This is a genomic window from Azospirillum sp. TSH64 (assembly GCF_003116035.1).
Taxonomy (GTDB): domain Bacteria; phylum Pseudomonadota; class Alphaproteobacteria; order Azospirillales; family Azospirillaceae; genus Azospirillum.
Window position 1 is genome coordinate 4,905,762 of record NZ_LGQW01000015.1, and the last position, 56,259, is coordinate 4,962,020.

The 56,259-nt window shown below is 68.8% G+C and carries 53 protein-coding genes (1 of these 53 cut by a window edge); 30 read left to right on the forward strand and 23 right to left on the reverse strand.

The features are described from left to right. From TSH64_RS23550 to pcaG, 6 genes are all read left to right on the forward strand, one after another. A partial coding sequence (locus TSH64_RS23550; protein WP_109452968.1) for an acetyl-CoA C-acyltransferase occupies positions 1–895 on the forward strand: 895 nt, incomplete at its 5' end. 45 nt (positions 896–940) lie between these two features. Further along, positions 941–1,738: a 3-oxoadipate enol-lactonase gene (gene pcaD, locus TSH64_RS23555; RefSeq protein ID WP_109448709.1), complete on the forward strand. Its 798-nt coding sequence runs from the start codon at positions 941–943 to the stop codon at positions 1,736–1,738. A 14-nt stretch (positions 1,739–1,752) separates the two neighbouring features. After that, on the forward strand, positions 1,753–2,151 hold the full coding sequence (gene pcaC, locus TSH64_RS23560) for a 4-carboxymuconolactone decarboxylase (RefSeq protein WP_109452970.1): 399 nt from the start codon (positions 1,753–1,755) through the stop codon (positions 2,149–2,151). A gap of 5 nt (positions 2,152–2,156) precedes the next feature. Then, on the forward strand, positions 2,157–3,527 hold the full coding sequence (locus tag TSH64_RS23565; RefSeq protein ID WP_109452972.1) for a 3-carboxy-cis,cis-muconate cycloisomerase: 1,371 nt from the start codon (positions 2,157–2,159) through the stop codon (positions 3,525–3,527). Positions 3,528–3,551: 24 nt separating this feature from the next. Then, a complete protein-coding gene (pcaH, locus tag TSH64_RS23570; RefSeq protein WP_109448711.1) occupies positions 3,552–4,274 on the forward strand; it encodes a protocatechuate 3,4-dioxygenase subunit beta in 723 nt (240 codons plus the stop codon). 5 nt (positions 4,275–4,279) lie between these two features. After that, positions 4,280–4,837, forward strand: coding sequence for a protocatechuate 3,4-dioxygenase subunit alpha (pcaG, locus tag TSH64_RS23575; protein WP_109448713.1), 558 nt, complete (start codon positions 4,280–4,282; stop codon positions 4,835–4,837). Between the two features lie 53 nt (positions 4,838–4,890). On the opposite strand, the gene TSH64_RS23580 is transcribed toward pcaG, so the two are convergent. From TSH64_RS23580 to TSH64_RS23600, 5 genes are all read right to left on the reverse strand, one after another. Beyond that, positions 4,891–6,954, reverse strand: a complete 2,064-nt coding sequence (locus tag TSH64_RS23580; RefSeq protein ID WP_247873106.1) for a methyl-accepting chemotaxis protein — start codon at positions 6,952–6,954, stop codon at positions 4,891–4,893. Positions 6,955–7,269: 315 nt separating this feature from the next. After that, the gene (locus TSH64_RS23585) at positions 7,270–8,277 is read right to left on the reverse strand and encodes a TRAP transporter substrate-binding protein (protein WP_109448718.1); all 1,008 of its coding nucleotides are present in this window, start codon (positions 8,275–8,277) and stop codon (positions 7,270–7,272) included. Between the two features lie 79 nt (positions 8,278–8,356). After that, a complete protein-coding gene (locus tag TSH64_RS23590; protein ID WP_098735862.1) occupies positions 8,357–9,634 on the reverse strand; it encodes a TRAP transporter large permease subunit in 1,278 nt (425 codons plus the stop codon). A 40-nt stretch (positions 9,635–9,674) separates the two neighbouring features. Beyond that, positions 9,675–10,268, reverse strand: coding sequence for a TRAP transporter small permease (locus tag TSH64_RS23595; protein ID WP_109448720.1), 594 nt, complete (start codon positions 10,266–10,268; stop codon positions 9,675–9,677). Then, entirely contained in the window at positions 10,265–10,927 is a 663-nt protein-coding gene (locus TSH64_RS23600) for a gluconokinase (RefSeq protein WP_109448722.1), read from the reverse strand. The genes TSH64_RS23595 and TSH64_RS23600 overlap by 4 nt, the downstream gene beginning before the upstream one ends. Before the next feature lie 371 nt (positions 10,928–11,298). Between TSH64_RS23600 and TSH64_RS23605 the strand changes: the two genes are divergently transcribed. The 6 genes from TSH64_RS23605 (at position 11,299) to TSH64_RS23630 (ending at position 20,732) form a co-directional block, all read left to right on the forward strand. Then, positions 11,299–12,363 carry a LacI family DNA-binding transcriptional regulator gene (locus TSH64_RS23605; protein WP_109448724.1) on the forward strand — a complete coding sequence of 355 codons (1,065 nt, stop codon included), beginning with the start codon at positions 11,299–11,301 and terminating at the stop codon, positions 12,361–12,363. A 119-nt stretch (positions 12,364–12,482) separates the two neighbouring features. Continuing rightward, entirely contained in the window at positions 12,483–13,970 is a 1,488-nt protein-coding gene (locus TSH64_RS23610) for a thymidine phosphorylase family protein (protein ID WP_109448726.1), read from the forward strand. A 20-nt stretch (positions 13,971–13,990) separates the two neighbouring features. Continuing rightward, positions 13,991–15,586: an MBL fold metallo-hydrolase gene (locus TSH64_RS23615; protein WP_109448728.1), complete on the forward strand. Its 1,596-nt coding sequence runs from the start codon at positions 13,991–13,993 to the stop codon at positions 15,584–15,586. After that, positions 15,583–16,812 (forward strand): HlyD family efflux transporter periplasmic adaptor subunit, encoded by a 1,230-nt coding sequence (locus tag TSH64_RS23620; protein WP_247873107.1) that lies wholly within the window; start codon positions 15,583–15,585, stop codon positions 16,810–16,812. Before TSH64_RS23615 ends, TSH64_RS23620 begins: the two co-directional genes overlap by 4 nt. Further along, positions 16,809–19,601, forward strand: a complete 2,793-nt coding sequence (rbbA, locus tag TSH64_RS23625) for a ribosome-associated ATPase/putative transporter RbbA (RefSeq protein WP_109448730.1) — start codon at positions 16,809–16,811, stop codon at positions 19,599–19,601. The genes TSH64_RS23620 and rbbA overlap by 4 nt, the downstream gene beginning before the upstream one ends. 3 nt (positions 19,602–19,604) lie before the next feature. Further along, on the forward strand, positions 19,605–20,732 hold the full coding sequence (locus tag TSH64_RS23630) for an ABC transporter permease (protein ID WP_109448732.1): 1,128 nt from the start codon (positions 19,605–19,607) through the stop codon (positions 20,730–20,732). A 50-nt stretch (positions 20,733–20,782) separates the two neighbouring features. Here TSH64_RS23630 and TSH64_RS23635 read toward each other — a convergent pair whose 3' ends face one another. From TSH64_RS23635 to galU, 3 genes are all read right to left on the reverse strand, one after another. After that, positions 20,783–22,183, reverse strand: a complete 1,401-nt coding sequence (locus TSH64_RS23635; RefSeq protein ID WP_109448734.1) for a phosphomannomutase/phosphoglucomutase — start codon at positions 22,181–22,183, stop codon at positions 20,783–20,785. A 39-nt stretch (positions 22,184–22,222) separates the two neighbouring features. Continuing rightward, positions 22,223–23,554 (reverse strand): UDP-glucose/GDP-mannose dehydrogenase family protein, encoded by a 1,332-nt coding sequence (locus tag TSH64_RS23640; protein ID WP_109448737.1) that lies wholly within the window; start codon positions 23,552–23,554, stop codon positions 22,223–22,225. Positions 23,555–23,756: 202 nt separating this feature from the next. Further along, complete coding sequence (gene galU, locus TSH64_RS23645) at positions 23,757–24,626, reverse strand: UTP--glucose-1-phosphate uridylyltransferase GalU (protein ID WP_109448739.1); 870 nt, start codon at positions 24,624–24,626, stop codon at positions 23,757–23,759. A gap of 402 nt (positions 24,627–25,028) precedes the next feature. On the opposite strand from galU, the gene TSH64_RS23650 reads away from it, so the two are divergent. The 4 genes from TSH64_RS23650 (at position 25,029) to TSH64_RS23665 (ending at position 28,265) form a co-directional block, all read left to right on the forward strand. Further along, positions 25,029–25,793: an RluA family pseudouridine synthase gene (locus tag TSH64_RS23650; protein ID WP_109452974.1), complete on the forward strand. Its 765-nt coding sequence runs from the start codon at positions 25,029–25,031 to the stop codon at positions 25,791–25,793. Positions 25,794–25,886: 93 nt separating this feature from the next. Beyond that, complete coding sequence (locus TSH64_RS23655; protein ID WP_109448741.1) at positions 25,887–26,159, forward strand: GNAT family N-acetyltransferase; 273 nt, start codon at positions 25,887–25,889, stop codon at positions 26,157–26,159. Positions 26,160–26,319: 160 nt separating this feature from the next. After that, positions 26,320–27,327, forward strand: a complete 1,008-nt coding sequence (locus TSH64_RS23660) for a sodium-dependent bicarbonate transport family permease (RefSeq protein WP_109448743.1) — start codon at positions 26,320–26,322, stop codon at positions 27,325–27,327. Between the two features lie 23 nt (positions 27,328–27,350). Continuing rightward, positions 27,351–28,265 (forward strand): LysR substrate-binding domain-containing protein, encoded by a 915-nt coding sequence (locus TSH64_RS23665; protein WP_247873108.1) that lies wholly within the window; start codon positions 27,351–27,353, stop codon positions 28,263–28,265. 24 nt (positions 28,266–28,289) lie between these two features. On the opposite strand, the gene TSH64_RS23670 is transcribed toward TSH64_RS23665, so the two are convergent. Beyond that, entirely contained in the window at positions 28,290–29,180 is an 891-nt protein-coding gene (locus tag TSH64_RS23670; RefSeq protein ID WP_109448747.1) for a GNAT family N-acetyltransferase, read from the reverse strand. 578 nt (positions 29,181–29,758) lie between these two features. Here TSH64_RS23670 and TSH64_RS23675 point away from each other — a divergent pair. Together TSH64_RS23675 and TSH64_RS23680 are read left to right on the forward strand one after the other, a co-directional pair. Then, entirely contained in the window at positions 29,759–31,048 is a 1,290-nt protein-coding gene (locus TSH64_RS23675) for an O-antigen ligase family protein (protein WP_109448749.1), read from the forward strand. Continuing rightward, on the forward strand, positions 31,045–31,983 hold the full coding sequence (locus tag TSH64_RS23680; protein ID WP_109448751.1) for a glycosyltransferase family 9 protein: 939 nt from the start codon (positions 31,045–31,047) through the stop codon (positions 31,981–31,983). Before TSH64_RS23675 ends, TSH64_RS23680 begins: the two co-directional genes overlap by 4 nt. Before the next feature lie 13 nt (positions 31,984–31,996). Here the strand turns inward: TSH64_RS23680 and TSH64_RS23685 are convergent, their stop codons facing one another. Continuing rightward, on the reverse strand, positions 31,997–33,616 hold the full coding sequence (locus TSH64_RS23685) for a glycosyltransferase family 39 protein (RefSeq protein ID WP_109448753.1): 1,620 nt from the start codon (positions 33,614–33,616) through the stop codon (positions 31,997–31,999). 255 nt (positions 33,617–33,871) lie between these two features. On the opposite strand from TSH64_RS23685, the gene TSH64_RS23690 reads away from it, so the two are divergent. Both TSH64_RS23690 and TSH64_RS23695 read left to right on the forward strand, forming a co-directional pair. Next, positions 33,872–34,363 carry a DUF2934 domain-containing protein gene (locus tag TSH64_RS23690; protein ID WP_109452976.1) on the forward strand — a complete coding sequence of 164 codons (492 nt, stop codon included), beginning with the start codon at positions 33,872–33,874 and terminating at the stop codon, positions 34,361–34,363. Between the two features lie 80 nt (positions 34,364–34,443). Further along, positions 34,444–34,788, forward strand: coding sequence for a four-helix bundle copper-binding protein (locus TSH64_RS23695; protein ID WP_109448755.1), 345 nt, complete (start codon positions 34,444–34,446; stop codon positions 34,786–34,788). A gap of 14 nt (positions 34,789–34,802) precedes the next feature. Here TSH64_RS23695 and TSH64_RS23700 read toward each other — a convergent pair whose 3' ends face one another. From TSH64_RS23700 to TSH64_RS23710, 3 genes are read right to left on the reverse strand one after another with little or no spacing between them, the layout of a single operon-like run. Beyond that, positions 34,803–36,347: a DHA2 family efflux MFS transporter permease subunit gene (locus tag TSH64_RS23700; protein WP_109448758.1), complete on the reverse strand. Its 1,545-nt coding sequence runs from the start codon at positions 36,345–36,347 to the stop codon at positions 34,803–34,805. A gap of 33 nt (positions 36,348–36,380) precedes the next feature. Then, a complete protein-coding gene (locus TSH64_RS23705; RefSeq protein WP_109448760.1) occupies positions 36,381–37,505 on the reverse strand; it encodes an HlyD family secretion protein in 1,125 nt (374 codons plus the stop codon). 33 nt (positions 37,506–37,538) lie between these two features. After that, positions 37,539–37,964: a MarR family transcriptional regulator gene (locus TSH64_RS23710; protein ID WP_247873109.1), complete on the reverse strand. Its 426-nt coding sequence runs from the start codon at positions 37,962–37,964 to the stop codon at positions 37,539–37,541. Positions 37,965–38,269: 305 nt separating this feature from the next. Here TSH64_RS23710 and ilvD point away from each other — a divergent pair, with 305 nt between their 5' ends. Next, positions 38,270–40,135 carry a dihydroxy-acid dehydratase gene (gene ilvD / locus TSH64_RS23715; RefSeq protein WP_109448765.1) on the forward strand — a complete coding sequence of 622 codons (1,866 nt, stop codon included), beginning with the start codon at positions 38,270–38,272 and terminating at the stop codon, positions 40,133–40,135. 237 nt (positions 40,136–40,372) lie between these two features. Then, positions 40,373–43,444, forward strand: a complete 3,072-nt coding sequence (locus TSH64_RS23720; protein WP_199237647.1) for an adenylate/guanylate cyclase domain-containing protein — start codon at positions 40,373–40,375, stop codon at positions 43,442–43,444. A 7-nt stretch (positions 43,445–43,451) separates the two neighbouring features. Here TSH64_RS23720 and TSH64_RS23725 read toward each other — a convergent pair whose 3' ends face one another. Then, positions 43,452–43,754, reverse strand: coding sequence for a ribbon-helix-helix domain-containing protein (locus tag TSH64_RS23725; protein WP_158285408.1), 303 nt, complete (start codon positions 43,752–43,754; stop codon positions 43,452–43,454). Positions 43,755–43,945: 191 nt separating this feature from the next. Between TSH64_RS23725 and TSH64_RS23730 the strand changes: the two genes are divergently transcribed. The 5 genes from TSH64_RS23730 (at position 43,946) to TSH64_RS23750 (ending at position 47,557) form a co-directional block, all read left to right on the forward strand. After that, positions 43,946–44,143: a hypothetical protein gene (locus tag TSH64_RS23730; RefSeq protein WP_098735841.1), complete on the forward strand. Its 198-nt coding sequence runs from the start codon at positions 43,946–43,948 to the stop codon at positions 44,141–44,143. A 117-nt stretch (positions 44,144–44,260) separates the two neighbouring features. Continuing rightward, positions 44,261–45,532 (forward strand): YcaO-like family protein, encoded by a 1,272-nt coding sequence (locus TSH64_RS23735; protein WP_109448769.1) that lies wholly within the window; start codon positions 44,261–44,263, stop codon positions 45,530–45,532. Continuing rightward, entirely contained in the window at positions 45,529–46,281 is a 753-nt protein-coding gene (locus TSH64_RS23740; protein ID WP_109448771.1) for a TfuA-like protein, read from the forward strand. The genes TSH64_RS23735 and TSH64_RS23740 overlap by 4 nt, the downstream gene beginning before the upstream one ends. 77 nt (positions 46,282–46,358) lie before the next feature. After that, entirely contained in the window at positions 46,359–47,069 is a 711-nt protein-coding gene (locus TSH64_RS23745; RefSeq protein WP_109448773.1) for a Crp/Fnr family transcriptional regulator, read from the forward strand. 107 nt (positions 47,070–47,176) lie between these two features. Continuing rightward, positions 47,177–47,557 carry a ribbon-helix-helix domain-containing protein gene (locus tag TSH64_RS23750; protein ID WP_109448775.1) on the forward strand — a complete coding sequence of 127 codons (381 nt, stop codon included), beginning with the start codon at positions 47,177–47,179 and terminating at the stop codon, positions 47,555–47,557. 108 nt (positions 47,558–47,665) lie between these two features. On the opposite strand, the gene TSH64_RS23755 is transcribed toward TSH64_RS23750, so the two are convergent. From TSH64_RS23755 to TSH64_RS23775, 5 genes are all read right to left on the reverse strand, one after another. After that, the gene (locus TSH64_RS23755) at positions 47,666–48,454 is read right to left on the reverse strand and encodes a 3-hydroxybutyrate dehydrogenase (protein WP_109448777.1); all 789 of its coding nucleotides are present in this window, start codon (positions 48,452–48,454) and stop codon (positions 47,666–47,668) included. Between the two features lie 6 nt (positions 48,455–48,460). Further along, positions 48,461–49,114 carry a 3-oxoacid CoA-transferase subunit B gene (locus tag TSH64_RS23760; protein WP_098735836.1) on the reverse strand — a complete coding sequence of 218 codons (654 nt, stop codon included), beginning with the start codon at positions 49,112–49,114 and terminating at the stop codon, positions 48,461–48,463. A gap of 17 nt (positions 49,115–49,131) precedes the next feature. Continuing rightward, positions 49,132–49,791: a 3-oxoacid CoA-transferase subunit A gene (locus TSH64_RS23765; RefSeq protein ID WP_109448780.1), complete on the reverse strand. Its 660-nt coding sequence runs from the start codon at positions 49,789–49,791 to the stop codon at positions 49,132–49,134. 2 nt (positions 49,792–49,793) lie between these two features. Continuing rightward, on the reverse strand, positions 49,794–51,185 hold the full coding sequence (locus TSH64_RS23770) for a GntP family permease (protein ID WP_109448782.1): 1,392 nt from the start codon (positions 51,183–51,185) through the stop codon (positions 49,794–49,796). Between the two features lie 64 nt (positions 51,186–51,249). Then, on the reverse strand, positions 51,250–51,729 hold the full coding sequence (locus TSH64_RS23775) for an SRPBCC family protein (RefSeq protein ID WP_348770329.1): 480 nt from the start codon (positions 51,727–51,729) through the stop codon (positions 51,250–51,252). A 310-nt stretch (positions 51,730–52,039) separates the two neighbouring features. Between TSH64_RS23775 and TSH64_RS23780 the strand changes: the two genes are divergently transcribed. After that, a complete protein-coding gene (locus tag TSH64_RS23780; protein WP_109448786.1) occupies positions 52,040–52,240 on the forward strand; it encodes a cation transporter in 201 nt (66 codons plus the stop codon). Between the two features lie 95 nt (positions 52,241–52,335). Here TSH64_RS23780 and TSH64_RS23785 read toward each other — a convergent pair whose 3' ends face one another. The 4 genes from TSH64_RS23785 to ftsE all read right to left on the reverse strand — a co-directional run bounded on the left by TSH64_RS23785 (position 52,336) and on the right by ftsE (position 54,990). Then, positions 52,336–52,500 carry a hemin uptake protein HemP gene (locus tag TSH64_RS23785; RefSeq protein ID WP_098735831.1) on the reverse strand — a complete coding sequence of 55 codons (165 nt, stop codon included), beginning with the start codon at positions 52,498–52,500 and terminating at the stop codon, positions 52,336–52,338. A gap of 136 nt (positions 52,501–52,636) precedes the next feature. Beyond that, positions 52,637–53,278: a YdcF family protein gene (locus TSH64_RS23790; RefSeq protein ID WP_109452978.1), complete on the reverse strand. Its 642-nt coding sequence runs from the start codon at positions 53,276–53,278 to the stop codon at positions 52,637–52,639. 64 nt (positions 53,279–53,342) lie between these two features. Continuing rightward, positions 53,343–54,236 carry a hypothetical protein gene (locus TSH64_RS23795; protein WP_109448788.1) on the reverse strand — a complete coding sequence of 298 codons (894 nt, stop codon included), beginning with the start codon at positions 54,234–54,236 and terminating at the stop codon, positions 53,343–53,345. Between the two features lie 4 nt (positions 54,237–54,240). After that, complete coding sequence (gene ftsE / locus TSH64_RS23800) at positions 54,241–54,990, reverse strand: cell division ATP-binding protein FtsE (protein WP_109448790.1); 750 nt, start codon at positions 54,988–54,990, stop codon at positions 54,241–54,243. Positions 54,991–55,179: 189 nt separating this feature from the next. On the opposite strand from ftsE, the gene TSH64_RS23805 reads away from it, so the two are divergent. Both TSH64_RS23805 and TSH64_RS23810 read left to right on the forward strand, forming a co-directional pair. Then, complete coding sequence (locus TSH64_RS23805; protein WP_109448792.1) at positions 55,180–55,962, forward strand: lysophospholipid acyltransferase family protein; 783 nt, start codon at positions 55,180–55,182, stop codon at positions 55,960–55,962. Positions 55,963–56,088: 126 nt separating this feature from the next. Next, positions 56,089–56,259: the beginning of a DUF2491 family protein gene (locus TSH64_RS23810; RefSeq protein ID WP_109448794.1), read on the forward strand. Its footprint extends 1,707 nt past the window's final position; only the first 171 of its 1,878 coding nucleotides appear in the window; the start codon lies at positions 56,089–56,091; its stop codon lies beyond the right edge, outside the window.

Consider the following 56,259-nt stretch of genomic DNA (forward strand, 5'->3'; position numbering starts at 1 on the left):
CGCCATCATGGCGGGAGAGGCCGATCTGATGATCGCGGGCGGGGTGGAGAGCATGAGCCGCGCCCCCTTCGTGATGGGCAAGGCCGACGCCCCCTTCTCCCGTCAGGCCGAGATCTTCGACACCACCATCGGCTGGCGCTTCGTTAACCCGGCGATGAAGGCGGCCTACGGTGTCGATTCGATGCCGGAGACGGCGGAGAATGTCGCCGACAACTGGAAGATCGCCCGCGCCGACCAGGACGCCTTCGCGCTGCGCAGCCAGGAGCGCGCCGCCCGCGCCATCGCCGACGGCAGCCTGGCCCGCGAGATCGTCCCCGTCACCATCCGCACCCGCAAGGGCGAGACGGTGGTGACGACGGACGAGCATCCCCGCGCCACCACCATCGAGGCGCTGTCGGCGCTGAAGCCCATCGTCCGCCCCGGCGGCACGATCACCGCCGGCAACGCGTCGGGCGTCAATGACGGCGCCGCCGCCCTGCTGGTGGCCTCCGAAGCGGCGGTGAAGCGCCATGGCCTGACCCCGCGCGCCCGCATCCTCGGCGGCGCCACCGCCGGCGTGCCGCCGCGCGTGATGGGCATCGGCCCGGTCCCGGCCACCCGCAAGCTGCTGGAGCGGCTTGGCCGGACCATCGGCGGCATCGACCTGATCGAGCTGAACGAGGCCTTCGCCGCCCAGGCGCTGGCCGTCCTGCGCGAGCTTGGCCTGCCGGACGACGCCGCCCATGTGAACCCGAACGGCGGCGGCATCGCGCTCGGCCACCCGCTCGGCATGAGCGGCGCCCGTCTGGCGACCACCGCGGTCTACCAGCTCGAACGGTCCGGCGGCCGGACGGCGCTCTGCACCATGTGCATCGGCGTCGGCCAGGGCATCGCGGTGATGATCGAGCGGGTGTAGCGTCAAACCCAGTCGCGACCGCCACAACAAGCGAAGGCAGACCCAATGCCCTTCATCGAAGCCGCCGGCATCACCCAGCATTACGACCTGACCGGCCCGGCCGACGCGCCGGTGCTGCTGTTCGCCAACTCCATCGGCACCAGCTTCCACATCTGGGACGCGGTGGTGCCACACCTGTCGCAGCGCTACCGCATCCTGCGCTACGACATGCGCGGCCATGGCCTGACCCAGGTGACGCCGGTCACGGAGGACGCCGGCTACAGCATGGATCTGCTGGCCGACGATGCCGCCGGCCTGCTCGACGCGCTCGGCGTCAAGCGTGCCCATGTCTGCGGCCTGTCGATCGGCGGCATGATGGCGCAGCGCCTCGCCGTCAAGGCGCCGGGCCGGGTGCATGGCCTGATCCTGTGCGACACCGCCGGCGTCATCGGCCCGGCGTCGGTCTGGACCGACCGCATCGCCGCCATCCGCGCCCGCGGCATGACGGCGATTGCCGACGGGGTGATGGCGCGCTGGTTCACCCAAAGCTTCCGCGACGGCCGTCCCGACCAGATCCGCGGCTACACCGCCATGGTCGCCCGCATTCCCGAGGATGGCTATGTCGGCTGCGCCATGGCGATCCGCGACGCCGACCTGCGTGCCGCCAACGCCGCCATCACGGCCCCCACCCTGGTGATCTGCGGCGCGGAGGACGTGGCGACCCCGCCCGACGCCGCCCGCGAACTGGCGGCCGGCATCCCCGGCGCGCGGTTCGAGCTGCTTCCCGGCGCCGCCCACATCCCCGGCGTCGAGAAGCCGGCGGAACTGGCCGCCATGATCGACGGCTTCCTGAGGGACCTGTGATGGCCGACCGTGAAATGACGGACAAGGATCTCTACGACCGCGGCATGGCGGTGCGCCGCGCGGTCCTCGGCGACGCTCATGTCGACCGCTCGCTGGAGCGCGCCACCGGGTTCGACGCCGATTTCCAGGAGTTCATCACCAAGACCGCCTGGGGCCAGATCTGGACCCGGCCGGAGCTGGACATCCGGACGCGCAGCATGCTGACCATCGGCATGCTGGCCGCACTCGGCAAGGACGGCGAGCTGAAGCTGCACATCCGCGCCACCCGCAACACCGGCGTCACCCGCGACGAGGTGAAGGAAATCCTGATGCAGGCCGGCATTTATGCCGGCATCCCCGCCGCCAACCACGCGATAGCGCTCGCCCGCGCCGTCTATGCCGAGATGGACGAGGAAGACGCGAAGAAGGGGTGAGCAGCATGACCACCATCCACGCCGACCCCCTGCTCGACCCGCTCTTCACCAGCGATGCCGCGGCCGACGCCTTCTCCCCCTCGGCAAGGCTGCAAGGCATGCTGGAGTTCGAGGCGGCGCTGGCGCGGGCGGAGGCGGCGGTCGGCGTCATCCCCGCCCGCGCCGTCCCGGCCATCGAGGCGGCGTGCAGGGCCGATCTCTACGACCCGGCCGCGCTGGGGGCGGAGGCGGCGCTCGCCGGCAACACCGCCATCCCCCTGGTCAAGCATCTGACCGCCACCGTGAAGGCCGCCGACGAGGAGGCGTCGCGCTACGTCCATTGGGGCGCCACCAGCCAGGACGCGATGGACAGCGGCCTGATGCTTCAGCTGCGCCGCTTCCTCGACGGTCTCGACGCCGATCTGGCCGTGCTCGCCGATGGCCTCGCCGATCTCGCCGAGCGCCACCGCGCGACGCCGATGGTCGCCCGCACCTGGCTTCAGCACGCCCTGCCGACCACTTTCGGCCTGAAGGCCGCCGGCTGGCTCGACGCGCTCGGCCGGGACCGCCAGCGCCTCGCCGCCGCCCGTGCCCGCCTCGCCCTGCAATTCGGCGGTGCCGCCGGCACGCTGGCGGCACTCGGCGACGCCGGCCCGGCGGTGGCGGAGGCGCTGGCGAAGGAGCTGGACCTCCCCCTGCCCGCCCTGCCCTGGCACGCCAGCCGCGACCGCATCGCCGAACTGGCCGCCGCCCTCGGCATCCTCGCCGGAACGCTGGGCACGCTCGGCCGCGACATCTCGCTGATGATGCAGATGGAGGTCGCCGAAGCCTTCGAGCCCAGCGCCCCCGGCCGCGGCGGCTCCTCCACCATGCCGCACAAGCGCAACCCGGTGTCCTGCGCCGTCCTGCTCTCCGCCGCCATCCGCGCCCCCGCCCTGGTCGGCGGGCTGCTGGCGGCCCAGGTGCAGGAGCATGAGCGCGGCCTCGGCGGCTGGCATGCCGAGTGGCAGGCGCTGCCCGACCTCTGCCGCCTCGTTGCCGGTGCCGCCCGCCATGCCCGCGAGACCGTTTCCGGCCTGACCGTCGATGCGGAGCGCATGCGCGCCAACCTGGACCTGACCCGCGGCCTGATCCTGGCCGAAGCCGTCACCATGGCGCTGGGCGACCGCATGGGCCGCATGGCCGCCCATTCCCGCGTCGCCGAGGCCAGCCGCCGCGCCGCCGCCGCCGCCCGTCCGCTGCGCGACGTGCTGGCCGAGGATGGGGAGGTGATGCAGGCGCTGGGCCTGGACGGCCTCGACCGGCTGTTCGACCCGCTGCGCTACACCGGCGCCGCCTCCCACTTCATCGACCGCGCACTCGCCGATCACAGATCCCAACAGCGTCAGCACAACTGACCGCGCCTAAGGAGGACAGCCGAGATGGACACCGCCGTTCAGGACAAGGAGGGCGATTTCCGCCCCCGCGATTGGGCGCAACACCCGCCCTACCTGTCGCCGCTCTACAAATCGACGGTGCTGCGCTCGCCGTCCAAGCCGCTGATCCCGATGAAGCAGGGGCTGTCGGTGCGCACCGGCCCGGTGTTCGGCCATGACAGCCTCGATCCGCTCGACCACGACCTGACGAAGAACGGCCGCGTCAACGGCGAGCCGATCGGCGAGCGCATGATCGTCACCGGCCGCGTGCTGGACGAAGATGGCCGGCCGGTGCCGCACACGCTGCTGGAGATCTGGCAGGCCAACGCCTGCGGCCGCTACGTCCACCGCTGGGACCAGCATGACGCGCCGCTCGACCCCAACTTCTTCGGGGCCGGCCGCTGCCTCACCGACGCCGAGGGCCGCTACCGCTTCACCACGATCAAGCCCGGGGCCTATCCCTGGGGCAACCACCACAATGCCTGGCGGCCGGCGCACATCCATTTCTCGCTGTTCGGGCCGTCCTTCCTGACCCGTCTGGTCACCCAGATGTATTTCCCGGGCGACCCGCTGCTGCCGCTCGACCCCATCTACAAAGGGGTGCCGGAGGGTGCGCGCGAGCTGCTGGTCTCCCGCTTCTCCATCGACGTGACCGAGCCGGTGTGGGCGCTCGGCTACGAGTTCGACATCGTCCTGCGCGGACGCCACGCCACGCCGATGGAGGGCTGACCGTCATGAGCCAAACCTTGAAACAGACCCCCTCCCAGACCGTCGGCCCCTATTTCGCCTATGCCTGGACGCCGGAACTCTACGGCCGCCGCCCGCTGGCGACCAACCGGCTGGCCACCCGCGACATGGCCGGCGAGCACATCCGCATCGAAGGCGTGGTCTATGACGGGGAGGGCCAGATCGTCCGCGACTGCGTGGTGGAGATCTGGCAGGCCGGCGCCGACGGCAGGCACCTCCCCGGTGCGGCCGGCTTCGGCCGCTGCGGCACCGACGACGCCGGCCGCTATTTCTTCGACACGGTGAAGCCCGGCGCCTGCGACCCCGGCCATGCTCCGCACATCGCGGTCACCGTGTTCGCCCGCGGCATGCTGAGCCACGCCTTCACCCGCCTGCATTTCTCCGACGAGACCGCGGCGAATGCGGCCGACCCGGTGCTGGCGGGCGTCCCGGCCGACCGCCGCGACACCCTGATCGCAACCCGCGCCGAGACGCCGGGCGGCGTGGTCTACCGCTTCGACATCCGCATCCAGGGCGACGGGGAAACGGTCTTCTTCGACTGCTGAGGGTGGGACTGTTGTGAAGGGGGGAGCCGCCGACCTGCGGCTCCCCCACCCCGTCACGCCTCGCGGATCGTCGCCACGAAGCGCTGCACCTCGCCGCGCAGCTGCGCCGACTGGTGCGACAGCGTGTCGGCCGCCGCACGCGCTTGCGAGGCCATGCTGCCGGTCTCGCTGGCGGCGCGGGTGACGCCCTCGATGTTGGTCGACACCTCGCGGGTGCCGCTGGCGGCCTGCTGGACGTTGCGGCTGATCTCGCGCGTCGCCGCCCCCTGCTCCTCGGCGGCGGCGGCGACGGCGGTCACCGTCTCGCTGATGCCCAGGATGGTGCGGCCGATGGCCTGGATGGCGCCGACGGCGCTGCCGCTGACCGACTGGATCTCGGCGATCTGTGCGGCGATCTCCTCCGTCGCCTTGGCGGTCTGGCTGGCGAGGTTCTTCACCTCCTGCGCCACGACGGCGAAGCCCTTGCCCGCCTCCCCCGCCCGTGCCGCCTCGATGGTGGCGTTCAGCGCCAGCAGGTTGGTCTGGCCGGCGATGGACTGGATCAAATTCACCACGTCGCCGATCTTCTGCGCGGCTTGGGCCAGACCGGCCACCGTGCCGTTGGTCTTCTCGACCTCGCCCACCGCGTCGTTCGCCATGCGCGACGAGGCGGCGATGCGCTGGTTGATCTCCTCGATGGAATGGGCCAACTCCTCCGCGGCGGCGGCCACCGTCTGCACGTTGCCGCTGGCGACGTCGGCGGCGCTGGCGACGGCGGAGGCCTGGGCGTTGGTCTGCTCGGCGATGGCCGACAGCCCTTCGGAATCGGTGCGGATCATCTCGGCCTGCCGGGCGACGCTGGCGACCACGTCGCCGACCGAGCCCTCGAAGCGCTGGGCCAGCTGGGCCAGATCCTGCTTGCGCTGCTCGGCGGCGCGCTGCTCGTCCAGGCGGCGCTGCTCCTCCATCTCGGCGACGCGGCCGGCATTCTCCTTGAACAGCTGCAACGCCGTGTTGATGGAGCCGATCTCGTCGGCGCGGTCGCGGTCGGCGACCTCCACGTCGCGCCGCCCGGCGGTCAGCGCCTGGATGGTGGCAATGATCCGGCGCAGCGGCTGGCCGACCACCACCCGGCTGGTCAGCCACAGTGCCAGCAGAAGCGCCACGGTCAGCAGCACCGCTCCCACCGCGATGAAGGTGCGCAGCTCCTGCTTCGGCACCTCGACCTTGTTGATCGGCAGGTTGACCAGGATCGACCAGGGCGTTCCGGTGTTGCCGATGGCGACCGGCCGGAACAGCTGCTTCACGTCGGTGCCCAGGCTGGCGGACACCGAGAAATGGGCGAAGGGCCGGCCTTCTCGGACGGCGGGCATCGCGTCCTTCAGCCGGGCGTTGGTCTCCAGGATCGGCTTGCCGAGATGGTCGGGGTTGCTGTAGGCCGCCCAGGCGCCGGCGTTGGAAATCAGGAAGACCGACCCGGTCTCGAACGGCTTGGCCGTCTTCAGCTCGTTCCAGATGACGTCGGTGGCGATGTCGACGCCGGCGACGCCGATGAACTTGCCGTTGTCGAGGATCGGCACCACCAGCGACACCATCAGCACGTTCTTGCCGGCGACGACATAGCTGTAGGGCTCGACGATCACCTCTTTGCCGGTGCGCTTGGCCTGCTGGTAATAGAGCCCGTCCGGTCCGGGATCGTCATAGCCGACCAGCGATTCCAGCTGGACCTTGCCGCCGCCGCGGTTCCAATAGGGGATGAAGCGGCCGCTGGCATCGGTGCCGGGGCTGTTGGCGAAGGCGGCATCCTTGCCGTCCAGCGCGTTCGGCTCCATGCCGACCCAGACGCCGATCAGGCCGGGGTTGGCCTCCAGCAGGCTTTTCAGCCAGTCGTTCAAAGCGCCGCGGTCGGTGACGCCGCTGCGCTTCAGGCTGAGCAGCGTCGTGCCCATGTTGCGGCTGATGTCCAGCGCATCGTTCAGCCGGCGTTCGACCGTCGCCGCATGGTACTTGCCCAGCTCCTCCCCGACCTGGAAGGACAGCGCGTCGGTGTCCGCCCCGCTCTTCAGTGAGATCACCACCGACCCGGCCCCCAGCCCGATCGTCATGACCAGCCCGATCGCCAAAACCAGCTTGGTCACCAAAGGCAGCTTCTTGAACATCGACGGTCCCCACGACACACTTTGGACAAGGGCACGACACCCTGGAGCAACTGTCTCGCAGTTCTGTTAAATTCGAGTAAATTATTCACCAATCCATCCGTCCGCTCCACAGTCACTGCGAGTTGCTCTCAAATACCGCGAAGAACTTGGACCGGCATCGGCAGGTCATACTTAAGGACCAACCTGAGAATCGTTCCAATCTTTGCAACCCAGGCTCGGCATCCGCAAAAGAAAAGGGGGCGGACCGGTCGATCCGGTCCGCCCCCTTTATCGCCGCAACCGGCGTCGCCGCGCTTACTTGCGCGAGGCGGCGATGGCGCCCTGCAGGTCCTTCAGCACGTCGGCACCGCCGTCGGCGGCGTACTTGTCGAAGGCCGGCTTGACCATCTCGCGCATGCGCTCCAGCTCGGCCGGGCTCAGCTCGTTGATCTGCATGCCCTTTTCCTTCAGGTAGGCGATGCTCTGGGCCGAGGCCTCGCGGCTGTCCTTGCGCTCGAAATCGCGCGAGGCGACGGCGGCCTCGTTCAGGATCTTCTTCTCGTCGGCCGACAGGCCGTCATACCAGCGCTTGCTGGCCAGCATGATCCACGGGCTGTAGACGTGGCGGGAGATCGTCAGGTACTTCTGCACTTCATAGAACTTGGACGACTGGATGGTGGTGACCGGGTTCTCCTGGCCGTCGACCGTGCCGGTCTCCATCGCGGTGAACAGCTCGGAGAAGGCCAGCGGCACCGCGTTGGCGCCGAAGCGGTTGAACATGTCGATGTAGACCGGGTTCTGCATCACGCGCAGCTTGATGCCGCCCATGTCCTCCAGCTTGGTGATCGGCCGCTTGCTGTTGGTCAGGTTGCGGAAACCGTTTTCCCAATAGACCAGCCCGACCAGCCCCTTGTCGTTCAGCGACTTCAGCAGCTTCTCGCCGAACGGGCCGTCGAGGACGGCGTCGGCCTCCTTCTCGTTGTTGAACAGGAAGGGCAGGTCGTAGACGCCGAAATCCTTGACGATGCCGACGAGGGTGGCGGTGGAGCCGACCATCATCTCCTGCGCGCCGCCGATCAGGGCGTTCTGCATCTGGATGTCGCTGCCCAGGCTGGCGTCGCCGAAGCCCTTGACCTTCAGCTTGCCGCCGCTGCGCTTGGACAGCTCCTCGGCGAAATACTTCACCGCGCGGCCCTGGTTGCTGCTTTCCGACAGGCCGTAGCCGAAGCGGATGATGCGCGTCTTCACGTCCTGCGCCGAGGCGGCGACAGGGGCCAGCAGGGCGGCGGCGATGCCGGTGGCGAGCAGCAGTTTGCGGAACATGGGGTCGATCTCCCTTGCCATCTGGTGATTGGCGTCTGGTGTTTGGTTGGTTTTGGACTTGCTTGGTTTTGGGCAGGCGTCAGTGGAACATGTGCAGCGGGGCGGTGACGATCTCCGGCACGGCGATCAGCAGGCCCACCAGCACGATGTAGGTGAGAAGGAAGGGCCAGATGCCCTTGGTGGCGCTTTCCAGCGAGATGCGGGCGACGCCGCACACCACGTTCAGCACCGTGCAGACCGGCGGATGGATCAGGCCCAGCGTGCCGATCAGGACGAACATCACGCCGAAATAGGTCGGGTCGATGCCGGCCTTGATCGCCAGCGGGGTCAGCACCGGACCCAGCACCAGGATGGTCGGGGTCAGGTCCATCACCGTGCCGACGGCCAGCAGCAGGACGGCGATGGCCAGCATCAGCATCTTGGGATGGCCCATCAGCGGGGCCAGCAGCTCGGTCATCTGCTGCGGCAGGTCGGCCAGCGTCACCATGTAGGACGACACCAGGGCGGCGGCGCACAGGAACATGACGGTGCTGGTGGTGCGCGCCGCCTGGACCAGCAGCGGCACCAGCTGCGGCAGCGTCACCTGACGGTAGACGAACAGCGCCACGAATAGCGAATAGACGGCGGCAACCACCGCGGCCTCGGTCGGCGTGAAGATGCCGCCGCGCAAGCCACCGATGATGATGACCGGCAGGGCCAGCGCCCAGACGCCGTCGCCCAGCGCCTTCAGCCGTTCCCGCCCGCTGGCCTTCGGCTGCAGCTTCACCGTCATGTCGCGGACGACGAACATCCAGGCGCCGATCAGCCCCAGCCCCATCAGCAGGCCGGGCACGATGCCGGCCATGAACAGCGAGCTGATCGAGGTGTTGGTGGTCACGCCGAAGATGATGAAGGGCATGCTGGGCGGGATGATCGGGGCGATGATGCCGCCCGACGCGATCAGCCCGGCGGAGCGCGGCACCGGATAGCCGTGGTCGCGCATCATCGGGATCAGCAGCGTCGCCAGGGCGGCGGTGTCGGCGATGGCCGAGCCGGACAGGCTGGCCAGCATCACCGAGGCGCCGATGGTCACGAAGCCCAGGCCGCCCTTGATGTGGCCGACCAGGCTGACCGCCAGGTTGATGATGCGCTGGGAGATGCCGCCGGCGTTCATCAGCTCGCCGGCCAGGATGAAGAAGGGCACCGCCATCAGCGGGTAGTTGTCGGCGCCGCTCAGCATGTTCTGGGCGACCAGCTGGGCGTCGAAGAAGTCGAGGTGGACCATCAGCGCGACGCCGGTCAGCATCAGCGCGAAGGCGATGGGCATGCCGAGCAGCATGAAGCCGAACAGCGAGCCCAGGAAAATGGTGAGCGTCATGGCGGCGTCTCCGTCCGCAAAGGGTCTTCTGGGCTGGGCTTCAGCGCTTGGCGACGGCCGGGCCGGCGGCGCTGCCGGGATGGCCGCCGGGTGCCGGCGGCGCGACCGCCGGGCCGTGCGAGTCCGGATGGTCCATCATCGTGTCGGGGTCGCCGGGGATGCGGGCGCCGGGTTGGTTGGTGACGATCCGCCACAGGTTCGCCAGCACGATCAGCGCCATGGCGATGGCCGGGAAGAAGCCGGCCGCGGCATAGAAGGCCATCGGGAAGCGCAGGACGGTGGAGAAGGTCTCCATGCCGATCAGCAGCTGGATCCAGCTGCCCTGCACGAACAGGTAGAGCGCGTACAGCATCATCAGGTGCGCGATCACGGCACAGGCGCGGCGCACCTTGAAGGGCAGGCGGGCCTGCAGGATCTCCAGCCCCAGATGCCGCTGGTGGCGCAGCGCCACGGTGGCGCCCAGGAACACCAGCCAGACGAACATCAGCCGCGCGATCTCCTCCGCCGCCACGAGGCCGCTGTTGAAGATGTAGCGCAGCACGACGTTGCCGAAGACGAGACCGACCATGACCGCCAGCATCGCCGCCATGATCCATTCGGTGATCCGCTCCAGCAGATCCGCAACGCTCTTCATGCGTTCCTCCCAGCGGCTGCGCCGCTCTGATTCCCAGCGGCTGAGCCGCTTTGATTCTCAGCGGCTGCGCCGCCTTGGTTCGATGTCCCGCCGATGCCGGTCAGGCGGGCATAGGCATCGGCGACGATGGCCTCGGCCGGCAGCGTCACCTCATAGGACAGCACGGCTTCGTCGGCTGTCGGCATCTCCAGGTCGGCGAACTGGCTGTCGACCAGGGCGGTGGGCATGAAATGGGCGGTGCGCGCGCCCATGCGGGACGCAATCAGCGTCTTGTCGCCGTGCAGGTGCAGGAAGACCACCCGCTCGCAGTCGCCGCGCAGCCGGTCGCGGTAGCGCCGCTTCAGCGCCGAACAGGCGACGACCAGCCCGCGCTCCGCGCCATGCGCCTCGGCGATGAAGCCGGCCAGCGTGCCCAGCCAGCCGTCGCGGTCGGCGTCGGTCAGCGGGATGCCGGCCGACATCTTCTCGATGTTGGCGGGCGGGTGGTGGGCGTCGCCCTCGATGAACGCGTCGCCCAGCTTCGTGGCGAGGCTCTGGCCAACGCTGGACTTGCCGCAGCCGGCGACCCCCATCACCACGACGATCGGCGGCGCACCGCCCAACAGCTCGGGGGGAATGGTGTTCAGGCCGGGGGACGGCGCGATGGGGGGACCGTTCATGAGGCTCGTGTTCCCGAAGACCGGTGCGGCACCGCCCCCCTTGACCGGGATCGCGGCGGCCCTCGCACCGACATAGTGATGTTAGCGCTATCATTACCGGGTCAAAACGACGCTGCCAGCCTGCCGGCCGGAAATCGCGGGTGACGCCGGGATGAGGTGGCGATACTGTTAGCGCTAACCTTGACGGCCGTAAAGAGTTTTGTTTGAGTTGCGGACAAACTGATCGGGGATGGCCGCGGGTTGCAGGTTGAGCCCCCGGATGGGATGTCTGCGCATGGACCGCGGCCATTGCCGAGTATGATACACACCGGTGACCAGCGAGCCCGCGCGACCTTCCGTCGCGCCGGCCGGAAACGGAAGGACGAAGCCCTGTGACGACCCGTGGCGGCGATGGGACGGCAACCCCGGCGGTCAAGACGCGCAAGCCGCGCTCCTCGCGCACCGGCCGCGCGACGATGGCGGACGTGGCGGAGCGGGTGGGCATCAGCGCCATCACCGTGTCGCGTGCCTTCAAGCGTCCCGAGCTGGTGATGCCGGAGCTGCGCCAGCGCATCCTCGACACCGCGCAGTCGATGGGCTACGTGCCGAATCAGGCCGCCAGCGCGCTGGCCTCGGCGCGGTCGATGACGGTGGCGGTGCTGATCCCGTCGATGACCAACATGGTCTTCGTCGAGACGCTCGCCGGCATCCACGACATGCTGCTGCCGCGCGGCTACCGCGCCCTGATCGGCGTCACCCACTATTCGCCGGAGGAGGAGGAGCGACTGATCCGCACCTATCTCCAGTTCCAGCCCGACGGCATCCTGCTGACCGGCACCGATCACACCGCGGTCGCCCGCACCTACCTGTCGGCGCTCGCCAGCCCGACCGTCCACATGATGGAGCTGCTGGACGACCCCGACAGCCTCAGCGTCGGCTGTTCGCAGGAGGAGGGCGGCCGGCTGATGACCACCCATCTGCTGGAACGCGGCTACCGCCGCATCGGCTTCGTCGCCGTGCAGCTCGACCCGCGCACGCTGGCCCGCCTCGACGGCTACCGCCACGCGCTGGAGGAGGCCGGTCTGTATGACGAAAGCCGCGTCTGGCGGCTGCCCGACCCGTCCTCCATCCATCTGGGTGCTGCGATGATCGACCGGCTGATGGCGGAGAACACCGACTGCGACGCCGTCTTCTTCTGCAACGACGATCTGGCGCAGGGCGCTTTGTTCCAGTGCCAGCGCCGCGGCATCCGCGTGCCCGACCAGCTTGCCGTCGCCGGCTTCAACGATCTGCCGGCCTCGGCCTGGACCACGCCGACCCTGACCACCGTCGCCACGCCGCGCTACGCCATCGGCCGCCACGCCGCCGCCATGCTGCTCGACCTGATGGACGGCAAGGAGCCGCCGCAGCGGCGGCTCGACCTCGGCCTGACCTTCATCGCGCGGGAAAGCACGTGAGGGAGCACAGCCCCTCCGCCCCGCCAATGATCCGGATCAACCGCAGGGCGTGAGGTGCGGCATGGCTGCCGCGCAGGCTCGGCGACGCTGGCCTGCCGGGCCGGGCGTAGACTGTGCGCATGCTGACGCTTCGACATCTGGCGATAGACACCGTCCGGGAGAACGTCGCCTTCCTCAACCGCCGCTGCACCCGGTACCATGTCGAGGATTTCCTCGGGCTGGGCCGGGTGGAGGTGCGGAACGACGGCCGCTCCCTGCTGGCGGTGCTGAACGTCGTCGACGACCCCGCCATCGTCGGCCCCGACGAGATCGGCCTGTCCGACCCCGCCTTCGGCCAGCTCGGGCTGGCGGAGGGTTCCGCCGTCCATCTCGTGCCCCCGACCCCGCCGGAAAGCTTCGAGCTGGTGCGCGCCAAGGTCGGCGGTGCCGCGCTCAGCGACGAGCAGCTCGCCGCCATCATCCGCGACGTCACCGAGCAGCGCTATTCCAAGATCGAGATCGCCGCCTTCCTGATCGCCTGCGCCAGCTTCATGACGACGGCGGAGGTGCTGGGCCTGACCCGCGCCATGATCGCCGCCGGCACGCGGCTGCATTGGGAAGGTCTCGGCACGATTGCCGACAAGCACTGCATCGGCGGCATTCCCGGCAACCGCACCTCGATGATCGTGGTGCCCATCGTCGCCGCCCACGGCCTGCCGATCCCCAAGACCTCGTCGCGCGCCATCACCTCGCCCGCCGGCACCGCCGACACCATGGAGGTGCTGGCGAATGTCGACGTGCCGATGGAGCGCATGCAGGCCCTGGTGCGCGAGGCCAAGGGCTGTCTGGTCTGGGGCGGCCATGTCAGGCTGTCGCCGGCCGACGACATCCTGATCTCGGTCGAACGGCCGCTTGCCATCGACACCCGCGAACAGCTGGTCGCCTCGATCCTGTCGAAGAAGGTGGCGGCCGGCTCCACCCATCTGCTGATCGACATCCCCGTCGGCCCGAGCGCCAAGATCCGCAACGCCGGCGAGGCGGTGCGCCTGCGCAAGCTGTTCGAGCATGTCGGCGACCGGTTGGGCCTGACGCTGGAGGTGGCGATCACCGACGGCTCGCAGCCGGTCGGGCGCGGCATCGGCCCGGTGCTGGAGGCGCGCGACGTGATGGCCGTGCTGCGCAACGATCCCGCCGGTCCCGCCGACCTGAAGGAACGCGCCCTGCTGCTGGCCGGCCGCATCCTGGAATTCGACCCCGCGGTTCGCGGCGGCAGCGGCACCCGCCGGGCGCGCGAGCTGCTGGCGTCGGGCGCGGCACTCGCCGCCATGGAGCGCATCATCGAGATGCAAGGCCCGCCGCCCGCCGTGGCGACGCTGGGCTCGCTGGTGGCGGAGGTGGCTTCGCCCGCCGACGGCATCGTCTCGTCGCTCGACTGCTACCGCCTCGCCCGCATCGCCCGGCTGGCCGGCGCGCCGACCGACAAGGGTGCCGGCATCGACCTGCTGCGCAAGGTGGGCGAGCCGGTGCGCCGTGGCGAGCCGCTCTACCGCATCCACGCCAGCACCAACGCCGACTTCACCTTCGCCCAGGCCCATGCCGCAGAGAGCAGCGGGGTGGCAGTGGGGTGAGCATCTGAAGGAGCCGACCAATGTCCCTGTCGCTGACCTTCCATGGCGCCGCCGGAACGGTGACCGGCTCCTGCTGCCGCCTGTCGACGCCCGCGGGCGACGTGCTGATCGATTGCGGCATGTTCCAGGGCACCAAGACGATCCGGGAACTGAACTACCGCCCCTTCCCCTTCGATCCGGCGGCGATCAAGGCCGTCCTGCTGACCCACGCCCACATCGACCATTCCGGCCTGCTGCCGAAGCTGACGAAGCTGGGCTTCCGCGGCCGGATTTACGCCACCGGCGGCACGGTCGACCTGCTGGAGTACATGCTGCCCGACAGCGGCTACATCCAGGAGGGCGAGGTCGAGCGGCTCAACCGCCGCAACCGCCAGCGCGGCCGTCCGCCGGTCCAGGCGATCTACACCCAGGACGACGCCATCCGCAGCCTGCGCCGGCTCCGCCGCGTCGAGTACGACCGCTGGACCGACATCCTGCCCGGCCTGCGCGCCCGCTTCTGGCAGGCCGGCCACATCCTGGGCTCCGCCTCCATCGAGGTCGAGGCCACTGACGGGACCGGCGACCCCACCCGCATCCTGTTCTCCGGCGATCTAGGCCCTGGCGGCAAGAGCTTCCACGCCGACGCCGACGGCCCGGAGCGGCCGGACTGGATGGTGCTGGAGACCACCTACGGCGACCGCGAGCGCACCGACCTCGACGAGGCCGGGCGGCAGGCGGTTCTGCGCGCCGAGGTGTCCACCGCCCTTGCGGCCGGGGGCGTCCTGCTGATCCCGGTCTTCGCGGTGGAGCGCACGCAGGAGCTGCTCTACGACCTCGACCGCCTGTTCGACAGCGGCCAGCTGCCGGCGGTGGACGTTTTCCTCGACTCCCCCCTCGCCGACGCGGTGACCGGCGTCTTCCGCCGCCATCTCGACGATCTGGAGACCGACGGCGACCCCTTCACCCGCGCCAATTTCCACCATGTCCGCGGCGTGCCCGACAGCCAGCGCCTCAACAGCGTCGCCGGTGGCGCCATCGTCATGGCGGCCAGCGGCATGTGCGACGCCGGCCGCATCCGCCATCACCTGAAGAACCGCCTGTGGCGCCCGCAGGATACCGTGCTGCTGGTCGGCTATCAGGCCCCCGGCACGCTGGGCCGCCTGTTGCAGGAGGGCACGCCCCGCGTCCGCATCCATGGCGAGGAGATCGCGGTGAAAGCCAGGGTCCGCTCCATCGACGTCTATTCCGGCCATGCCGACCGCAGCGCCCTGCTCGACTGGGTGGCGGCCCGCCACGGCGTCGGCCACGGGCTGTTCCTGGTCCATGGCGAGGAGCCCGCCCGCGCCGCCATCCGCCAGGCCCTGCTCGACAAGGGCTGGTCGCCGGAACGCATCGCCCAGCCGGCACTGGACGACCGCGTCGATCTCGCCGCCCCGCGCCCGCTCGCCCCGGCCGACCGCCACCCCCGCCTCGCCCCCGCCGACCTCGCCGCCGGCCTCGACTGGCACAACCACTATGCCGAGGCGCTGCTGGCGCTCCGCCGCACGCTGGACGCCGCCCCCGACGATGCGGCGCGCGACCGCATCCTGGCCGGCGTGATGGGCGCGCTCGACACTGGGAAAGGAACCCGGCCATGACCCTGAAACGTCTCCTCATCGCCGTGGTTCTGCTGGCGATCCTCGGCGCCGGGGCCGCCTATGGCTGGCGGGCGATGCAGGGCAACCGCCTGCCCGCCGGCTTCGCCTCCGGCAATGGCCGGATCGAGGCGAACGAGATCGACATCGCCACCAAATACGCCGCCCGCGTCCTGACCATCCCGGTCGAGGAAGGCGATCTGGTGGAGGCCGGCGCCGTCATTGCCACGCTCGACACCCGCGACCTCGAAGCGCAGCTCCGCTCCGCCGAGGCCCAGTTGCGCCAGACCCGCAGCAGCCGGGAGGAAGCCGCCGCCCTGGTCGCCCAGCGCGTCAGCGAGGCCGATTTCGCCGCCAAGGAGATGGAGCGGGCGCTGATCCTGTTCGGCAAGGGCCATGTCGCCGAACAGCGGGTCGATCAGGCCCGCAACAGCCGCCGCACCGCCGACGCCGCCCTGGAGGCCGCCAAGAGCCACCTCGCCAGCGCCGAGGAGGCCATCGCCGCCGCGGCCGGCGATGTCGACCGGCTGGCCGATCTGGTCGCCGACGGCGTGCTGAAGGCGCCGCGCAAGTCCCGCGTGCTCTACCGCCTGTCCGAACCCGGCGAGGTGCTGGCGGCCGGCGGCAAGGCGGCGACTCTGCTCGACCTGTCGAACGTGTACATGACCTTCTTCCTGCCGACCGACACGGCCGGCAACCTCGCTCTGGGCGCCGAGGCCCGCATCCTGCTGGACGCCGTTCCCGACACCGCGATTCCTGCCGCCGTGACCTTCGTCGCCCCGCGCGCCCAGTTCACGCCCAAGCAGGTGGAGACCAAGTCCGAACGCGACCGCATGATGTTCCGCGTCAAGGCCCGCGTGCCCGAAGCGCTGGTTACCCGCTACATCGAGCGGGTGAAGACCGGCCTGACCGGCATGGCCTATGTGAAGCTGGACGACAAGGCGGTCTGGCCCGACTGGCTGGAGTCGACCCTGACGCGCGAAGCAACCTCTTCCCCCGGGAATACTCCCTCTCCCCCCCGGGGAGAGGGTCGGGGTGAGGGGGACGCACCGCGTGACTTCGCCGAAAATCAGTCACCCTCCGCCCCCCAATCCACCCCACGCTCCCCCCTCACCCTAACCCTCTCCCCACTTTCGGCGGACCGATGGTCCGCCTGTCGCGTCAGCGCAAACGAAGTTTGCGCGAGAGCGGGGGGGAGAGGGGATATTCCCACAGGCGAAAGATCATGACCCCCGCCCCAGCCGTCTCGCTGTCGGGCGTGCGGCACCGCTATGGCGGGACGGTGGCGCTGGCGGACGCCTCGCTGGACATCGCTCCCGGCACCAGCGTCGCGGTCATCGGCCCGGACGGCGTCGGCAAATCGACCCTGCTCGGCCTGATCTCCACGGCGAAGAAGATCCAGCAGGGCAGCGTCCGTGTGCTGGGCACCGACGTTTCCGACCGCCATGGCCGCGCCGCCCTCCAGCCGCGCATCGCCTACATGCCGCAAGGGCTCGGCCGCAACCTCTACGCCGACCTCAGCGTCGCCGAGAATCTCCAGTTCTTCGGCCGCCTCTTCGGCCTCGACGCCGCCGAGCGCCGGCGCCGCATCGCCGACCTCTTGGAGTCCACTGGTCTCGCCCCCTTCCCCGACCGTCCGGCCGGCAAGCTGTCGGGCGGCATGAAACAGAAGCTCGGCCTGTGCTGCGCCCTGCTGCACGACCCCGACCTGCTGATCCTCGACGAGCCGACGACCGGCGTCGATCCGCTGTCCCGCCGGCAGTTCTGGGACCTGATCGCCCGCATCCGCGCCGGCCGCCCCGGCATGACCGTGCTGGTCGCCACCTCCTACATGGACGAGGCGGAGCGCTTCGACCAAGTCGTCATGATGAACGCCGGCCGCCTGCTCGCCCACGACACCCCGGCGGCGGTGAAGGCGCGCACCGGCGCCGCCGATCTGGAGGAGGCCTTCGTCGCCCTGCTGCCGGAGGACGCCAAACGCGGCCACCAGCGCCTGACCGTCCCGCCCCGCCCGCCCGAGCCGGCCGGCGCCGAACCCGCCATCGAGGCCATCGGCCTGACCCGCCGCTTCGGCGACTTCACCGCGGTGTCGGACATCAGCTTCCGCATCGGCCGCGGCGAGATCTTCGGCTTTTTGGGATCCAACGGCTGCGGCAAGACCACGACGATGAAGATGCTGACCGGCCTCTTGCCCGCCAGCGCCGGGGAGGCGCGGCTGTTCGGCCGGCCGGTGGACGCCACCGATCTGGAGAGCCGCCGCCGCGTCGGCTACATGGCGCAGGCCTTCTCGCTCTATGGCGAGTTGACGGTGCGCCAGAACCTCGACCTGCACGCCCGCCTGTTCGACCTGCCCGACGCCGACACCCGGCTGGCGGCACTGGTGGAGCGGTTCGGCCTGTCGCCCTACATCGACGCGGTGGCCGACCGGCTGCCCTTGGGCGTGCGGCAGCGGCTGTCGCTGGCCGTCGCCATCCTGCATGAACCGGAGCTGCTGATCCTCGACGAGCCGACCTCCGGTGTCGATCCGGTGGCGCGCGACCAGTTCTGGCGCGACCTGATCGCGCTGTCGCGCGAGCAGGGGGTGACGATCTTCGTCTCCACCCACTTCATGAACGAGGCGGCGCGTTGCGACCGGGTGGCCTTCATGAACGCCGGCCGCGTCATCGCCGCCGGCCCGCCCGACGAGCTGCGCCGCCAGCAGCGGGCCGACAGCCTGGACGACGCCTTCATCGGGTTCATGGAGCAGGCGGAGGGCGCCCCCCCTCTCAACCATCCTATTCCCCCTCTCCCCCCCGGGGAGAGGGTCGGGGTGAGGGGGATGCACAGCGAGGATTCTCGGGAAAGGGCCGTCGCGCCACCCCCTCACCCTAACCCTCTCCCCGGGGGGGAGAGGGGATATTCCACCCGCCGCCTGCTCGCCTACGCCTGGCGTGAAACCCTTGAACTGCGCCGCGATCCCGTCCGCCTGACCGTCGCCCTGCTCGGCACCGTCCTCCTCATGCTGGTCTTCGGCTACGGCATCACCATGGATGTCGAGAACCTGACCTTCGCCGTCCTCGACCACGACAGCTCGCCCGAAAGCCGCGCCTACATCGAGCAGTTCGACGGCTCGCGCAGCTTCCGCACCACCCCGCCGGCCGTGGACGCCCGCGACTTGGCACTCCGCCTTCAACGCGGCGAGGCATCGCTGACCATCGAGATCCCCGAAGGCTTCGGCCGCGATCTGCGCCGTGGCCGCATCCCGGAGGTGGCGGTGCGCATCGACGGCGCCATGCCCTTCCGGGCCGAGACCATCCAGGGCTACGTCGCCGGCCTGCACCAGCGCTTCATCCAGGATGCCGCCCTCGCTTCCGGCGTCACCCTGCCCGCCTCCCCCGCGACGCTGGAGATGCGTTACCGGTACAACCAAGCCTTCCGCAGCCTCGACGCCATGGTCCCCAGCACCATCGGCCTGCTGCTGGTCTTCATCCCCGCCATCCTCGCCGCCCTCGGCGTGGTGCGGGAAAAGGAACTGGGCTCGATCACCAACCTCTACGTCACGCCGGTGACCCGGCTGGAATTCCTGCTGGGCAAGCAGCTGCCCTATATCGGGCTCGCCGCCTTCAACCTGCTGCTGATGGTGGTCATGGCCGTCACCCTGTTCGGCGTGCCGGTGAAGGGCAGCCTGACCGGGCTGTTGCTCGGCGGGCTGGTCTATGTGGTGGCGACCACGGCGCTCGGCCTGCTGATCTCCGTCTTCACCGCGACCCAGACGGCGGCGGTGTTCGGCACCGCCATCGTCACCATGCTGCCGGCCACCCAATTCTCCGGCATGCTGCAACCGGTCGCGACGCTGGAAGGCGGGGCGTGGCTGTTCGGCACGCTGTTCCCCACCACCCATTTCCTGAAAATCTCCGTTGGCGCCTTCACCAAGGGCCTCGCCCTGCCCGAGCTTCTCCCCTTCATCCTGGCGACCGCCGCCTTCATCCCGGTCTTCCTGGCGCTCGGCGTCGCCTTCCTGCCGAAACAGGAGCGCTGAGCCATGCGGCACTTCCTCCGCAACAGCCTGACACTGGCGCGCAAGGAGTGGATCAGTCTCCTGCGCGACGTCTTCATGCTGGGCTTCGTCGTCTATTCCTTCACTTTCTCCGTCTACAGCCAAGCGACCGGCATCTCGCACGAGCTGCGCAACGCCGCCATCGCCATCGTCGACGAGGACCGCTCGACCCTGTCGCAGCGTCTGGCCTCCAGCTTCCATGGGCCGGAGTTCCAGACCCCGGCGACGATCGGCCATGCCGAGGTCGATCCGGCGATGGATTCCGCCCGCTACACCTTCGTCCTCGACATCCCGCCCGATTTCGAGGCCGACGTGCTGGCCGGCCGCAGCCCGGTGATCCAGCTGCTGATCGACGCCACCGCGATGATGCAAGCCGGCATCGGCGCCGGCACCATCCAGGGCATCGTCGACGACGAGGTCGGCCGCTTCGTCCGCCGCGAGGCCGACGGCAGCGCCGCCCCGGTCAGCCTGCAAGTCCGCGTCGCCTACAACGAGGCGCTGGATACGAAATGGTTCACCGGCACCATGTCGGTGGTCAGCAACATCACCATGCTGGCGGTGCTGCTGGCCGGCGCCGCCCTGATCCGCGAGCGCGAACACGGCACGCTGGAGCATCTGCTGGTGATGCCGGTCCGTCCGGCCGAGATCATGGCCGCCAAGGTGCTGGCCAACGGTGCGGTGATCCTGGGTCTGACGCTGGTGGCGCTCTATGCCGTGCTGCGCGGCCTCTTGTCGGTGCCGCTGGCCGGATCGGTCCCGCTGTTTTTGGCCGGGACGGCGCTCTACCTGTTCTTCGCGACCGCGCTCGGCATCTTTCTCGGCACGGTGGCGCGCTCGATGCCGCAGCTGGGGCTGCTGTTCATCCTGATCGTGCTGCCGATGAACATGCTGTCCGGCGGCTTCACCCCGCTGGAAAGCGAGCCGGAGTGGCTGCAACTGGCAATGCAGCTGTCACCCTCGACCCATTTCGTCGCCTTCGCCCAGGCGATCCTGTTCCGCGGGGCGGGGTTCGACGTGGTGTGGCCGCGCTTCGCCGCGACGGCCGGGATCGGTGCCCTGTTCTTCGCCTGGAGCTTGGCCCGGTTCCGGCGCCATCTGGCGAGTTTCAGATAAAACGAAGAAAGGCGCCGTCAGCCGACGGCGCCTTTCTCCAATCGCTCGGATCAGTGCGACCCGCCGCCCTCGAAGGACGGTGCCGCCAGCCCCGAGGCCACCAGCTGCTCGATCAGCGCGCCCTTCAGCCGCTCCAGCCCTTCCGTGCTGTAGGACTCGGCACGCGCCACCAGCACGTCCTGGGTGTTGGACGCGCGCAGCAGCCACCAGCCGTCGTCGGTCGTCACGCGGACGCCGTCGATGTCGTTGACCTTGGCGCCCGACGCCTTGACACGGCCCTTGACCTCCTCGACCACGGCGAACTTGCGTTCCTCGTCGATCTGGAAGCGGGTCTCCGGCGTGTTGACCATGTCCGGCAGCCCGTCGCGCAGGGCCGCCAGCGTGGTGTCCAGCTTGCTGACCAGCCCGGCCAGACGGACGCCGCAATAGAGCGCGTCGTCGAAGCCGTACCACTTGTCGGCGAAGAAGATGTGGCCCGACATCTCGCCGGCCAGCGGCGAGCCGGTCTCGGCCATCTTGGCCTTCAGCAGCGAGTGGCCGGTCTTCCACATCAGCGGGTTGCCGCCATGCTTGGCGATCTCGTCGAACAGGGCCTGGCTGGCCTTGACGTCGGCGATGATGGTGGCGCCCGGATGGCTCTTCAGCACGTCGGCGGCATAGAGTGCCACCAGCTGGTCGCCCCACACCACCCGGCCCTTGTGGTCGATGGCGCCGATGCGGTCGCCGTCGCCGTCGAAGCCGATGCCGATGTCGCAGCCATGCTCCGCCACCGCCTTCTTCAGGTCGACCAGATTGGCCTCGACCGTCGGGTCCGGGTGGTGGTTGGGGAAGTTGCCGTCGATGTCGTCGAACAGCAGGACATGCGTGCCCGGCAGCTTGGCGGTCAGGCGGCGCAGGATCTCGCCCGACGCGCCGTTGCCGGCGTCCCAGGCGATCTTCAGGTCGCGCGTGCCGTCATAGTCCTTCAGCAGGCGGGCGACATACTCGTCCTGGACGTCGATCTTCTCAGACGAGCCCTGGCCCTGCTCCCAGTCGGCCTTGGCCGCCATGGTGCCGAGTTCCAGGATCTGCTGGCCATAGACCGGACCCTTGCCCAGCATCATCTTGATGCCGTTGTAGTCCGGCGGGTTGTGCGAGCCGGTGATCATGATGCCGGCCGCCGCCTCGCGGTCGCGGGTGGCGAAATACAGCATCGGCGTGGGGCCGAGCCCGATGCGCAGGACATGCAGGCCGGTGGAAACCAGCCCCTCGACCAGCGCCTCCTCCAGTTCCGGCGAGGACAGACGGCCGTCATAGCCGACGCAGACCGTCTTGCCGCCCTTGCGCACCACCACGGTGCCGAAGGAGCGGCCGACCGCGCGGGCGTCCGCCGGGGTCAGCGTCTTGCCGACGATGCCGCGGATGTCGTACTCGCGCAGCACCGTGGGGTGGAAGGTATGGGCTTCGCTCATCGTCTCGTTAGTCCTCTGTTGGACGCCGTCTTTGGACCGTCAGCCACGGTCCATCCCGCCGGCCGGCGACGGCCGGCCGATGGAGGTATAGGTGAAGCCGGCCTTCGCCATGTCCTCGGGGTTGTAGATGTTGCGCAGGTCGATCATCACCGGCCGCTTCAGCATCGACTTGACCCGACGCAGGTCGAGCGCACGGAATTCGTTCCACTCCGTGAGAATAGCGACGCAATCGGCCCCTTCCAAGGTGCCGTACGCATCCTTCGCCCATTCCACGCCGGGAAGCAGCTTTTCGGCCTCGTACATCGCCGCCGGATCGAAGGCGCGCACATGGGCCCCCGCCGCCTGGAGCGCCGGGACGATGTCGAGCGACGGGCTGTCGCGCATGTCGTCGGTGTTCGGCTTGAAGGCGACACCCAGCACCGCGACGGTCTTGCCGTCCACCGACCCGCCGCAGGCGGCGATGATGCGCTCAGCCATCTGCTTCTTGCGCTTGTCGTTGATGTCGACGACCGTCTCGATGATGCGCAGCGGGCTGCCGACCTGCTGGGCGGTGCGGACCAGCGCCAGCGTGTCCTTCGGGAAGCAGGAGCCGCCATAGCCCGGACCGGGGTGCAGGAACTTCTTGCCGATGCGGCCGTCCAGCCCGATGCCGCGCGCCACGTCATGGACGTTGGCGCCGACCTTCTCGCAGAGATCGGCGATCTCGTTGATGAAGGTGATCTTGGCGGCCAGGAAGGTGTTGGCGGCGTATTTGGTCAGCTCCGCCGTCTCCAGCGAGGTCACCACGATCGGCGTCTCGATCAGGTAGAGCGGCCGGTAGAGCCGGCGCATCACCTCGCCCGCACGGTCCGAGGTGGCGCCGATGACGACGCGGTCCGGCCGCATGAAGTCGCCGATGGCCGAGCCTTCGCGCAGGAATTCCGGGTTGGAGGCGACGTCGAACTCGGCCTCGGGGCGGACGCGGCGGATGATCGCCTCGACCTCGCGGCCGGTGCCGACCGGGACCGTCGATTTCGTCACCACCACCGTGTAGTGGTCGAGATGCTGGGCGATCTCCTCGGCGGCGCCATAGACGTAGGACAGGTCGGCGTGGCCGTCGCCGCGGCGCGACGGGGTGCCGACCGCGATGAACACGGCGTCGACGCCCTGCATCGCCTCCTTCAAATCCAGGGTGAAGGACAGGCGGCCGGCGGCGACGTTGCGGGCGACGAGGTCGTCCAGGCCGGGCTCGTAGATCGGAATCTCGCCGTTCTTCAGCCGCTCGATCTTGCCGGCGTCCTTGTCGACGCAGGTGACGTGCACGCCGAATTCGGAAAAGCAGGCGCCGGAGACCAGGCCGACATAGCCCGTGCCGATCATCGCAATGCGCATCGCGTCCCCCTCATGTCCTTGAAAAAAGGAAAACCTGTATGTTTCGGGATGCCCTGGCGGATCTCCGCCGCGAGGCGTTCCTCACGGCCGGCCTTTTCGTTTCCGGCCGGCTCTTCTTGAAATGCAGTCCAAACGCATGCGCCCGCCCCCGTCCGGATCAGGGGACGGGGGCGGGCACCGCGTCAGGCGTGCTGCCCGTCGGTCAGCAATATTTACGCAGCATGGCACGCACCTTGTCGGCCATGTCCGGCCGGTTCAGCGCGTGGGCGAGCGTCGCCTCGATGAAGCCGACCTTGTCGCCGCAGTCGTAGCGGGTGCCTTCGAAGCGCAGGCCGTGGAACGGCTGGTTGCCGATCAGGTTGGCCATGGCGTCGGTCAGCTGGATTTCGTTGCCGGCGCCGCGCTGCTGCTTTTCCAGATGGTCGAAGATTTCCGGCTGCAGGATGTAGCGGCCGATGATCGACAGGGTCGACGGCGCGTCTTCCGGCTTCGGCTTCTCGACGAGGCCGCGGACGGTGGCCAGACGGCCGTCGTCCTTCTCGACGTCGAGGATGCCGTAGCTGCTGGTCTTTTCGCGCGGAACGTCGACGACGGCGACGACGTTGCCGCCGACCTCCTCGTACGCCTCGACCATCTGCTTCAGGCAGGGGGTCTTGCCCTGGACGAAGTCGTCGGGCAGCACGATGGCGAACGGGTCGTTGCCGATCAGGGCGCGGGCGCACCAGACGGCATGGCCGAGGCCCAGCGGAACCTGCTGGCGGGTGTAGAAGCAGCGGCCGGGCGCGATCTCGCTGTGGCGAACCTCTTCCAGCGCGTCGATCTTGCCGCGCTCTTCAAGCGTGCGGTTCAGTTCGGTGTCGGCATCGAAATGGTCTTCGATGGCACGCTTGGAGCGGCCGGTGACGAAAACGAAATCCTCGATGCCGGCGGCGCGCGCCTCTTCGACGGCGTGCTGCAGCAGGGGGCGGTCGACCAGCGGCAGCATCTCTTTCGGGATGGCCTTGGTGGCCGGCAGGAAGCGCGTGCCGAGACCGGCGACCGGGAACACCACCTTGCGCACGGGTTTCCGCATTGGACGTCTCTTGTGGTTGAGGCGAAGTCAAATCCATGGTTCCACGGCTGGACCCGACCGCAAGCGAAGCCTGCGGAAGCACGACCGTGGTTCCGGCTTTCTGCCACGCCTTCCGTCACTGCGCAACAAACCTTCCGAGACCGGGCAAAAGGCTAGTCCTAGAGGCCGAAATCAAATGAAAACCGGCTGAAACTCCTCAATCAAGCCGATCTTTATCCGTTACGTCCAGGCCGGCACCAAACCTTTCTCATAGGCTGGACCGCTTGAAAAAGCGGCGGATTCCACCGGCGCGACACCGTGCCGCTGCCTGTACGGCGTCATGGCTTTACAAACGAACTTTCCGTATGACGTTTTGTTGCGAATACTTGCACGAAGGGGGCGTCCGCCCTCATGGTGCCGGCCATGATCCCCGACTCGCTTACCCCCACTCCCCCGACTCAGGACGAGCCCGCTCCCGGCTCGCTCACCGCGGACCAGCTGAGCGCCCGCGTGCTGCACCGGGACGAGCTGTGCTTCGTGATCGACAAGCCGGCCGGTCTGGCCGTCCACAAGGCCGGGCGCATCACCGACCATCTTGAACTCTACCTGCCCCATCTGGCGGAGCCGGACGGGGAAGCGCCGAAGCTCGCCCACCGGCTCGACCGCGACACCGCCGGCTGCCTGATCCTGGGCCGCACGCCCTGGGCGCTGAAGCGCCTGGGCCAGATGTTCGCCGCCGGCCATGTCGGGAAGACCTATTGGGCAGTGGCCGAGGGCATCCCGGAGGCCGGGACCGGCGTGATCGACCTGCCGCTGCTGAAACGGATCGAACCCAAGTCCGCCGCAGGGTTCGGCCGCTCCTCCTGGACGATCCTGCCCGACCCGGCCGGCCAGCCGGCGGTCACCGACTACCGGGTTCTCGGCACCGGCAACGGCCGCTCCTGGCTGGAGCTTCGCCCGCGCACCGGCCGCACCCACCAGATCCGCGTCCATTGCGCCGCCATCGGCTGCCCGCTGGTAGGCGAGCCCTTCTACGGTCCCGAGCGCCGGCCGTCCGGCAATCTGCATCTGCTGGCCCGCTCCGTCGCCTTCCGCATGGCCTTCGAGTACGCCCCCGTCAGCGCCGTCGCCCCGGCGCCGGAGCATATGCGGGACGCGCTGTCCGCCTGCGGCTGGCACGGCGAGTAAGACGCCGCCGCGAAAAAGCAGGGGCTTCCGGCGTCTTCGCCGCCTCCCATCTGTTGAAGGGAGCAGGCCCCCACAACCGATGGAGAGCAAGTCATGGGACAGGCGGTCACGGACAACCGCGCGATGAACCGGTTTGAACTGGCGGTCGGCACCCAGACGGTGTTCGCCAACTACCGCCGCAACGGCCAGACCCTGGTGATTTCCTATGTCGAGGCCCCGCCCTCCCTGCGCGGCACCGGGGCCGCCGGCCGCCTGATGGAAGGGGTGGTGGCGACCGCCCGCACCGAGGGGCTGAAGATCGTCCCGCTGTGCAGCTACGCCGCCCTGTGGATGCGGCGCAACCGGCAGGACGATCTGCTGGCCTGAGGCCCGCCGCCCTCCATTGAAGAAATCAATGGAAGCGCTGAAAACTATCAATTTCCCATGAGAACCATACCCCGTTAGCGTCCGTCCCATGGTTTTCCGACACGTATTTCCACACTGCGGCAAGACCCGTGCAGACGATCGAAACGAGGGAAGATCCATCATGGACACGCTGCTGTCGGCACCGATTCTGTTCTTCGGCCTCGGTGCCGTCATCGCGCTTACCGGGGCGCGCATTCCGTTCCCGGAGGGCTTCGGCAAGGCGCTCGCCGCCTATCTGCTGGTCGCCATCGGCCTCAAGGGCGGCGTGGCGCTGGCGGGCGCCGATGTCGGCGCGGTGCTGCCGCTGCTGCTGACCGCCGGCCTGCTCAGCCTGCTGATGCCTGTCCTCGGCTTCGGGCTGCTGCGCTCGGCGGTCGGTCTGGATCAGGTCAATGCGGCCGCCATCGCCGCCCATTACGGCTCAGTCAGCCTCGTCACCTTCGTCACCGCCACCAAGCTGCTGGAAAGCCAGGGCGTCACCTTCGGCGGCCACATGGTCGCGGCACTGGCGATCATGGAGGGCCCGGCCATCGTCAGCGGCCTGCTGCTGGCGGGCGCCGCCGGCATGGTGTCCGGCGTGGCGGCGGGCGGCGGCGGCAGCCTGTCGGTGCCGCTCGGCGGCGGCAGCGGGAATGGCGGCTCGATCAGGGGCGCCATCCGCGAGGCCGCCTTCAACGGCTCGGTCCTGCTGCTGGCCGGGTCGCTGCTGGTCGGGCTGGTGATCGGCAAGCCCGGCCTGCAAAGCCTGCACGGCCTGTTCATCGCGCCGTGGGACGGCGTGCTCTGCCTGTTCCTGCTGGAGATGGGCTATCTCGCCACCTCCCGGCTGCGGGAAGCGGTGTCGCTCAGCCCGCGGCTGATCGCCTTCGGCATCGTCATGCCGCTGGCCGGCGCGGTCATCGGCCTTGCCGCCGCCGCCTCGCTGGGGCTCGGCCTCGGCGATGCCGCCCTCCTGGTGACGCTGTGCGCCAGCGCCTCCTACATCGCGGTGCCGGCGGCGCTGCGCCATGCCCTGCCGGCGGCGGAGCCCGGCCTGTCGCTTCCGCTGTCGCTGGGCATCACATTTCCTTTCAACATCCTCGTCGGTATTCCACTCTACCTCGCAGTGAGCCGGGCGGTGCTGACCTGACCGGCCGAGCCGGAACCACCGCCATGCCGCCAGCCCCTCCGCCTGCCATGCCCGCTCCGCTGCCGCCCTTCGACCTCGACCTGCTGCGCAGCTTCGTGACCATCGTGGACAGCGGCGGCTTCACCCGGGCGGCGGAGCGGCTGGGCCGCACCCAGTCCACCATCAGCCTGCAGATCAAGCGGCTGGAGGACGGGCTGGGCAAGCGGCTCTTCCTGCGCGAGGGCCGCGGCCTGGACCTGACCCCCGACGGCGAAATCCTGCTGACCTACGCCCGCCGCCTGCTGGGCATGGCGGGCGAGGCCTGCGCCCTGCTGATGGAGCCGGAGGTCGGCGGCGTGGTCCGGCTCGGCACGCCGGAGGATTTCGCCACCGCCCATCTGCCCGACGTGCTGTGGCGCTTCTCCCGCGCCCATCCCCAGGTGGCGCTGGAGGTGCAGTGCGACTTCACCGTCAACCTGCTCGACCGTTTCGCCCGCGGCGAATACGACCTCGTGCTGTGCAAGCGGGAGCCGCAGGGTCCGGCCGGCGGCGTCCGTGTCTGGCGCGAGCCGCTGTTCTGGGTGGCGTCGGACCGGCTGATCCTCGACGCGGGCGCCCCGGTCCCACTGGTCCTCGCCCCGGCGCCGGACATCCACCGCAAGCGCGCCATCGACGCGCTGGACGCCCATGGCCGCTCCTGGCGCATGGCCTACACCAGCCCCAGCCTCGCCGGCATCAAGGCCGCGGTGACCGCCGGGCTCGGCGTCACCATCCTGCCGAAGGACATGCTGGCCCCCGGCTTCCACATCGTGAACGCCGAACACGGCCTTCCCGACCTGCCCGACATCGAAACCGCCCTCTACCGCCAGCCCGGCCCGCTGCCCAAGGCGGTGGACCTGCTGGCCGAGCACATCGTCCGCTCGCTGGAGAGGACGGCCGAAAGGACGGCGGCGGGGTGAGGGGCTCCGCCGCCCGCAAGGGGATCACCCCAACTCGAAGCTGGTGATCCCGAACACCCGACCAAGCTCGGCCGCCGGAGCCGGCCCCAGATACATGCGCGCTGTCTCGAACTGCGGCGACAGCCCCAATTCCTCCGCCAGCCGCACCCCTGCCGCGTTCGGTTCCGGCACGTCGAGGAACACCGGGCCGACCCTGCTCCCGGCCCCGGCCGCCCGACCCAGCGCCAGCAGCAGATCCCGCGCGATCCTCGCGTCCGCGGCATAGAGCGGGCCGATCTTCCAGCCGTCATGGCAGGGCCGGATCACCCCGAAGCCCGTCACATCGCCGTCACCATCGCCGTCCCCCACCGCCGCCAGCGCCGTCGCACCGGGAAGGGCGATCCAGTTGGCGAGGAAGCCGGGGCGGGGCGCCGGGAACAGCGCGGCATCCAACGCCGTCAGCCGGTCGAAGGGCACTGTCCGGGCGTCCACCAGCCTCGTCCCGCCGCCCCCATCCCCCGGCAGGACGCCGCCGAAACGGATGTTGCGATGGGACAGGGCAAAGCCGGATTTGCGGTAATTGTCCTGTTGGGCGACGACGCCGTCGAGCCCGACGGTGCAGCCCTCCAGATGGCGCAGCCCCGCCTGCCACAGCGTCCAGCCATAGCCGCGCCCGCGCGCCTCCGGCCGCACGATGTAGAAGCCGAGAAAGCCGAAATTCCCCGGATAGCGGACCACCGACAGCGAGGCGACCGGCTGCCCGTCCAGCAGCCCGACCAGGAAGCCGGCCGGATCGGCGGCATGGAAGGCGCCGGCATCGTGCAGGCCGGGGTTCCACCCTTCCAGCCGCGCCCAGTCGACCGCCAGATCCAGCTCGGCCCGGCTCATTACACGGACCCGATAGCCGTCGGTCCCCTGCGCCCCGCTGCGTTCCATCTCCGCCCCCTTCGCCCCTATGGAACAGAGCGTAACGCAATCCACGGCGTGCTGGGAGCCACCCAGCGACACGACCAAGATCCCCTCTCCCCCGGGGAGAGGGGGCAACCCCGATTTTCATCCACCCTTTCCCCAAGCCGCGACAACCATGATAGGACTATCATCCTTGCTACTGCCGGCCAGGAGCCGCCATGCCGCGCCGGACGCCGTTCACCCGATCTACGTTTCCCGCCAATGCCTTCACCCTTGGTGAGACAGTGGAACACACCCGGATTTCTGTTCCACGCTGTTTCAAACCGTCAGCCCGCCCCGCGTCCCCCGGTACTGCCCCCGCTCCGCATGAAAGAGGTGAACACGAGCCGAATTCCTGTTCCACGCTGTTTCAAACCGTCAGCCCGGCCGCACCCTCCGGCACCGCCCCGACGGCGGATGAAACAATGGAACAGCCCCCGGATCCCTGTTCCACGCCGTTACACGCCTCCCATAGGGCGCCCGGCCGCCACCGACCGCGCGCCGTTGCTTTCGGGGCGGGAGTGCGGTTAAGTCGCCGCCGGTTTCCGCTGATCCGCGTCAAGGTCATGCCCGTCGAGTCCCTGGACGCCACCGCGTCGCGCCCCGCTCCCCCAGTTCCCCGCCCGTCTCCCGCCGGCCGCGGGGTCGATGCCGTGCTGCACGGTGTGGCCGGGGCCGCCGCCCTGGTGCTGGGGCCGCTGGCAGCACTCGCCCCGCGCGGGCTGCCGGTCTGGGCCATCCTCGTTCTGGTGCTGTCGCTCGCCGGTCTCGCCCGGCGCGGGGCCTTCGGGCGCATCCTGCGCCTCACGCCGCCGGTCGCCGCCGTCGGCGCCTTCCTTATTCTGGCCCTGGCCTCCACCCTGTGGAGCCCGTCGGACCGCGCGCTCGCGACGGTGCTGGAGATCGGCTACATCGCGCTCGGTGCGCTGGCCGGCGGCGCCTGGATCGCCGGGCTGCCGACGGCCGACGCGCGGCGGCTGGCCGGGCTGTTCCTGGCCGGCGGGCTGGCCGGCGGGCTGCTGTTCGCGGTGGAGGCGGCGCTGGACTTCCCGCTGAACCGCTGGTGGAACAGCGTGCCCGACGACCAGCTGCCCAACCTGCTGAACGGCAATGTGCCGAAGCGGACGGCGGCGCTGCTCTGCCTGCTGGTCTGGCCCGCCGCCCTGGCGGTGGACCGCTTCGGGCGCAAGGCGCTGGCCCTGCTGGTGCCGGTCGGCTATGCGCTGGCCTGCCTGCCGCTGACCAGCCGGTCGGCCATGCTGGGCATCGCCGCCGGGCTGGTCACGCTCGCCGCCGCCCGCGCCTCCGCCAAATGGACCCGCCGGCTGTTCAGCGCCGCGGTCACCGCCGCCTTCCTGCTGGTGCTGCCCGCCGCCCTGCTGTTCTCCGGCCCGCTCGACCTCGACCATTCCGGCCTGCTGTTCCGTTCCGCCCAGCACCGGGTGGAGATCTGGGGCCATGCGGCGGACCGCGCGCTGCGCACGCCGGTGTTCGGCCAGGGCATCGACGCCTCGCGCTCCCTGCCGCCGGAAGGGGCCGTGTCGGAGTTCTCACCGATCGGCGACAGCCTGCTGCCGCTGCATCCCCACAACGCCTTCCTCCAGCTCTGGCTGGAGACCGGGGCGGTCGGGGCGGCGCTGGCGCTGGCGGCGATGCTGCTGCTGCTGGCCGCCACCGCCCGGCTGGAGCGCCGCGACCAGCCCTTCGCGCTGGCGCTGTTCGCCACGGCGATGGCGATGGGCAGCACCGCCTACGGCATCTGGCAACCCTGGTGGATGGCAGGATTCCTATCCGCGGCGCTGATGCTGCGGCTGGCGACCCGCATCGGGGCCCCTATCGGGAACAAGACACGATGAGCAAGCGCCCACTCCGCATCCTGGTCATCAAGCTGGGCGCCTTCGGCGACTTCTTCCTGGCCCAGACCGCCTTCGCCGCCATCCGCCGCCACCATGCCGGCGACCGGCTGACCCTGCTGACCCTGCCCTCGCTCGCCCCGCTCGCCCGGATGAGCGGGCTGTTCGACGAGGTGCTGGAGGACCCGCGCGACCGTTCGCTGTCGGCCTATCTGGCGATCCGCCGGGCCTTGCGCGCCCAGCGCTTCGACCGCGTCTACGATCTCCAGGCGCAGACGCGCACCGACCTCTATCACCGGCTGCTGTTCCCCGGCCCCTGGCCGGAATGGTCGGGCACCGCCCGCGGCGCCTCGCATCCCGACCGCTACGAAGGCCGGCGCAAGGTGCCGGTGCGCGACCGCTATGTCCGCCAGCTCGCTCCCTTCGGCATCGTCCCGGACGAGACGCCGGACCTGTCCTGGCTCGATGCCGACATCGCCAAGTTCGGTCTGCCGGAGCGCTTCGCCCTGCTGGTCCCCGGCTCCTCCCCCGGACGGCCGGACAAGCGCTGGCCGGCCCGCCGCTATGCCGAGGTGGCGGCGGCGCTGGCCGAGCGCGGCATCGTGCCGGCGGTGATCGGCACCGGCATCGAGCGCGACCTCGCCCGCGTGATCGCCGAGACCTGCCCGCAGGCGGTCGACCTCACCGACCGCACCAGCGTGCCGGAGCTGGGCGGGCTGGCGCGCCGGGCCTGGGGGGCGGTCGGCAACGACACCGGCCCGACCCACCTGATCGCCGCCGTCGGCTGCCCCACCGTCGTGGTGTTCTCCGACGCCTCCAACCCGATCCACAGCACCGGCCCGCGCGTGCTGATCCACCACCGTCCCGACTTCAACGACATCGACAGCGCCGGCGTGGTCGAGGCACTCGACCGCGCGCGGACCCTGGGAGGTTCCTAACGGCAGAAGGGACTTAATGACAGAAGGGAAACGGCGCCACCTTGGGCATGTAGACCGGGATCCACTCGCAATGGGTCGCCGGGTTCGGCAGCTTGCGGGTTTCGATGACCGGCCAGGCATGGGCCGCGACCACCACCAGCGCCACGCCCGCCAGGATCCAGCGCCGCGGCCTCGCCCGCTCCAGCAACCCCGGCATCCGCGCCAGCACCCAGGCGGCGGACAGGATCGCCAGCGGGTCGGTGTAGGCGGCATAGGCGCGCTGGAAGCCGCGCAGCGAGAACAGCGACTCCAGCCCCCAGGCGACCAGCAGCAGGAACAGCGCCTGCACCGCCGCCAGCCGCTCTCCCCGCCGCCACAGCACCACGGCCCCGGCCAGCGCGAACCACTCGACGACGATGGTCTGCGGGATGTTGTCGGGGTGCAGGACGATGGTGCGGATCGCCAGCGTCCGGCCGATGCCGGCCAGCAGCAGCCCGAGCGTCCCCTGCCCCACCACATTCCCCTGGCCTTGCAGTTCCGCCCCGTGCCGCCAGGAGGAGAAGACGAACATATGCTCGACGAAGTTCGCCACGGCGATGGCGTTCTGCTCGTTCCAGCGGATGTCGAGCGCCAGCAGCCCGGCCGCCAGCCCCAGCAGCACCGCCGCCGCCCCGGCCACCACGCGGGCCGCCGGCACCCGGTGGACCGCCGCATGGACCAGGATGCCGACCAGCACCCAGCCGGCGACGATGCTCTGATAGCCGCCGCCCGACAGCCCGCCGCCAACGGGAGTATACGGATAGACCGCCCGCCCCCAGCCGGCCAGCCCGGCCTGGATCAGCCCGAAGGCTGGCACCGCCGCGGCCACCGCCATCAGCCCGACCAGCGCGGCAACGCCCCAGCCCTTTTCCGGCACGGCCTCTGCCCGCCGCCCGAACAGGATCGCCGCCACCGGCAGCCCCATCGCCAGGAAGACCGCCTGCACCTTGGTCACCATGGCCAGCCCGACCAGCAACCCGCCCAGCGCCAGCTGCAGCAGCGATGCGCCGCCGCACGGCTTGCCGTCCGCCGGCCGCACCGCCCGCAGGACCAGCAGCAGCCCCAGCACGACGAAACCGGCCGACAGCAGGTCGGTGCGCATCTGCCGCCCCTGCGCCGTCAGCCCGACGCCAAAGGCCAGCAGGATGCCGGCCAGCAGCGCCACCCGCCGGTCCTCCACCAGCCCGCGCAGCAGCGTGGCATAGCTGACGGCGAAGGCGGCGGTCAGCAGGATCGACAGCGCCCGCCCGGCCTGGACCAGCGACTGCCAAACGGCTTCGGTCGCCGCGACGTCGCTGCCTGGCGGCAGGGCCGACAGGCTGGCGACCGGCAGCAGCCCAACCGCATGCAGCAGCCGGTACCAGACGTCGATCACCAGGAAATAGCCGTAGCCGGGATGGTCGAAATACTCCTGCGAGAGCCCGTCGCCGAACAGCAGCCCGTGATAGGCCAGCACCAGATCCTGATCGGAATGCACCCAATAGGGCAGACGGAACCCGACCAGCAGGACCGACAGCGCCATCGCCGCCGCCAGCCCGGCGCACAGCAGCCACCAAGGCGCCGCCGCGACGCGGTCGAGCAGGGAGGGACGGGCGGCGGAGGGTGCAGGCATCATGATTGGCACGGCTCACGGTTCAGGTCGGCCGCCTTGTGGCACGGAACAGGCCGGTTGGGAACCATCTCCCGTTTCCCCTGGGAACCAGACGCTTGCTCCGGTGTTGCCCTCATGGAACGGCGGAGTCGGGAGTCTCCGCCTCTTTCGTGGTGCCTCGCACGAGTGGCTTTGCAACGTTGGCGGGTCGCTGCCACAAAATACGGTATGGCAGACCCGCCGGGCAGACGATTGCCGGACAGACACATGGGGAACTCGATGGCCGATACCGACGATATCCAGGAGCGTATCCGACGCCGTGCCCACGAGTTGTGGGAGAGCGAGGGCCGTCCGCACGGCCGCGACTCCGACCATTGGACCCAGGCCGAGGCGGAGGTTCGCGGCGCCGGTGCGCTGGAGCCGACCGGCAAGGTCGCCGGCTCGCGCAAGAAGCCTTCCAGCTCCAAGGCCGCCGGCAAGAGCACCCGTGCCGCCGCCGAATCCCTGTCGGAAGTCGCGAGCGCCCCGGCGGAGAGCGCCAAATCCGAAGCGGCCAAGCCGGCGAAGGCCAAGCCGGCCGCTGCCTCCAAAGCGACTGCCTCGAAGCCGAAGGCCGATGCCGCTCCGGCCGAGCAGGCCGCCTCCGTCAAGGCTCCGGCAAAAACCACCGCCAAGGCGGCGCCCACCAAGTCCACAACCGCAAAGACTCCGGCTGCAAAGCCCCCGCGCAGCTCGAAGAAGGACGGCGGCAAGAGCGCCACCGCCGGCTGATCCAGCCTCCCTTGCCGGAACCCAGCGGCCCCGGAGCCGGTTGTCAGGTAATCCCTGCACTCTTCTCCGGAGGAACCGTCATGGCCGGCACGCCGTCGATGGACGACTGCATCCGCAACTGCACCGATTGCCACACGGTCTGCCTGGAAACCGTATCGCACTGCCTGACCAAGGGCGGTGCGCATGCGGAGGCCGGGCATGTCCGCCTGCTGCTGGACTGCGTCGACATCTGCCGCACCAGCGCGGATTTCATGATCCGCGGCTCCCGCTTCCACCATCTGACCTGCGGCGCCTGCGCCGAGATCTGTGCGGCCTGCGCCGACCAGTGCGACCGCATGGCCGACGACGCCATGATGAAGCGCTGCGCCGAGATGTGCCGCCGCTGCGCCGAAAGCTGCCGGGCGATGTCGAGCATGGCCGCCTGACCGGAGCGGCGCCCCTACTCCATCACCGCCGCTTCCTCCGGCGCCGGGGCTCCCGCCTTCGGCCGCCGGAGCAGCAGCAGCATCGGGATGACCAGCAGGGCGACATACATCATCAGCTTGAAGTCGTCGATGTAGGCGATCATCGCCGCCTGCTGCGTGACCTGGGCATTCAGCATCGCCAGCGCCTCGGGCGTGGCGGTCACCTGCTCCGTCATCATCTGCGAGAAGGGCGTCAGGTGAGCGGCGAGGCTGGCGTGGTTGATCTGGGTGTTCTGCGACAGCAGGGTCATCACCACCGAGATGCCGACGCTGCTGCCCAGGTTGCGGACCAGGCTGAACAGGCTGGCGGCATCGGTGCGCAGCCGCGGCTCCAGCGTGGCGAAGGCGATGGTGCTGAGCGGCACGAACACCAGCCCCAGGCCCAGCCCCTGCACCACGCCGCTGATGATGATCGGCTCGCGGTCCATCACGATGGTGAAGCCGGTCATGGACCACAGCGACCAGCTGGTCAGCAGCACGCCGGCCAGGATCAGCAACCGCGCGTCCACCCGGCGCACCAGCCGCCCCACCATCAGCATCGAGATCATCGTGCCGACGCCGCGCGGCGCCAGCACCAGCCCGGTGGTGACCGTCGGGTAGCCCAGCAGGTTCTGCAGCATCGGCGGCAGCAGCGCCATGGTCGCCAGCAGGATGACGCCGATCACGAAGATCAGGACCAGCCCGGTGACGAAATTGCGGTCACGCAAGAGCGCCGGGTCGATGAAGGGCTCGGTCTTCGTGTTGCCATGGGCGGTGGCGATGTGGATGGCGAAAACCCAGAAGGCGCAGGCGGCCAGGGCCGTCTCGATCCAGATCTCGGTCGCGCCGAACCAGTCCAACTGCTCGCCGCGGTCCAGCAGCATCTGGAAGGCGCCGACCGCCAGCCCCAGCATGGCGAAGCCGAAGAAATCGAAGCTGCGGATGCGCCCCTTGGTCTCGTGCAGGAAGACCGCCATGCCGGCGAAGGCCAGCAGCCCGACCGGCAGGTTGATGTAGAAGACCCAGCGCCAGCTGAAGCTGTCGGTCAGCCAGCCGCCCAGCGTCGGGCCGGCGATGGGACCGACCATGATGCCGGCCCCCCAGAGCGCCATCGCCTGCCCGTGCCGCTCCTTCGGGTTGATGTCGAGCAGCACCGACTGCGACAGCGGCACCAATGCCGCGCCGAAGACGCCCTGCACCAGCCGGAAGGCCACCATCTGCGTCAGGCTGCCGGCCAGCCCGCACAGCACCGACGCCGCCGTGAAGCCCGCCACCGCGATCAGGAACAGGCGCTTGCGCCCGAACCGGTCCGCCATCCAGCCGGTGGCCGGTGTCGCGATGGCCGCCGCGACGATGTAGGAGGTCAGCACCCAGGTGATGGTGTCCTGCGCCGCCCCCAGGCTGCCCTGCATGCTGGGAAGCGCGACGTTGGCGATGGTGGTGTCCAGCACCTGCATGATGGTGGCGAGCATGATCGACACGGTGATCATGCCGCGATGCTTCACCTCATGCGGGGCTACGGAGGATTGGCTGGCGGCCATAGGATGCCTGCGGATGATGGATGCGTGGTTGCCTTACCGGATCGCCGCGACCGCGTTTCCGATGGCGCCCGGCAACGGCCGGCTGTGGTGGGTGTCGACCTCCACCTCGGCGCTGAGGCCGGTGCGCAGCGGCACGGGCTCGCCCTCCGGCCGGTCGATGCGGAGGCGGACCGGCACCCGCTGCACCACCTTCACCCAGTTGCCGGTGGCGTTCTGGGCGGGCAGGACCGAGAATTCCGATCCGGTGCCGGCGCCGATGCTCTCGACATGGGCGGTCAGGGTGCGGCCGGAATAGGCGTCCAGCACCACCGTCGCGGTCTGGCCGACCGCCATGTGGGTCAGGTCGGTTTCCTTGAAATTGGCCTCGACCCAGCTCGACCCGCTCATCACCAAGCTGACCGCCGACAGCCCGACCGAGGCATATTGCCCGACCAGAAGCCGGTCGGTCTGGCTCACCACGCCGTCGGCCGGCGCCGCCACCACCGTGTGGTCGAGGTCGCGCTGCGCCGATGCCTTCTTCGCCAGCGCCTCCAGCACCGTCGGATGGCGGTCGGTGGGGATGTCGGGATCGCCGCCAAGGGCGGCGCGGGCGCTGATCACCGCCTGCTTCTCCGTGTTCAGATCCTGCTGGGCCGCCATCAGGTCGTGGCGCACCGAATCGTAGGTGGCCCGCGCGGCGACGCCGGTCTTCAGCAGATCCTGCTGGCGCTGGAACTCGCGCTGCTCGAAGGAGACCTTCTCCTCCGCCGCGGCCTGCTTGGCCTGCGCCTCGCCCAGGTCGGCGCGCAGCTGTTCCACCTTCAGCCGGGCAGAGGCGAGTGCCGCATCGGCCTGCTGCAAGGCCAGCCGGTAGGGCTCGTCATCGATGCGGAACAGCAGGTCGCCGCGATGGACCTGCTGGTTCTCATGCACCGCCACCTCGACGATGCGGCCGGAGATATCCGGGCTGATCGTCACCTTGTCCTGCTGGACATAGGCATTGTCGGTCGAGACATAACGTCCGCCCACAACATATTCATAGCCGCCGCCGACCGCCACCAGCAGCGGCAGGGCGGCCATCAGCAGCCAGCGGCGCCAGCGCGTCCGTCGGATGGGCTTGGCTGCCGGATTCTGAGCATCCGGGCGGGTATCGGTATCGCGGTCGGTCACGGCGGTCATGGCGGTCGGGTCCCGAAGAAAAAGGCGGGGTCGTCAGGCTTTGGCGGCGATCTTTTCAGCGGCGGTCTTCGCGGGCGGTTCCGCCCGGCGGTCGGAAAGGTTGGCGCGCATGTGGGCCAGCATCCCGACCAGCATGGCTTCGGCATCGGGCGGCAGGCCGGCGAGCGCCTCTGCATAGAGCCCGGTGGCGAGCGCCCGGCCCTGCTCCAGCACCGCATGCGCCTTCGGCGTCAGGTGCGGCAGCCGGGCGCGCCGGTCGGTCGGATCGGTGCGGCGTTCGATCCAGCCGCCCTCCTCCATGCGGTCGATCTGCCGGCAGAGCGTGATCGGCTCGATCTCCAGCAGGTCGGCCAGCGCCGCCTGCTTGATCCCCTCGTTCCGCGCCAGCGTGGCGATCACCGACCATTGTGCGCGGGTCAGGCCGAGATGGCGGGCGCGCTGGTCGAAACGGACGCGCATCAAGCGCGCCGTGTCGGTCAAAACGGCGCCCAGACTCGTCGAATGGGCATTTGCGGAGCGGGGATCGGCAGGGGAGGACATCGGCGGATCGTAAGCTTGCTTATTGGTCCCTCAAAACTAATAAGCAAGCTTATCATCGGCAATCCTCGCGGCGTGCATGGCAGGGCCACGTCCGCGTCGCGCCTCCAGCGCCCTGGACGGGATCGCGCCTCTGGCGCGCGCGACAGGAGATTGCTAAGGTGCCCACCCGTTTCGTTCCATTCCTTTCGCCAATTCGCCAAAATCGACCAGCTGAGGACCGATCCATGCCGCACTACCGTTCCCGCACCTCCACCCATGGCCGCAATATGGCGGGCGCGCGCGGCCTGTGGCGGGCAACCGGCATGAAGGACGGCGATTTCGGCAAGCCGATCATCGCCATCGCCAACTCCTTCACCCAGTTCGTCCCCGGCCACGTCCATCTGAAGGATCTGGGCCAGCTGGTGGCGCGCGAGATCGAGAAGGCCGGCGGCGTGGCGAAGGAGTTCAACACCATCGCCGTGGACGACGGCATCGCCATGGGCCATGGCGGCATGCTGTACAGCCTGCCCTCGCGCGAGCTGATTGCCGACGCGGTGGAATACATGGCGAACGCCCATTGCGCCGACGCGCTGGTCTGCATCTCCAACTGCGACAAGATCACGCCCGGCATGCTGATGGCCGCGATGCGCCTGAACATCCCGGCGGTCTTCGTCTCCGGCGGCCCGATGGAGGCCGGCAAGGTCAAGTGGCGCGGCAAGATCAAGTCGGTCGACCTGATCGACGCCATGGTCGCCGCCGCCGATCCGACCGTCTCGGATGAAGAGGCGGCGGAAATGGAGCGCGGCTCCTGCCCGACCTGCGGCTCCTGCTCCGGTATGTTCACCGCCAACTCGATGAACTGTCTGACCGAGGCGCTGGGCCTGTCGCTGCCCGGCAACGGCACCATCCTGGCGACCCACGCCGACCGCAAGGAGCTGTTCCTCGCCGCCGGCCGCATGGCGGTCGATCTCTGCCGCCGCTGGTACCAGGAGGAGGACGCCACCGCCCTGCCGCGCGGCATCGCCACCAAAGAAGCGTTCGAGAACGCGATGACGCTCGACATCGCCATGGGCGGCTCGACCAACACAGTCCTGCACATCCTGGCGGCGGCGCAGGAGGGCGGCATCGATTTCACCATGGAGGACATCGACAGGCTGTCGCGCCGCGTCCCCAATGTCTGCAAGGTCGCTCCCGCCGTGGCCGACGTCCACATCGAGGACGTCCACCGCGCCGGCGGCATCTTCGGCATCCTTGGCGAGTTGGACCGCGCCGGTCTGCTGAACCGCGATACCCCGACCGTCCATGCGCCGTCGCTCGGCGAGGCGCTGGACCGCTGGGATGTGATGCGCACCCAGGACCAGTCCGTACACACCCTGTATCGGGCCGCCCCAGGCGGCATCCCGACCGTCGTGCCCTTCAGCCAGGAACGCCGCTGGCCTGAGTTGGACCTCGACCGTGAGAAGGGCGTGATCCGCAAGGCCGAGAACGCCTTCAGCCAGGATGGCGGCCTCGCCGTGCTGTACGGCAACATCGCGGAGAACGGCTGCATCGTGAAGACGGCGGGCGTCGACGCCTCCAACCTCGTCTTCGCCGGTCCGGCCCGCGTCTTCGAAAGCCAGGACGATGCCGTCGCCGGCATCCTGGGCGACGTGGTCAAGGCTGGCGAGGTGGTGGTCATCCGCTACGAGGGCCCGCGCGGCGGTCCCGGCATGCAGGAAATGCTGTACCCGACCAGCTATCTGAAGTCGAAGGGGCTGGGCAAGGCCTGCGCGCTGGTGACCGACGGCCGTTTCTCCGGCGGGACGTCCGGCCTGTCGATCGGCCACGTCTCTCCGGAAGCAGCCCAGGGCGGCGCCATCGGGCTGGTGCAGGATGGCGACCGCATCGAGATCGACATTCCCAACCGCATCATCCGTCTCGCCGTCGACGACCAGGAGATGCAGCGCCGCCGCGACGCGATGAACGCCAAGGGCATGGATGCCTGGAAGCCCGTCAACCGCGACCGTCTGGTTTCCCCGGCTCTCCGCGCCTACGCCGCCCTGACCACCAGCGCCGACCGCGGCGCCGTGCGTGACGTGACCCAGGTGGAGAATATCGCCGTCCGCCGCTGACATGGTTTAGGCAATGGGCGCCGGCAGCGCCGCAATCAGGCACAACGAACATTCATCACAAGTAACAATCAAAGCGCCGCGCAAGTCGCGGCGCTTTCTTTTTGCCAGGAATTACATACACAGATATGTTACTTTCCGTTGGCGGGAAAATCTTCGGGTGTCGCATCGCTCGGATGTTCGCAAAATTCGAAATGCATGCTCTAATATGCCAACGCGAATTCCGCGAGGGGGGCGGACGTGGCGGACACCATGTTGGGCGCAGCGACGGACGAAGGCCGTCCCTGGCAGGAGGCATCTCGCCTGCCGGGCGATAAGCCGCGCGAACGCAAGGTCGTCACGGCGATGTTCGTCGATATCGTCCGTTCCTCCGCCATGGTGGCAGGCCGCGATCCCGAGGATGCGGACGATCTGCTCCTTTCGATCCTGAACCGTGTGACGGAGGCTGTGCCGCGTTTCGAAGGCACGGTGACCCAGATGCTGGGTGACGGCTTCCTGGCGACCTTCGGCGCCCCCGGCGCCAAGGAGGACCATGCACTGCGCGCCTGCCTTGCCGCTCAGGACATCCTCAGCGCCACCCGCGACGAACAGGGACGGCCTCTCTTCCACATCCGCATCGGCATCAGTTCGGGTGACGTCGTCGCCCATGTGGTGACCAATGGGCTGTGGACCGACTATCGCGCGGTCGGCGAGTGCGTGCATATGGCCGCCAAGCTGCAGCAGCGCGCGGCTTCCGACACCGCACAGCTCAGCCGGGACACGCTGGACCTGATCCCGGTCGGGGTGGCCGCGCGCCCGATGGGAAGCCTGCGCCTGTCCGACGAGCTGGAGCCGATGCCGGCGTTCCTGCTCGACGGGGCGCGTGCCGTCCGCCGCACCGCCACCGACCTGCTGTCCGCCACCGACGCCCCGCATGTCGGCCGGGAAGAGGAAGTGGCGACCCTGTTCGCCATCGCCGATTCGGTGGAGGCCGGGGCTCCCGCCCAGCTTCTGCTCCAGGGAGAGGCCGGAATCGGCAAGTCCCGCCTCGTCGGCGAGTTCCTGCGCGACCCGCGCAGCCGGCGCTGGACCCTGCTGCAATGGCCGCAGATGCCGATCCGCCGGCTGGCCGATCCCGACGACCTCGAGGCGGTGGCGCTGAGCCTGGCCGAACAGGTGGCCGGCTGCGCCAGCGAGGAAGGCATCGGCTGGGTCTGCGAAGCGGCACGCCGCCGGTCCGGCTCGCTGGCCGGCGATGCCGTGCACGCGCTGTTCGGCCGATCCGGGCTGGATCCGCTGTGGAGCGGCCTGGACGCGGCGCAGCGCCTGTCCCTGGGCATCGAAGGTCTGGTGGGGGCGACGCTGGAACTGGCGGCACCGCTCGGAACCGGCGGTGGAAGCGACTCGGGGGATGGGACGGCGAGTGGAGCGGTGGGACGACCGCTGCTGGTGCTGGTGGAGGACGCCCATTGGGCCCGGCCGGTGATGGTGCGGCTGCTGGACCGGCTGGCCCAGGCGCTGCCGGGGTCGAGGGCTCGCCTGCTGCTGCTCGCCACACGACGGCCTCCCCCGCTGGGACCGGAGTCGGAAGAACGGGGCTGGAGCGGCCGTCCGGGCGGGCGCCGCATCGATCTGGGCATGCTGTCGCCGGATCAGGTGCAAAGGTTCCTGGCCCACTGGCTCGGCCCCGACTGGTCGCTGGTGGAGCTGAAGGCCCAGGTCGCCAGCCGCTGCCAGGGCGTTCCGCTCTATCTGGAGGAGGTTCTGCGCACGCTTGAGGCGTCGAACGCCATCGAGGGCACGCCGGGTGCCTACCGGCTGATCGATCCTCTGGTGGTCCACAAGCTGCCGCGCACGCTTCATGCCCTGCTGGCCGAGCGCATGGACATGATGACGCTGGAGCGGCGCCGGCTGCTGATGAATGCAGCCGTGATCGGCACCACCTTCGACGTCGGGCTGCTCCAGGCGCTGACCGGATTGCCCACGCCGGTCCTGTCCGACTCCCTGGCCTATCTGGAGCGCGCCGGCTTCGTGCTGCGCACCCGTCTGCTGCCCAACCTGGAATATTCCTTCAAGCATGCGCTGATCCAGGAAGTCGCCTACGCCACCCTGACCAAGTCCGACCGCCGGGCGCTGCATGCCCGCGTGCTGGAGGCGTTGCGCCATCGCCGCGACCACGACCTGCCGAACCGCCTGGACCTGCTGGCCCACCATGCCTTCATGGCGGAGAACTGGCCGGCCGCGCACCTGTTTGGCCGGCGGGCGGGCGAAAGGGCCGAGGGCCGCTCCAAGCTGGAGGACTCCAGCCGGCATTACGCCAACGCCCTGGCCGCGGTGCGGCATCTGCCGGATCATCCAAGGAACACGGCGCGTCAGATCGATCTGCTGATCGCACTTCCGCGGTCGCTGCTGCCGCGCGGATCGATGGGGGTGGACGACCACCTGCAACGGGCCATCGCCATGGCGCGGGAGTCGGGCGACCGCGTCCGCTACGCCCGAGCCTGCTCGATGCTGGCGTCGTTCCTGTGGACTTTCGGCGATCTGGATCAGGGGCTGGCACTTTGCCGGGACGGCTTGTCCGCACTGGACGAGCGGGACGACCGCCGCACCCGCGTCCAGCTTCTGTTCCGGCTGGGCGGCCTGCAAACAGACAAGGGACTTTTCGTCGACGCCCTGGAAACGTTCGAGCTTGGCGCCACCATGCTCACCACATCCCGCCCGCACGACCGCTATGGACTGGCAACCGTCGCACAGGTGCATATGGGCAGCATCGCGGCACGCTGTCTTGCCCAACTGGGACGGGCCGAAGAGGCGGTGGAGGCCGGTCGCCGGTCGGTCGAGATCGCCGAGCAAAGCAATCACCTTTTCTCGAGACTGTTTGCCCTGACGCATCTGGGATGGACGCAGATCATCTGCGGGCACTTGAAAGACAGCGTCCCAGCATTCGAAACCGCATTGTCCATCGGACACGCAATCCATGCTCCGCTGCTGCTGCCGTTGGTCATGGGCGGCATCGGGTATGCGTCGGTCCTGACGGGAGACCGGGACGCCGGTTTCGCGATGTTCGATCGCAGCTTCGCGCTTTTCCACCAGCAGGGAGCGATTAGGGGCAAGCCGCATCCGTTGGGATGGTTGCCTCATGTCCAGATCTGGTATGCGGACGCCCTGGAATCTGTGGGAAAGCGCGTGGAAGCGCTCAAAATGGCGGATGCTGCCTTGGAAACCGCGCTGCTGACGACCCAGATCTCAAGCCAAGCGCGTGCAAGGGCACTGTTGTCTCGCCTGAATGGCAGACAGAAGGCTCCCCAAACCAGTGAGAATATTTCTCTTTGAAATCCACTTAAGCGACTTCGAATCCCCGGAAATATTCCAGTACAAAAGTGCGAATTGTGGAGCTGAGCGCCGTGGTCTTCAGGCGCTTTTCCTCCAGCTCGGCACATAACTGCTGCGTCGGCTTTCCTTCAATTTTTGCAATGGCATCCAACCCTTCCCACACCGCCTTTTCAAGGCGCAACCTGGATCTTGCGCCGTTCATAAAAACGACACGGTCGGAGAGCTGTGGCCAAACCATCAGGTCTTCGAGGTCGGCGGAGCCGTGACCGGATGCGATACTGCCCCGTTTCTTGTTGGTGGCTCGCAGCATGTTCGTTTCTCCGCTCAATCCATCACCGCTCGCGACCCCATGGCACCCTGACAAGCTCATGAGATGCGCAACCGCTCAGCACACCTGATACCCGCCGCCCCCAAGTCACGAAGTGAAAAACTTCACAGACCGAACCCGTTCGAATCCTAAGAATTGCCCACATCACCAAGCCAGATAGGAGTTCATCCAAGATGTCGCTCTCCATCTCCCAGTCGTCGATGATCCGCGGCGCCGACGGTCGCCTGTATGCCGTGTCCGCTCAGGGCGTCACGGAAATCGCCGAGATCCAGGCCTCCACCGCCCGGAATCTGGTCCGCTCAGGTGACCGCAGCACCTTCGATGCCGCCGATCACGAGGCCGGCCGCTTCAGCATCACCCCGGGCGCCTGATCGGAATCCCGGTACCGGTTTTTGGACCGTGGCCACCAGCACCGATGAGGTGCTGACCGGCCACGGACCCGGGAACAGGAAGCCTCTTCGATTTCCCTCCGCCCCGGATCAGCCGCGATGCCCTTCGATCTGCTCGATATCAAAGCCTCCGTTTCGGATGCGGTGAAGGCCCATACGGTCGGCACCCACCGGGTCGTGGCACCCGAACAGACCCTGGCGCGGGTCGCCCCGTTCCTGCCGATCATGGGGATCACCCGGGTCGCAAACGTCACCGGACTGGATGCCGTCGGCATTCCGGTGGTGATGGTGACGCGGCCGAATTCGCGCTCCATCTCGGTGTCGCAGGGCAAGGGAGTGACGCTCGCCGCCGCCAAGGCGTCGGGGGTCATGGAATCGATCGAGAGCTATCACGCCGAACGCATCACCCTGCCGCTGAAGTTCGCCAGCTTCGAAGAGCTGCGCTGGACCCATCCGGTGGTGGATGTCGACCGCCTGCCCCGGCTGTCGACCGGAAGCTTCAATCCCCACAGCCCCATCCTGTGGATCGAGGGTCAGGACCTGCTGAGCGGCGGCCCGAAATGGGTGCCGTTCGAAATGGTCCACCTGAATTTCACCGTGCCGATGGCCCCCGGCCACGGTGCCTTCCTGGCCGGCTCCAACGGTCTGGCATCCGGCAACCACAAGGTCGAGGCGATCAGCCATGCCGTCACCGAACTGGTGGAGCGCGATGCGACCACCCTGTGGCACCTGCAGGAGCCCGCTGCCCAGGTCGCGACCCGCATCGACCTGGACAGCATCGACGATCCGGTCTGCCGCTCGCTGATCGACCGCTTCGAGGCGGCCGGCGTCGCCGTCGGCGTGTGGGAGACCACAAGCGACGTCGGCTTGCCCGCCTTCCTCTGCCGCATCGTCGAACGGGAGGAGCTGCCCCAGCATTCCATCCGCCCGGCCACCGGCATGGGCTGCCACGTGGCGCGCGAGATCGCCCTGTCCCGTGCCCTGACCGAGGCGGCGCAGAGCCGCCTGACCTTCATCGCCGGTGCCCGCGACGACATGCCCCGTGCCGAGTATGAGCGCCACCTCGACCCCGCCCACCATGCCCGCTGGAAGGCGATGATCGTGGAGGGCGCCGGCAGGCGGTCCTTCCACCACTGCCCGACCGGCGCCGCGCCCACCATCGAGGCCGATCTCGCCCATCAGCTCGACAGGCTGCGCGCCGTCGGCATCGAGGAGGCGGTGGCGGTCGACCTGACCAAGCCGGAATTCGGCATCCCGGTCGTGCGTGTCGTCGTGCCCGGGCTGGAGGGTGCCGACGAATCCCCCGATTACCTGCTGGGCGAACGCGGCCTGCGCGCTCTCGGCAGCCAAGCCATGGAGAAGGCGGCATGAGCGGCATCTATGTCTTCCTAGGCCCCACCCTGCCGCGCGAGGATGCGGCGCTGGAGCTGGACGCCACCTACCTGCCGCCGGTCGCCCAGGGCGACGTTCTGCGGCTGTGCGCCGAAAAGCCAGCGGCCATCGGCATCATCGACGGCTTTTTCGAAAGCGTGCCGTCGGTCTGGCACAAGGAAATCCTCTACGCCATCCACGCCGGCATCCCGGTGTTCGGCGCCTCCAGCATGGGCGCCCTGCGCGCGGCGGAACTGTATCCCTTCGGCATGACCGGCGTCGGCGCCATCTTCGAGGCCTTCCGCGACGGCCGGCTGGAGGACGACGACGAGGTGGCGGTGATCCACGGCCCGGCCGAGTTGGGCTACACCTCCCTGTCGGAGGCGATGGTCAACATCCGCCGCACCCTGTCCGACGCGGTCGCCGACCGGGTGCTGACCGCCGGGACGGCCCTGCGCCTGGAGTCCATCGCCAAGGAACTGCCCTACCGCGAGCGCGGCTATGGCCGGATGCTGCGGCTGGGCGGCGACATCGCCCTGCCGGCTTCCGAACTGGCGGCTTTTCGCGGCTGGCTGCCGCTGGGTCGTTTCGACCAGAAGCGCGAGGACGCCAAGGCGATGCTGCGCGCCATGGCACGCCGGCTGGGCCGCGCGACGAGCGATGATGCGACCACCGAAGCCCGTTTCCATTTTGAACACACCGTCCTGTGGGAACGCGCCCTGCGCGATGCGGCGCCGCTCGCGATGTAAGCGCGTTTTGGCTAGACTGATCGCGCCGGGGTGGCGATGACCGCCAGCCCGGCGCGAAACTGTGTCTGGACGAACGGATGAACGCGCCTGTGGATGTCGCATCGGTGCTGAGGCGCAACCGGCTGCTCGGGGAACTCGATCCCGAGCAGATGGCCGAGATGGTGGCTCTGGGCCGCATGGCACGCTTCGATGCCGACCAGATCATCTTCGACAAGGGCGACCCGGGCGACAGCCTGTTCGCCGTGCTGAAGGGCCAGATCGCCATCCGCACCTCTTCGGCGGATGGCAAGACCATGCTGCTGAACATCCTGGAAGCCGGCGATGTCCTGGGTGAGATCGGGCTGATCGACGGCCGGGAACGGACCGCCGCCGCGGTCGCCCTGCGGCCGGTCGAGCTGTTCCGGATCGACCGCGCCGACTTCATCCCCTTCCTGGAGCGTCACCCGCGTCTCTGCACCCGCATGATGATCGTCCTTTGCGACCGGCTGCGCTGGGTGTCGGAGAACATCGAGGACGCCGTGTTCCACGATGTTCCACGCAGGCTCGCGCGCCGGCTGCTGCTGCTGTCGGACAGTTACGGGCAGCCAACCCCCGCCGGTCTGCGGCTGACTTTGCCCCTGTCCCAGGAAGCATTGGCAAACATGCTGGGCGTCACCCGTGAAATGGTGAACAAGTGTCTTGGCGCCCTGCGCAGGACTGGAACAGTGACATATGCCAAAGGTTTTATCGTCATCAACGATGTGGCTTTGCTCAAGGACATGGCCGGAGATCCGGAACGCACCCCCTAGGGGGAATCCTTACATGCCTAAAGTTTTGTTCCCAAAACCGGTTGTGGTCGCGTTATAGTGTTCATGCGTTGGGGGCAATCGCACGGGTAGCACGAGGGCATACGAACATGTCGAGCGTTGGGGACAGCAAATCTCGCATCGATCAATCCACAGGTGCCGCTTCTCTGGCCTCTCGCACGCTGAAATTGTCTGGACGTGACGTTTCGATCCGGCTTGAGCCTTCCTATTGGGAAGGGCTGGAGGAGATCTGCCGGCGGGAAGTTATGACGGTGGACGAGTTGTGCGACGACGTGCGTGACCGCATGGAGCAGCAGGCCCGCCATTCATCACGGTCGGGCGTTTCCCTTGCAAATGCCCTGCGCGTGTTCGTTGTCGGCTATTTCCGGCAGGCGGCGACCGAACGCGGTCACGCCCGCGCCGGCCATGGACAGGGCCGCCCCTTCATCGCGACGCCCTTCGACACGGTTCCGGCCACCAGCGAAACCTGAAACCGGAAAAAAAGCAGCCCCGGAAACGGACCTTTCGATCCGCTCCCGGGACGCTTCGGTGCGCGTCCAGCCCAAGCCGCTTTGGAACCGCTTGGGCCGACGCACCATTTACTGGGCGGTCCAGCCACCATCCATGGTCAGAGCCGCGCCGCGCATGTTGCCGGCGGCCTCGGAGCACAGGAACACTGCCAGTTCGCCCAGTTGTTCCGGCGTGACGAAGGATTTGGACGGCTGCTTCTCGCTGAGCAGTTCGCGTCCAGCCTCCTCCACCGACAGGCCACGCGTGGCGGCCAGCGCGTCGATCTGCTTCTGCACCAGCGGCGTCAGCACCCAGCCCGGGCAGATGGCATTGCAGGTGATGTTGGTCTCCGCCAGTTCCAGCGCCGTCACCTTGGTCAGGCCGATCACGCCATGCTTGGCGGCGACATAGGCAGACTTGTTGACCGAAGCCACCAGCCCATGGACCGAGGCGATGTTGATGACCCGGCCCCAGCCGCGCGCCTTCATGCCCGGCAGAGCGGCGCGGGTGCCGTGGAAGACGGCCGACAGGTTGATGGCGATCACCGCGTCCCAGCGCTCCACCGGGAAGGTGTCGACCGACGACACATGCTGGATGCCGGCATTGTTGACCAGCACGTCCAGCCGGCCATAGGCCGCCTCGGTGGCGGCGACCATCGCCTCGATCTCCTCCGGCTTCGACATGTCGGCGCCGTTGTGGGCGACGCGCACACCGAACTCCTTGGACAGCGACTGGCACAGCTCGGCGATGTAGCCGGCATCGCCGAAGCCGTTCAGCATCAGGTCGGCGCCCTGGCCCGCCAGTTGCCGTGCGATCCCAAGGCCGATCCCGCTGGTGGACCCAGTGACGAGCGCAGCCTTCCCCTTCAGATTGGTCATTCTTCTTTATCCTTCGATCGGCATGGAACGGAGGTCCGGGGCGATGATCAGTTCGCACCCGGTGTTGGCGATCACCTGCTCCACCGTGACACCGGGGGCGGTTTCCTTCAAGACGAGGCCGGCGTCGGTCGGTTCGATGACGGCGAGGTCGGTCACCACCAGATCGACCCGGCGGACCGAGGTCAGCGGCAGGGCGCAACGTTCGACGATCTTCGCCTCGCCCTTGGCGCTGTGCTGCATGGCGACGATCACCCGGCGGGCGCCGGTGACGAGGTCCATCGCGCCGCCCATGCCCGGCACCATCTTGCCCGGCACCATCCAGTTGGCCAGCCGCCCTTCGCGGTCCACCTGCAGGCCGCCCAGCACGGTGACGTCCAGATGGCCGCCGCGGATCAACCCGAAGGAGAAGGCGCTGTCGAAGGACGCCGCCCCCGGCAGGGCCGAGATGGGCGAGCCGCCGGCATCGGTCAGGTCGTGGTTTTCCGCCCCGGTGATCGGGCCGGACATGCCGACGATGCCGTTCTCCGACTGGAAGAACACATGGCGGCCAGGGGGGACATAGCGGGCGACCAGGGTCGGCAGGCCGATGCCCAGGTTGACGAGGTCGCCATCCATCAGTTCCAGCGCAACGCGCTTGGCGATCAGGGTCTTTTCATCCATGGCTCTCTACTCCCCGATCAGCGCGGCGTTGCGGCGACGATGTAATCGACCAGCACCGACGGCGTCATCACCGTGTCGGGCGGGATGCAGCCGACCGGCAGGATGTCTTCGGCCTCGGCGATCACGGTGGCGCCGGCCATCGCCATCAACGGGTTGAAATTGCGGGCGGTCAGCGCGTAGGTCAGGTTGCCGTACAGGTCGGCCTGCTTGGCGGCGACCAGCGCGAAATCGGCCTTGATCGGCATTTCCAGCAGGTAGGTGACGCCGTCGATCTCGACCGTGCGCTTGCCCTCCTCCACGATGGTGCCGACGCCGGTGGCGGTCAGAACGCCGCCCAGCCCGACGCCGCCGGCGCGGATGCGCTCGGCCAGCGTGCCTTGCGGCACCAGTTCCACCTCGATGGCCCCGGCGATCATCTGCTTCTGCGTCTCGGGGTTCAGGCCGATGTGGCTTGTCACGACGCGACGGACCAGCTTCTCCACCACCAGCTTGCCCAGGCCGTTGTTGGGCCGGGCGGTGTCGTTGGCGATGATGGTCAGTTCGCGCTTGCCCTGGCGGATCAGTTCGTCCACCAGCCGGTTGGGGCCGCCGACGGCCATGAAGCCGCCGATCAGCAGGGACGCCCCATCGGGAATGCGCGCGACGGCGTCCTCCAGGGAAATGAGCTTGTTCTTCATGATCAGACGATCCCGGTCAGGTAGTAGACGGCGATCACGAAGAAGACCGCCAGCGTCTTGATGCAGGTGACGGCGAAGATGTCGCCGTAGGATTGCCGGTGCGTCAAGCCGGTGACGCCCAGCAGGGTGATGACGGCGCCGTTGTGCGGCAAGGTGTCCATGCCGCCGCTGGCCATGGAGGCGACGCGGTGCAGCACCTCCATCGGGATGCCGGCGGCGTTGGCGGCGGTGATGAACTGGTCGGCCATGGCCGCCAGCGCGATGCTCATGCCGCCCGACGCCGATCCGGTGATGCCGGCCAGCGCGGTGACGGTCACCGCCTCGTTCACCAGCGGGTTGGGAATGGCGGCCAGCGCGTCACGGATCACCAGGAAGCCCGGCAGTGCCGCGATCACCGCTCCGAAGCCGTATTCGGACGCCGTGTTCATCGAGGCCAGCAGCGAACCGCCGATGGCGGCCTTGGTGCCTTCGGCGAAGCGCTGGGACACCGGCTTCCAGGCGAAGGCCAGCACCATCAGGATGCCGCAGAGCAGAGCCCCTTCCACCGCCCAGATGCCGGCGACCGAGGACACTTGCGTCACCAGCGGCTTGGCGCCGGGGGTCAGCGCCACTTCGCTGGTGGCGCCGTAGACGCTGGGGATCGCCATGGTGAACAGCTTGTTCAGCACGCCGACGGCGACCAGCGGCGACAGCGCCAGGATCGGGTTCGGCAGCGCCTCGGACGCCACGGCTTCCGGCTCGTTGGTGTGGCCGCTGCCATAGCCCTCGCCGCGCGCGATGGCCGAACGGACGCGCCATTCCAGATACAGCAGGCCCAGCGTCAGGATGAAGACCGAACCGATCAGACCCAGCCAGGGAGCGGCATAGGCGTCGGTCTTGAAGAAGGTGGTGGGGATGATGTTCTGGATCTGCGGCGTACCCGGCAGCGCGTCCATGGTGACGGTGAAGGCACCGAGCGCGATCACGCCGGGGATCAGGCGCTTGGGGATGTCGCCCTGCCGGAACATCTCGGCCGCGAAGGGATAGACGGCGAAGACCACGACGAACAGCGACACGCCACCGTAGGTCAGCAGCAGGCAGACCAGCACGATGGAGGTCACCGCGCGCTCGCGCCCCACCAGCTTGATCACGGCCGAGACGATCGACTTGGAGAAGCCGGACAGCTCGATCACCTTGCCGAACACCGCGCCCAGCAGGAAGACCGGGAAGTACAGCTTCACGAAGCCGACCATCTTGTCCATGAACAGGCCGGTGAAGATCGGCGGCACCGCGGACGGGTCGGTCAGCAGCACGGCCCCCAGCGCCGCCACCGGCGCGAAGAGGATGACGCTGAAGCCCCGGTAGGCGACCAGCATGAGGAACGCGAGCGCTCCCAGGCAGATCAGGAAACTCATTTGGACGGTGCTCCCTCGGTTATTCTTTTCCGACGCTTGGCGTCTGGAGTGTCGTTTTCGGAATTCACGGATGAAGCAGATTGCGGAGCCGGGCCATGCCGGCGTCGTAGAGGTCGCGGACAAACCGTTCGGCTTCCGCCTCCGTCCCCTCTTGCGGGTGGGAGGCGTAGGGATGGAAGGTGGCGGTCCAGTGAAGCACGGCCTGCCCCTCCCCATCGGCCCGCAGGCGGATTTGCGCCAGCAGGTCGACGACCGGATACGGTCCCTCGATCACCGCATAGGTGTAGGCGTCATCGACCCGGCTGACATGCTCCAGCCGGTGGACGACCGGCGAGCCGTCGTAAAGCCGCAGGCGCCTGAGCGCGCCCTTTTCCGTCCCGTCCACGGTCATGGAAACCGCGCCGGGATACCATTCACCGACAGCGCCATCCCACCGCACCAGCGGCCACACGTGGCGCGCCGGGACAGGCAGAAGGGTTGTGGCGGTGACAAGCGGCATCGCGGCGCTCTTTCCTGGCAAACCCCGGGACGGGGGTGCATGCATCCTTATCAGCAAGGGTTATGCCAGGGCGGCCTTGACAGGATGTCGCAGGCGAAACCTTTGGAATAGCGGATTTTTTGCAGTGCACACTAAAATCGCCTGGGACCGACCTCTCTCTTTTTCGAGACTATTGACTGAGGAATCGTCTCGTTTTCAAGATTTTGTCTTCTTTTCGAGACATGGCTTCCAAGCGTGACGATCGGGAGATCAGGTGGTTGAGCGGAGCTGCGGAATGCCGCTTGACCTTCCCGTTGCTGGAAGGTGCAGCCTTTCCAGATCATCCGCACACCTTAACTCCCAAGGGAGAAGATCCATGCTGACGTTGAAGGTTTCCGGAATGACCTGCGGCCATTGCGCCCAGACCGTGACCAAGGCCTTAGAGGCTCTCCCTACCGTGGAACGCGCCCTCGTCGACCTGAAGGCCGGCGAGGTCGCGATCGAAGGCGGCGCCGAAGAATCCGCAATCCGGCAAGCCATCGAGGATGCCGGCTATGAGGTACAGGGCCGGGCGTGAAAGGTCATCACAAATAAGAAAATGGGCGCCGGACCAAAGTGGTCGGGCGCCCATTCTCGGCGGCGTTTTTCCCGGAAGGTTCTTTGAAGGTCGTTTTATTTGGTCAGGATCAGCTTGTTGGCGCGGGTCACACGCAGGCGGTAGCTCTGCCCGGCGTGCTGGATCACGATCTCGCGGCTGCCCGACATCAGGCGGCCGGATTCGACCACCGGCAGGGATGCGGCGAAGGAAGCGGGAACGGAGACGGCGCTGTCGTGCATGGCGAGTCTTTCTTGCTGGACGGACGTTGCGGTTGGCGATGTCCGGGCGTGAACCCTGGACAGGACCCTAACTCGGCCCGAAGCCAATTGCAAGTCATTCTCATTCGCTTTTGAAAATTGACATCCTCTCCCGCGATCAGTCCCGAACCGCGCGGCGGACCGTCCAGCGCAGCCCCACCACCAGCAGCTTGTTGTATTCGTTGACCAGCAGGTTGGCGGTGCCGGGCCACATCCACCAGTCGTCGAGATGGACGGTGGGGGCGACGACGGGATGGGGGACCAGTTCCACATCCGGCATCGCCATCGACAGCTCCAGCAGGCTGCGGCGCATGTGATAGTTGGCCGTCACCAGCCGCAACGACCGGAATCCCTGGTCTCGCATCCAGTCGGCCGTCTCATAGGCATTGCCGATGGTGCTGTCGGCGGAATAGCCCAGCGTGATGCAGCACTCCAGTTCGGTCGGGGAACGGCGGGACAGCTTCAGCAGTTCCTGCACATCCACCCCGTCATAGACGCCGGAGACGAACAGCTTCCTCGCGCGGCCGGCGGCGAGCAGTTCAAGCCCGGTGCCCAGCCGGTGGCTGCCGCCGGTCAGCACGACGATGGCGTCGGTCGGCCGGTCGGCCTCGGCACCGCCGGGGGACGACCGCGGCACGTCGGCCGCATACCAGAACAGCCCGCCCAGCCAGACGGCCGCCAGCACCAGCATGCCGACGATCACATGCGCAATCGCCCGCGCCATCATTCCGCCGCCGCGCCGCCGGTGACCGTGGCTCATCATGGTGCCGACCAACCCCCGGTCCTAGCCATGGCCCCACTCATGGCGCGGATCATGACCCTAATCATGGCATGGACTCCAGCGTGCGCAGCACGGTCCAGCGCGCGGTGACCAGCGCCAGAAGGGCCAGCCCCGCCGGCACCAGCAGCAGGGCCCCCCATTGCCAGGGCTGCAACGCCAGATCGGGCAGCAGGCTGGCCCGCAGCCCCTGGGAGGCGCGGTGCAACCCATACATCGTGCCGCCGGCCAGCAGCAGCCCGAGCCCGCCGCCGCGCAGGCTGCGGCCCACCACATGCCGTTCGAACTGGCGCGAGACATAGCGGTCGGTGGCGCCCATCAAATGCAGCAGTTCCACCACCGGCCGGTGGAGGGCAAGGCCGGTGCGCACGGCGAAGACCACGGTCATCACCGCCGCCGCCCCGATCAGCACCACGACACCCAGCGCCGCCAGCCGGATCGCCCCGGCGAAGGAGCGCAGATCGGCCAGCCACACCGCATGGTCGTCCAGCGTCGCCCCCGGCGCGGCGGAGGTCAGGCGCAGGCGGAGTGCCGCGACATCGACCGGCCCGTCGGCGGCGACGTCGATCAGCCGCGGCATCGGCAGCAGCGGATCCGCCGCCCCCGCTCCCAGCCAGGGCTCCAGCAGCCGGGCGATCTCCCCCCCGCCCAGCAGGGTCGCCGTTCGGATGCCGGGGAAGGAGCGCAGGACGGTCAGCGCCGCCTCCGCCCGCTCGTCCAACGGGGCGACGGGGGCGCCCGACATCGGCGCCACCTGCACGGTCAGGCCGCCGGCCAGCCCGCTGTCCCAGCGCTGGGCCATGTCCGACACCAGCATGGCGCCGGCCAGCGCCAGCGCCGCCAGGAACGCCATCAGCGCGGTGATCCAGCCGAGGAAGCGCGAGGAGGGGTCGACCGCCAGCGGCAGGTCGGAACGGGGCCGCACCGGACGAAGCGCCATGCCGCTACTCCCACCTTGAGTCGATGGGCCTCGAATCGATTGGCCCCGGGTCATTGGCCCGCGCATCCTTCGTGCGGGCCTCGACGCGGCCGCGCGCCGGCAGCACCATCAGCCGGCCGTTGTCGAGATGAAGGCGCGGGTGGTCGAACCGGCGGATCAGCGCCTCGTTGTGGGTGGCGATCACCACGGTGGTCCCCAGCTTGTAGAGTTCCTCGAACAGGTAGAGCAGCCGCATGCCGATGCCGTCGTCGACGTTGCCGGTCGGCTCGTCGGCCAGGAGCAGCCGCGGCCGGTTGATCACCGACCGCGCGATGGCGACCCGTTGCTTCTGCCCGCCCGACAGGGTGGAGGGCGTGGCGTGCAGATGGTTGCCAAGGCCGACCCAGCGCAGGATCTCGCTGCAATGGGCGACCACGTCGGTCTCCGGCGTGCCGGCCATGCGCAGCGGCAGCGCCACATTGTCCAGCGCCGACAGGTGGTCGAGCAATGCGAAATCCTGGAACACCACGCCGATCTGGCGGCGCAGTTCCGGCAGGTCGCGGCGGGTCACCACCGCCATGTCGCGGCCGAACAGGGTGACCAGCCCGCGCGAGGGCCGGTGGGCCAGATACATCAGCTTCAGCAGCGACGATTTGCCCGCCCCGCTGGCACCGGTCAGGAAATGGAACGAGCCCGGCTGAAGGGTGAAGCTGATGTCCCGCAGCACCTCCGCCTCGGTGCCGTAACGCAGGCCGACATTCTCGAAACGGATCACGGTTCCACCACAGCTTGTCACCCTTTCGCGCAGCCCCCCTCCATGCCGGGGACAATGCACCCGGCCGGGAGCGGAGTCCACCCTGCCCGGCAAAAGGCCCTCCCCTCCCCGCCGTCCTCTCTCCGCCGTCCTCTCCCTGGCCGCGCGGAATACTTGAGAAGTCGGCGAAGACCTGACAAGTTGCCGGCCATGATCTGGATCCGGTCCCTCGCCTTCAACATCGCGTTCCACCTCTGGACCGCGCTGATGTGCTTCGCCCTGCTGTGGATGCTGCTGCTGCCGCGTCCGCAGATGGTCGCGGTGGTGAAATGGTATCTCGGCACGGTCGGCTGGCTGGAGCGCACGCTCGTCGGCATCCGCTACGAGGTGCGCGGGCGGGAGAACCTGCCCGACGGCCCCTTCCTGCTGGCGGCCAAGCACCAGTCGGCATGGGAGACCATGAAGCTTCACCTGCTGGTGAAGGACCCCGCGATCATCCTGAAGCGCGAGCTGATGTGGATCCCGATCTGGGGCTGGTACGCCGCCAAGGCGAAGATGATCCCGGTCGACCGCGGCGCCGGCGGGGCGGCGATCAAGTCGCTGATCCGCAACTCCCGCCCGGTGCGGGACGAGGGGCGCCCCATCGTGATCTTCCCCCAGGGCACCCGCGTGGCGCCGGGCACCTATCGCCCCTACCGCATCGGCGTCGGCATGCTCTATGACAGCCTCCGCATTCCCATCGTGCCGATGGCGCTCAATGCCGGCCTCTATTGGCCGCGCCACAGCTTCCTGAAGCACCCCGGCACGGTGGTGGTGGAGTTCCTGCCGCCGATCATGCCCGGCCAGCCGCGCGCCGAAGCGATGCGCGACCTGGAGGAGCGGCTGGAGGCCGCGAGCGACCGCCTCGTCACCGCGGCCGGCGGACCGCCCACCCTGCGCCCGCCGCCACCGGAGCCGGCACAGGGCAAGCGGACGGCGGCCGCCGTCTCCTGACGGAAGGCATAGGGGCCGGTCCCCACGGTTAATCCCTTGAGCGCCGCCGCGTATCTGCCTACCCTCGCGCAACGAATCGCCGGGAGGGCCGGTTGAACCGGCCCCGGATGACGCGCGAGAGGATGGATGACGCAGACCGCGAAGCCCCCCAGGCCTACCCGGTACCAGGATCGCTGGACGGAGCGATGGCGCGCAGCCGCCGTCGCCCTGCTGATGATGGTACAGCCGCTGGCGGCCCCCGTCGGCACCATCCTGACCGCTCCCGCGGGCCCTGCCCCGCTTGCAATCGCCGTCACC

Coding starts and splice junctions, on each gene's coding strand:
- pcaD (WP_109448709.1), top strand. CDS start 941: ATGCCCTTCATCGAAGCCGCCGGCATCACCCAGCATTACGACCTGACC.
- pcaC (WP_109452970.1), top strand. CDS start 1,753: ATGACGGACAAGGATCTCTACGACCGCGGCATGGCGGTGCGCCGCGCG.
- TSH64_RS23565 (WP_109452972.1), top strand. CDS start 2,157: ATGACCACCATCCACGCCGACCCCCTGCTCGACCCGCTCTTCACCAGC.
- pcaH (WP_109448711.1), top strand. CDS start 3,552: ATGGACACCGCCGTTCAGGACAAGGAGGGCGATTTCCGCCCCCGCGAT.
- pcaG (WP_109448713.1), top strand. CDS start 4,280: ATGAGCCAAACCTTGAAACAGACCCCCTCCCAGACCGTCGGCCCCTAT.
- TSH64_RS23585 (WP_109448718.1), bottom strand. CDS start 8,277: ATGTTCCGCAAACTGCTGCTCGCCACCGGCATCGCCGCCGCCCTGCTG.
- TSH64_RS23590 (WP_098735862.1), bottom strand. CDS start 9,634: ATGACGCTCACCATTTTCCTGGGCTCGCTGTTCGGCTTCATGCTGCTC.
- TSH64_RS23595 (WP_109448720.1), bottom strand. CDS start 10,268: ATGAAGAGCGTTGCGGATCTGCTGGAGCGGATCACCGAATGGATCATG.
- TSH64_RS23600 (WP_109448722.1), bottom strand. CDS start 10,927: ATGAACGGTCCCCCCATCGCGCCGTCCCCCGGCCTGAACACCATTCCC.
- TSH64_RS23610 (WP_109448726.1), top strand. CDS start 12,483: ATGCTGACGCTTCGACATCTGGCGATAGACACCGTCCGGGAGAACGTC.
- TSH64_RS23615 (WP_109448728.1), top strand. CDS start 13,991: ATGTCCCTGTCGCTGACCTTCCATGGCGCCGCCGGAACGGTGACCGGC.
- TSH64_RS23620 (WP_247873107.1), top strand. CDS start 15,583: ATGACCCTGAAACGTCTCCTCATCGCCGTGGTTCTGCTGGCGATCCTC.
- rbbA (WP_109448730.1), top strand. CDS start 16,809: ATGACCCCCGCCCCAGCCGTCTCGCTGTCGGGCGTGCGGCACCGCTAT.
- TSH64_RS23630 (WP_109448732.1), top strand. CDS start 19,605: ATGCGGCACTTCCTCCGCAACAGCCTGACACTGGCGCGCAAGGAGTGG.
- TSH64_RS23635 (WP_109448734.1), bottom strand. CDS start 22,183: ATGAGCGAAGCCCATACCTTCCACCCCACGGTGCTGCGCGAGTACGAC.
- TSH64_RS23640 (WP_109448737.1), bottom strand. CDS start 23,554: ATGCGCATTGCGATGATCGGCACGGGCTATGTCGGCCTGGTCTCCGGC.
- galU (WP_109448739.1), bottom strand. CDS start 24,626: ATGCGGAAACCCGTGCGCAAGGTGGTGTTCCCGGTCGCCGGTCTCGGC.
- TSH64_RS23650 (WP_109452974.1), top strand. CDS start 25,029: ATGATCCCCGACTCGCTTACCCCCACTCCCCCGACTCAGGACGAGCCC.
- TSH64_RS23655 (WP_109448741.1), top strand. CDS start 25,887: ATGGGACAGGCGGTCACGGACAACCGCGCGATGAACCGGTTTGAACTG.
- TSH64_RS23660 (WP_109448743.1), top strand. CDS start 26,320: ATGGACACGCTGCTGTCGGCACCGATTCTGTTCTTCGGCCTCGGTGCC.
- TSH64_RS23665 (WP_247873108.1), top strand. CDS start 27,351: ATGCCGCCAGCCCCTCCGCCTGCCATGCCCGCTCCGCTGCCGCCCTTC.
- TSH64_RS23670 (WP_109448747.1), bottom strand. CDS start 29,180: ATGGAACGCAGCGGGGCGCAGGGGACCGACGGCTATCGGGTCCGTGTA.
- TSH64_RS23675 (WP_109448749.1), top strand. CDS start 29,759: ATGCCCGTCGAGTCCCTGGACGCCACCGCGTCGCGCCCCGCTCCCCCA.
- TSH64_RS23680 (WP_109448751.1), top strand. CDS start 31,045: ATGAGCAAGCGCCCACTCCGCATCCTGGTCATCAAGCTGGGCGCCTTC.
- TSH64_RS23685 (WP_109448753.1), bottom strand. CDS start 33,616: ATGATGCCTGCACCCTCCGCCGCCCGTCCCTCCCTGCTCGACCGCGTC.
- TSH64_RS23690 (WP_109452976.1), top strand. CDS start 33,872: ATGGCCGATACCGACGATATCCAGGAGCGTATCCGACGCCGTGCCCAC.
- TSH64_RS23695 (WP_109448755.1), top strand. CDS start 34,444: ATGGCCGGCACGCCGTCGATGGACGACTGCATCCGCAACTGCACCGAT.
- TSH64_RS23700 (WP_109448758.1), bottom strand. CDS start 36,347: ATGGCCGCCAGCCAATCCTCCGTAGCCCCGCATGAGGTGAAGCATCGC.
- TSH64_RS23705 (WP_109448760.1), bottom strand. CDS start 37,505: ATGACCGCCGTGACCGACCGCGATACCGATACCCGCCCGGATGCTCAG.
- TSH64_RS23710 (WP_247873109.1), bottom strand. CDS start 37,964: ATGCGCGTCCGTTTCGACCAGCGCGCCCGCCATCTCGGCCTGACCCGC.
- ilvD (WP_109448765.1), top strand. CDS start 38,270: ATGCCGCACTACCGTTCCCGCACCTCCACCCATGGCCGCAATATGGCG.
- TSH64_RS23725 (WP_158285408.1), bottom strand. CDS start 43,754: ATGCTGCGAGCCACCAACAAGAAACGGGGCAGTATCGCATCCGGTCAC.
- TSH64_RS23730 (WP_098735841.1), top strand. CDS start 43,946: ATGTCGCTCTCCATCTCCCAGTCGTCGATGATCCGCGGCGCCGACGGT.
- TSH64_RS23735 (WP_109448769.1), top strand. CDS start 44,261: ATGCCCTTCGATCTGCTCGATATCAAAGCCTCCGTTTCGGATGCGGTG.
- TSH64_RS23740 (WP_109448771.1), top strand. CDS start 45,529: ATGAGCGGCATCTATGTCTTCCTAGGCCCCACCCTGCCGCGCGAGGAT.
- TSH64_RS23745 (WP_109448773.1), top strand. CDS start 46,359: ATGAACGCGCCTGTGGATGTCGCATCGGTGCTGAGGCGCAACCGGCTG.
- TSH64_RS23750 (WP_109448775.1), top strand. CDS start 47,177: ATGTCGAGCGTTGGGGACAGCAAATCTCGCATCGATCAATCCACAGGT.
- TSH64_RS23755 (WP_109448777.1), bottom strand. CDS start 48,454: ATGACCAATCTGAAGGGGAAGGCTGCGCTCGTCACTGGGTCCACCAGC.
- TSH64_RS23760 (WP_098735836.1), bottom strand. CDS start 49,114: ATGGATGAAAAGACCCTGATCGCCAAGCGCGTTGCGCTGGAACTGATG.
- TSH64_RS23765 (WP_109448780.1), bottom strand. CDS start 49,791: ATGAAGAACAAGCTCATTTCCCTGGAGGACGCCGTCGCGCGCATTCCC.
- TSH64_RS23770 (WP_109448782.1), bottom strand. CDS start 51,185: ATGAGTTTCCTGATCTGCCTGGGAGCGCTCGCGTTCCTCATGCTGGTC.
- TSH64_RS23775 (WP_348770329.1), bottom strand. CDS start 51,729: ATGCATGCACCCCCGTCCCGGGGTTTGCCAGGAAAGAGCGCCGCGATG.
- TSH64_RS23780 (WP_109448786.1), top strand. CDS start 52,040: ATGCTGACGTTGAAGGTTTCCGGAATGACCTGCGGCCATTGCGCCCAG.
- TSH64_RS23785 (WP_098735831.1), bottom strand. CDS start 52,500: ATGCACGACAGCGCCGTCTCCGTTCCCGCTTCCTTCGCCGCATCCCTG.
- TSH64_RS23790 (WP_109452978.1), bottom strand. CDS start 53,278: ATGAGCCACGGTCACCGGCGGCGCGGCGGCGGAATGATGGCGCGGGCG.
- TSH64_RS23795 (WP_109448788.1), bottom strand. CDS start 54,236: ATGGCGCTTCGTCCGGTGCGGCCCCGTTCCGACCTGCCGCTGGCGGTC.
- TSH64_RS23805 (WP_109448792.1), top strand. CDS start 55,180: ATGATCTGGATCCGGTCCCTCGCCTTCAACATCGCGTTCCACCTCTGG.